Origin of the sequence: Accumulibacter sp. (assembly GCF_032229525.1) — a bacterium.
Taxonomy (GTDB): Bacteria; Pseudomonadota; Gammaproteobacteria; order Burkholderiales; family Rhodocyclaceae; genus Accumulibacter.
The window spans coordinates 29,266-86,181 of record NZ_JAVTWB010000012.1 but is presented as its reverse complement, the minus strand read 5'-3'; the positions used below and the strand labels follow the sequence as shown (position 1 = coordinate 86,181).

Sequence of the window (56,916 nt, the reverse complement as noted above, 5' to 3'; positions counted from 1 at the left end):
TCGGCACCTTCGAGGTCGTTCTGTTGACCAGCAGTTACGCCAGCATCAATCTCACCCATACCTACATCAACCTCACCGGACCGTTCGCGGTGGTGCTGGCCTACTACGCGTTGGTCCGCCTGTACGGGGTTGCCACGCGCAAGCTTCTCGAAACCAGCGCCCTGCGGGATTCAACCGAGCGCGAGGGCGAACTTGGCGCCCTGTTGCTGCTGATCCGCGTCGAAGGCGCCGATCAAAGGGCCACGCTGCGCACGATCAGGAAACTGCGCGAAGAAGTTGCTAGACTTTGTAGCGAACCGCGCAGCGTAGAGCTGATCGAAGGCCGGCAGAAAGGCATGTGGTCCCTTTTCGAGCACACCCTCGCCATCTCCTGGATCTTCGCGGCAGACGACCCGGATGCGCGTGGCCGCGTGCTGAGCGATATCGCACGCATCACGGCGTTGGCCGATTCCGGCACGCTAGCGGGCAAGAATGGCGGCCCGCCGCAGCTGGCGTGGTACGCGCACGAAGGCCTGATTGCCGGGGGCAAGGCGGCGGTAAGCGGGTGGCGGCTGTTATTCGCCGAGGCGCTTCTGCGCTGGCAGGAAAACGTTGCACAGTCTCGAGAGGGCTTCTGATGAATGGAACAAGACAGCTCATCGCCTGCTTTGCAGCCGGATTGATGTTCGCCTGCGGGCAGGCACTGGGCGGCGAGGACGGCACGGCGCGCAAGGCAAGCGAAGTCAGGAAAACGCCTTATCGTGATGCCCGGGCGGTGGGGGTGCTGGCGACGGGCGACAAGGTCGACATCCTGGAGAAACGCGGTGGCTGGTACCGGGTAAAGAGCGCTAGCCTGAACGGCTGGGTGCGCATGCTCAGCATTCGCCGTGGCCAGGCGCGCAAGGGAGGCGGCGGCACCCACGAGCTGGTCGCGCTGGTGACCGGCCGGGCGGGCACCGGGCGCGTGGTGTCCACCACGGGTATCCGCGGTCTCGATGAAGAAGAACTGAAACTGGCGCGTTTCGATGCGGCCGCGCTCAGAGTGCTGGATGCGTATGCGGCCAGCCCCGCCGAAGCACAGCGATTCGCCCGCCAGGGCAAGCTCACGGCGCGAGCGGTTGATTGAGTGATGATCAGGTTGGACGGAAGCCAATGACCATCAGCCTCGGCAGAGCATTTGCCGCGGCCACGCTGCTGTTCCTGGCGCTGGCCGCCCCGGTGCATGCCGGCGGACTGTGGGACGATCTGCGCAAGCAGGTCGAGGACGAGATCAGACGCTCGCCTGCCGAGGCGGTCAAGATCTTGCCCCAGCCGGTGCAGGAAGCCGCCACACAAGCCGCGCGGACGCTGGGACACTTTTCGCCGGAGGAAGAACAGGCGATCGGCCGGCAGGCGGCGGGAAATCTTCTCGGCGCGGCGCCGCTGGTCAACGACCCGAAGCTGCAGCAGTACGTCAATCTCGTCGGCCGCTGGTTGTCGCTGCAAAGCGCTCGTCCCGATCTGGCCTGGCATTTCGGCGTCATCGAGTCAGCGGACGTCAATGCCTTTGCCGCGCCGGGCGGCTATGTATTCGTCACCCGCGGTCTTTATCGGCAGCTGCAAAGCGAAAGCGAGCTGGCCGGCGTGCTGGCCCACGAAATCGCCCATATCGTCAGCAAGCACCATCTGAAGCTGCTGGCGCAGGGCCAGTTGCTCGATCAGGGCGGCAAACTGCTGTCCGAACAGGCCGGCGAGAGCGAGCAGATCGCCCGAATGATCGGTAGTGGCGCCGAGCTTTTCTCCCGTTCGCTGGACCAGAAGGCGGAGTACGAGGCGGATAGCCTGGCGATGGTTCTCGCCGCGCGGGCGGGCTATGACCCGTTCGGTCTGCCGATGGTGTTGCAGGATCTCGGGCATCTCTCCAGCGACGACCGCAGTGTCAGTCTGCTGTTCAAAACCCACCCCCATCCGGACCAGCGCCTCGAACATCTCGAGAAAACCGGGCAGCGGCTCGATGGCATCTACGGGCGAGTCAATCAGAACCGCTTCTACCGCCTGCAACCCTGAGGGCCGACGGCAGGGTGGCGCCAGTCGGCAGTCTCAGCCGTCAGTGCACGGTCGGGGGTGCGGACGACGGTTCGTCAGCGAACAGTTCTTCGATGGCCGGCGCGTCAAAACGGTATTCACGGTTGCAGATATCGTCCTTGATCACGACTTCGCCGTGTTCCTGGAGCGCGGCGTAAACCTCGCTGCGACCAAGCGAGCGCAGCATCGAACGCACCTTTTCCCAGTCTTCCGGGCAGTGGTAGGTGACTGCCCGGGCGGGAAAGAGGCGGACCGTCTCTTCGCCAAAAAGGCGCAGCAGCAGTTCTTCGGCGGGTAGCGACAGCAGTTCCTCGGCTTTCACGGTCGCGGCGAGCGCTTCGATGCGCCTCCAGCCGTCCGCGTCGCGCTGGTCGGCGGTCGGCAGGCACTGCAGGAAGAGTCCGGCGGCAGCGTCCGGCGAAGCCGCGAGGAAGACGCGCGCGGGCAGCTGATCGGACTGCGCGAGGTAGTGTTCGAAGATCTCGGCGATGCTTTCACCGACCAGTGGCACGATGCTCTGGTAAGGCTCGCGCATCGACGGCATGTCGAGCGCCAGTTGCAGTTGCCCGTCGCCGAGCAGGTCCGCAGCAGAGCCTTCGGCAACGGGTGCGCTGCACCGGGCCATGCCGCGGAGCTGCAATTGCTCGTTACAGTCAATGACCAGCAACGACACCGCGCCGCCGCCGCGCAACTGGATGGTCATGCGTCCGGGCTGCTTGAGGTTGCCGGCGAGCAACAGCGTCGTCGCGGTCATCTCTCCGAGCAGTTGCGCGACCGGCGCCGGGTAGTCGCGGCCCTCGGTCATTTGCCGCCAGGCCGGGCCCAGGCGAACGACGGCACCCGAGATGTCCAGATCGTCGAGCAGGAAGCGGTAGAGGCAGTCGTCGGTCATTGGTCCGTTCCCAAGAAGCGGCTGGCGTAGCGTTCAGGATCAAAGCCGATCAGCAAGGCGTCGCCGGTATCGATCACCGGCCGTTTGATCAGGCTGGGGTGCGCGGCCATCAGCGCCAGCGCCTTCGTTTCGTCGACGTCGGCGCGCTCTTCGTCCGCAAGCTTTCTCCAGGTCGTCCCGCGCGTGTTGAGCAGCAGCTGCCAGTCGGCGCGGCGGCACCAGTCGGCGAGTTGGTCGACGCTGATGCCCGCCTTGCGGTAGTCGACGAAGTCACAGGCAATGCCGTGCTCGGCCAGCCAGGCAAAGGCCTTCTTCATCGTGTCGCAGTTTTTGATGCCGTGGATTTTGTATGCGGGTTTGTTGGCCATGGGTGGTCGCGTGAATGTGAAAAACAGGGGGTGGCGATGTTCGAGTAATGGTCCTTGGTGTGTCGTACCGACCCAGAGCGGAAGTAGCCCGAGTGGGAAAGCGGCTTCTCAACGTCACTGTGAACGGCGGAAGAAAACTCACGACTGTTCTCGTGTAAGGCCGATGGAATGATCGTTCCACCAAAAGTCAGATCCCATTTTCGCTCATTCGACCGGCTGACTAGAGCGCTTTTGCTGGCCTTTGAAGTAACTCCCTGCACAACAGTATTCCGAGTCTTGGCGAGACCGATGTTCCACGTGATCTTGTGGCCCATCGACGACCCTTTGCTTGTGAATTCGAACCGCCCCCCCATGACAGTGCCTGCAGCGGATATTCTCAGGGGCTGCAGCAATAGCGGTAGAGACTGCGATTTGAACCCATCGCCATTCACGCTTCTCGCCGATCATGAATTGCTTTTTCTGCTCACACTGTGTCGACAGGGAATGTGGCATACGCAGCCTCGCTTTTGTCCGTGATATCTATGGTGTTCTGGATCGCGGCGCAGATAGAACATCTCTGTGCCTCATGGAGCAGTGCAAGCGGGGTCAGGTCATTAGTTTTCCCCGCATACATACCCATACCATCGGTCTTTATCACGAAGGCAAGAAGAAAGACCTGGCCCCATGCGTGCGCGAAAACATATCGTCTGGGAGTCTTCAACCAAGGACCGCTCAGGGCTGGCTCGTCCAACAGACGGTTCAGATCGTGGCTGCGCACGATCCAACCTTTTTCGTTCGGCGTGTTGTTCTGAAATCCGGCGGTTTGCCGGCGATAGCGGCGCACGGTCCTGCGCGGACAAATGCCTTCAGTCACCGTGGAGCGATCGCTCTCGGCGATGCAGGCTACCGAGACGCCGCCATCACTGACCCGGCGCGTTCAGATCGCTATCGGGCAAGTAGGCCACCCCACCCCAATTGGCCTGCAGCATGAGGCCACGGTCAGTGAGTTGATAAACCGACAGTTCCGGGTTGAAGGAAGCCGTGCCGTCAAGAACCATACCCTTTTCATTTGTCTTCAGTTTCATGGTGGCATCAGCGTTGGCCGCCACGTCGGCCCCCATGGTGACAAAGGTATCGAGCAATTTTTGGCTCTTGAAGACCAGCACCTGCTTGAATTTCTTGTAACCCACCCCTGGCCCCGTCCCCAATTTCTTCATCTTCATGAAGGTTTCCCTCTTGGTGGCGTTGTCGACGACTACACCACCGCCATGACTGGTGACCAACAGAATGATATTGGTCTGCGAGGCGTCGAACACGGCATAGCCTGCCGCCTTGGCAATTTCCGCTTTGACTTGCGGCTTGGCCTTGAAAAGACGCTTCAGTGTATCGTCGCGCATCGCGAGGATCTCGGCCTGCTTGGCGGCACGCTCCTTATCACTTATCTGCGATGCTGATGCCTCGGCAGGCTCCGTTCCAGCGCTTTCCTTGCTTTCGCCGGCCAATGCAACCGTGCAAACGGAAGTCAGCAGAAAACCTGTGAACACCAAAAACCTTGCATACATTGGAATCATCTCCTCGCGCAAATTGAAGCCCCGTGTAAGCGTAGGTCAACCGGGGCAAACCAGGACAGACCACAGTTTCTGCAGCTGTCCCAGGCTATTGAAAACAGGGCGGCTCGCTCAGGAGACGGCGAGCATTCTCTCCAGCGCCACTTTGGCGAGTTCGCGTTCGTGCTCGGGCACCTTGATCTGGTTGACCACCTTGCCGTCGGCCAGGTTTTCGAGGGTCCACGCCAGATGCTGCGGGTCGATGCGCTGCATGGTCGAGCACATGCACACGGTGGGCGCCATGAACTGGACTATCTTGCCTTCGGCTTTGACTTCCTCGGCCAGGCGATTGACCAGATTGAGTTCGGTGCCGACCAGCCAGCGGGTGTTCGAGCTGGCTTCCTTGATGGTTCTGACGATGTGTTCGGTGGAGCCGACGAAATCCGATTGCCGGCAGACCTCGAAACTGCATTCGGGGTGGGCGATCACCAAGCCGTCCGGATACTGGTTGCGAAAACGCAGGATGTGCGCCGGCTGGAACATTTGGTGCACCGAGCAGTGACCTTTCCAGAGCAGGAGTTTCGCGTGCCGGATTTCCTCGGCGCTGAGCCCGCCCATTTCGAGGTCGGGGTCCCAGACCATCATCTCGTCGTGCGCGATGCCCATCTGGTGCCCGGTCCAGCGCCCGAGGTGCTGGTCGGGAAAGAACAGGATCTTCTCCCGGCGTTGGAAAGCCCAGCTGGCGATCGTGCCGGCGTTCGACGAGGTGCAGACGATGCCGCCATGGGCGCCACAGAAGGCTTTGAGGTCGGCAGCGGAGTTAATGTAGGTGACCGGCGTCACCTGCTGGTCGACGTCAAGGACCTCGCCGAGTTCGCGCCAGCAGCGTTCGACCTTGGCCAGATTGGCCATGTCGGCCATCGAGCAGCCAGCGGCCAGATCCGGCAGGATGGCGATCTGCTCCGGGTTCGACATGATGTCGGCCACTTCGGCCATGAAATGCACGCCGCAGAAGACGATGTACTGCGCGTCGGCCTGTGCCGCGAGGCGCGACAGCTTCAGCGAGTCGCCGGTGAGGTCGGCGTATTGATAGACATCGGCGCGTTGATAGTGGTGGCACAGCAGCACGGCCTTCTTGCCAAGCCGGTCGCGGGCGGCGCGGATGCGCTGATGGCAGGCATCGTCCTGCATCTGGTTGAATTTGTCGAAGCTGATGGTGGCGGTTGGCATGTTCAGTGACTCAGGTCGTTATCACAGAGCCGAGACAGGGCAGTCGGCAAGAAGTTCAGCTATGCCACGGCAGACCGGCGTGGCGCCAGCCACCGATCTTGCCGCGCTGGCCGCTGGCATCCTTGTCGCCCTCGAAGCCCTCGAGCACGTTGTAGCAATCGGCCCGCGTCTCCTGGCTGGCCAGGGCGGCGGCGTTGTGCGAGCGCGCGCCGCTGCGGCAGATGAACATCAGCAGCGCTTCGCGATCGACCTGCTGTTTCAGCTGCGGCAGAAAATTGCTGTTGGGCTTGTTGTCCGGGTAGCTCAGCCACTCGATCTCGATCGCGCTTGGGATGCGCCCGACCCAATCCCATTCTGCCCGGGTACGCACGTCAACCAGCTTGGCGCCCGGGGCCAGTTGCCAGACCTCGTAGGCCTCCTGCGGGGTAAGCGCGCCAGCGTAGGGGATGCCCAGTTCGCGTCCGCGTTCCTGGGCCAGCTGAAGCAAATCGGTCAATCTTCCCATGGTGCCCGCCAAGTCGCCTGTCGAGTGAAGTTTCACGAGCATCGCAGTATAAATCACTTGCTCCCTTGCTGCGGCAGGACGTGATCCTTCAGTGCGCACCACGCTGGTGCGCTTGGTCGAGGCGCGCACCAATGTGATGCGAAACGGGGAGGGGAAAAAGCGCGAGAACGCTGATCGTGCTTATGGCACAATGAAAAGCTTGCAGGGCGTGGCTTGGCACGTTTTGTGCTCTCATTCCCTCGTACCTATTTTCTACTGCCGCCGCTTCATGCGGCACCTGTTCAGGAGACTCTGCAATGGCAAGCCCGCAAGACGTGATCAAGATGGTTAAGGAAAACGAGGCGAAGTTCGTCGACTTCCGCTTCACAGACACCCGTGGCAAGGAGCAGCATGTCACCGTGCCGGTCAGCGCTTTCGACGAGGACAAATTCGAGAATGGTCACGCCTTCGACGGCTCGTCGATCTCGGGCTGGAAGGGCATCCAGGCTTCGGACATGCAGCTGATGCCCGATCCGAGCACCGCTTACATTGATCCCTTTTTCGACGAGACGACGATTGTCTTGACTTGCGACGTCGTCGATCCGGCCGACGGCCGTGGCTACGACCGCGATCCGCGTTCGATCGCCAAGCGCGCCGAAGCCTATCTGAAATCGAGCGGTATCGGTGACACCGCTTACTTCGGTCCGGAGCCCGAGTTCTTCGTTTTCGACTCGGTTGCCTGGAGCGTCGACATGTCGGGCTGCTCGCTGAAGATCTTCTCGGACGAAGCGGCCTGGGCGAGTGGCGAGAAATCCGAGGGTGGCGGCGGCACTGGCCACCGTCCGGGGGTCAAAGGCGGTTATTTCCCCGTGCCGCCGGTCGATAGCCTGCACGACATCCGCTCGGCAATGGTGCTGACCCTCGAGTCGATCGGCGTGCCGGTCGAAGTGCATCACCACGAAGTCGCCACCGCCGGTCAGTGCGAGATCGGCACCGTTTTCAACACCCTGGTCAAGCGCGCTGACTGGACGCAGCAGTTGAAGTACGTGGTGCACAACGTCGCGCACCAGTATGGCAAGACCGCAACCTTCATGCCGAAGCCGATCGTCGGCGACAACGGCTCGGGGATGCACGTCCATCAGTCGATCTGGAAAGACGGCAAGAACCTGTTTGCCGGTAACGGCTACGCCGGTCTGTCGGAACTCGCCCTGTTCTACATCGGCGGCATCATCAAGCACGCCAAGGCGCTGAACGCGATTACCAACCCCGGTACCAATTCGTACAAGCGCCTGGTGCCGCACTACGAGGCGCCGACCAAGCTGGCCTACTCGGCCAAGAACCGTTCGGCGTCGATCCGCGTGCCGCACGTCGCGTCCGACAAGGCGCGGCGCATCGAGACGCGCTTCCCCGATCCGATCGCCAATCCCTATCTGTGCTTCGCGGCGCTGCTGATGGCCGGCCTCGATGGCATCCAGAACAAGATCCACCCGGGCGATCCGGCCGACAAGAACCTTTACGACCTGCCGCCGGAAGAAGATGCCAAGATCCCGACCGTCTGCGCCAGCCTGGAAGAGGCGCTCGCCGCGCTCGACGCGGATCGCGAATTCCTGACCCGTGGCGGTGTTTTTTCGGACGAGTGGATCGGTGCCTTCATCGAACTGAAGATGGATGAAGTTAACAAGGTTCGCATGACCACCCACCCGGTCGAGTTCGAGCTGTACTACAGCTGCTGATCCGGTTGTTCGGAGAAAAGGACGGGCTTGCCCGTCTTTTTCTTGTCTACCGATCGCCTTTCCTGCACGTTTGTATTAGTTGGAGTCATCCAATACACTCGCGTTTGCTCCGGGATTCAGCATGATGCGAGCCCATCTCCGTCTGGTGGTGGGTTGTGACCAAGGGAAACGACGACGATGAGACCGCAAACCCTGTGTTGTTCGATCGCACTGCTTTCGCTGGTGACAGGTTCCGTGCACGCCCAGGCGATCTACAAATGTACGGGTGCCGATGGGCGCGTGACCTACTCGAACGTGTCCACGAAAGACTGCAAGAAGCTTACCCTCGATCCGGTCAACGTGGCGCCTGCGCCGGCGTCAGCAGCCAGGACGCCGACCCCCGCCAGTTTCCCCAAGGTGGACGATCAGACGCAGAAATCGCGCGACGGGGATCGCCGCAGGATTCTCGAAAGCGAACTGGCCAGCGAGCAGAAGAATGTCGAGCAGGCACGAAAGACACTTACCGAGCAACAGGCGATCGTGCTGCCGAGCGAGCGCATGCAGGGCGGCGCCATCAGCGGCGGCAAGGTTGAGGAGCGTCTCAAGCCGTACCAGGACAAGATCGCCCTGCACGAGCGCAACATCGAGGCGATCACCAAAGAGATCGCCAATCTGCGCTGATCCCGGGCTTGCGCCGCTACCGCCCGTGAAAACCCATGCCTGAAGAAACAGAAACATCCGGAAATCCATTCGGGGGGCTCGACCTGCTCTCGTCGGCGGTCGTTCTGCTCGACGAACACCTGGTTATCCGCTACATGAATCCGGCCGCCGAGAACCTGCTGGCGATCAGCAGCAAGGTCTTCGTTGGCTGCCCGATGGCGGGCGTCATCGAGTGCCCGCCGGCGTTCCTGGCGGCGCTTGAGAGCGCGCTCAACGACGGTGGGGCTTGCACCGGGCAGAATGTCGACGTGCGGCTTAGCGCCGGCGAGTTGCTCAGACTGAATTGCACGGTCAATCCTGTCGATGCCCCGGAGGCACGCTTACTGGTCGAGCTGTGGCCGATCGATCAACAGCTCAGGGCGACTCGGGAAGAGCGACTGGTCGAGCAGCAGCACGCCAATCGCGAGCTGATCAGAAATCTGGTGCACGAAATCAAGAACCCGCTGGGCGGCATCCGCGGTGCGGCGCAGTTGCTTGAGCATGAACTCAACAATCCCGGCTTGCGCGAGTACACCCAGGTGATCATCAAGGAGGCGGATCGCCTGCAGGACCTGATGCGTCGCCTGCTCTCGCCACACCGGCCGATGCAGCCCGGTCCGGTGAACATTCACGAGATCCTGGAGCGGGTGCGCAGTCTGCTGACTGCCGAGTTTCCGACCCTGCTGACCGTTCGGCGTGATTACGATACCAGTCTGCCCGAGCTGGTCGGTGATCGGGAGCAATTGATTCAGGTGTTCCTGAACATTGCCAGGAACGCCGCCCAGGCGATCATGCGCCAGCCCGACGACAGTGTCACCGGCCTGGGCCAGATCACCTTGCGCACCCGTGTCGCCCGGCAGACCACCTTGTTCAAGCGCCGCTACCGCCTGGCGCTGGAAGTCCAGGTGGCGGACGATGGTCCGGGAGTTCCCGAGGACATTCGCGAACGGATGTTCTATCCGCTGGTTTCCGGTCGCGAAGGCGGCAGCGGGCTGGGCCTGACGCTGGCCCAGAGCTTTGTCGAGCAGCATCATGGCACGATCGATTGCGAGAGCCGGCCGGGCGATACCTGTTTCACGATTCGCCTGCCGCTCGGCTGATGGTGCTGGCAGGTTTCTTGCTAGGGTAGCTGATGACACTTGCCAAACTGCCCGAGGAATCAATGAAACCGGTCTGGATCGTTGACGACGATAAATCTATTCGCTGGGTGCTCGAGAAGACCCTTTCGCGCGAGAAAATCCCTTCGCAGAGCTTTGCGTCGGCCACCGAGGCGCTGGCGCACCTTGAGGCGGGCGGCGAGCCACCACAGGTCCTGGTTTCCGACATCCGCATGCCTGGTCAGTCGGGGCTTGAACTGCTGCAGCTGTTCAAGGAGCGCTTTCCGGCCCTGCCGGTGATCATCATGACCGCCTATTCGGATCTCGAGAGTGCGGTGTCGGCGTTTCAGGGCGGTGCTTTCGAGTACTTGCCGAAGCCCTTCGATGTCGATCAGGCGCTGGACTTGATCCGGCGGGCGATTGGCGAAAGCATGCACCAGAGTGGTGCGCCAAACGACATGGGACTGATGCCGGAGATTCTCGGGCAGGCGCCAGCGATGCAGGAGGTATTCCGGGCCATCGGCCGGCTCAGTCAATCGAGCGCGACCGTGCTGATCACCGGTGAGTCGGGTTCCGGCAAGGAACTGGTGGCGCGTGCGGTGCATCGCCACAGCCAGCGCGCAGACCAGCCCTTCATCGCCATCAACACCGCGGCAATTCCCCGCGACCTGCTCGAATCCGAACTGTTCGGCCACGAACGCGGCGCTTTTACTGGCGCAGCGGCGCAGCGGCAAGGCCGTTTCGAGCAGGCGGAGGGCGGCACGCTCTTTCTCGATGAAATCGGCGACATGCCGGCGGAGTTGCAGACGCGCTTGCTGCGCGTCCTTTCCGATGGCCATTACTACCGGGTTGGCGGCCACGCACCGCTGAAGACCAAGGTCCGGATCATTGCCGCCACGCACCAGGATCTCGAGGCGCGCGTCCGCCAGGGGCTCTTTCGCGAGGATCTCTTCCACCGTCTGAACGTGATCCGCGTTCGCCTGCCCTCCCTGTGCGAACGGCGCGAGGACATTCCGATCCTGGCACGCCACTTCATGCAGAAGAGTGCGCATGAGCTGGGGGTCGAAGGCAAGCGCTTCTCGGACGCCACCTTGAAGCACCTGTGCGCGCTGGATTTCTCGGGCAACGTTCGACAGCTGGAGAATCTGTGTCACTGGCTGACGGTGATGGCGCCGGGGCAGCTGGTGGAACTCGCCGACTTGCCGCCGGAACTCCGTGAATCGCTGCCCTCGGCGCAGACCAACGATTGGCAAAATGCGTTGGCCAACGAAGTCGACCGCCTGTTGGTCGGCGACGCGGGGCACGTCCATGAGAAGCTGACGCAAGCTTTCGAGCGGGTTCTGATCAACCGGGCCCTGGCGCACACCAGTGGGCGCAGAATCGAAGCGGCGCAGACCCTCGGCATTGGTCGCAATACCATCACGCGCAAGATCCAGGAGCTCGGGCTGGATAGCGGGGGTGCTGCGGTCAGCGAAGATCGGGAAGCCTGTTCGCCACGGTAGTGGTCGATTATCGGGGATAATGGCGGCGTTGACGTTGATGACGAAGCCATGGAACAGACTACTGCCCCCTGCCGGATCGACCCTCTCCGCCTGCGTTCCCTGCTCGGTCCGCTCGCTGACCGGTTCTCCATCGAGGCTTTGCCCGAATGCATCTCGACCAGTACCCAGCTGCTGGAGCGCGCCGGCCAGGGGGCCCCGGCAGGTTCGCTGCTGGTCGCCGATCGGCAAACGGCTGGCCGGGGTCGACGAGGTCGCAGTTGGCTGTCGACGCCAGACGCCAGCCTGACTTTCTCCCTGCTCTGGCGTTTCGAGGGGCCCATGGCGCGACTGGCCGGACTGTCGCTGGCCGTCGGTCTGGCGGTGGCGCGTGGCCTCGAGAACAGTGGCGTGCCTGGCGTTGGCCTGAAATGGCCGAATGACATCTTGCTTGAGGGCGGCAAGCTCGGCGGTATTCTGGTCGACCTGGAAACCGTGCCGGACGGCATGCTGGCAGTGATCGGCATCGGCTTGAACCTGCGGCTGCCTCCTGCCGGAGAAGAGGAATTCCTGCATCCGCCGGCAGCGCTCGCTCAGTTACTATCACCTTTGCCCGAGCGTCATGAACTGCTGGCGCAGATTCTGACCGATCTGGCGGCCGTTCTTGACCGTTTCTACGAAGGGGGTTTCGCCGTGCTGCGCGGCGACTGGCAGGCGCATCACGTCTGGCAGGATCGGCAGGTGCGACTGCTCGACGGTGGGGCGGTCGACCGCCAAGGGCTCTGTCTGGGAGCCGATATCGACGGCGCGCTGCTACTGCAGACGAGTGCCGGGATTGAACGCTGCCTTTCCGGCGACGTGTCGCTACGCAGCGCATGATCATCGTCATTGACGCCGGCAACAGCCGCATCAAGTGGGGCGTGCACGACGGCAGCCGTTGGCTGGACGCCGGCGCGCTGGCGACTGGCGAGGTGGCCAGGCTGGCTGAAACGGCTGCGAAGTGGCCGCTGGAAGCCCGTGTCGCGGTCTGCAATGTCGCCGGTGCAGTGGTCGCCGAAACCATTTCGTCCATCTGCGCGGAGCGTCGCGCCAGGGTTTCGTTTCTGCACGCCAGTGCCGCAGCCTGCGGCGTGCGTAGCGCCTACGATAGTCCCGGGCAACTCGGTGCCGATCGCTGGGCGGCCCTGATCGGCGCACGCGCCGTATGTGGCAACGCCTGCCTGGTGGTCTGTGCCGGAACGGCGACGACCGTCGACCAGCTCGACGCCGACGGCGTTTTTCGCGGCGGCTTGATCCTTCCCGGCTTCGACCTGATGCGTGCGGCACTGGCGCGCAACACGGCGCAGTTGCCATTCGCCGACGGCTCTTTCCGCGAGCTGCCGCGCAATACCATGGACGCCATCGTCAGCGGTTGCCTGCAGGCTCAGTTGGGGGCCGTCGAGCGTATGTTCCATGGCCTTGCCGCCGAACCCGGCGCTTTGTGCCTGCTCACCGGGGGGGCGGCCCCCCGTCTGACGGAGCACTTGAACATTCCGTTCCAGTTGATGGACAATCTGATTCTCGACGGGCTGTTGCGCTTTGCAGTCTCGGCCGGGACCTGAGAATTGCCGCCCAAGTGCCCGCAGATCGGAGAGTGCTCATGCCCACGCAACTGCTGACGATGCTGCCTGCATTTTTGGCGTACTTCGCCGTAGCCCTCGTTTTGCTCGCCCTGTTCCTGCTCATTTACCTGAATGTCACGCCATATCACGAGCTGGCGCTGATTCGGGCGGGCAATACGGCGGCAGCGGTCAGTCTTTCCGGCGCCCTCCTCGGTTTCGCCATGCCGGTGGCCAACGTCATTGCGCATAGCGATACGCTGATCGGTCTGGCGGTGTGGGGCGCAATTGCCGGCGTTGTCCAGCTGCTTGCCTATCTGGTGCTGCGCTTTGCCCTGCCGCAGCTCAATCAGGACATTCCGTCCGGCAAGATGGCGCCGGCGGTTTTTCTCGCGGTCGTTTCGCTCACCGTTGGCCTGATCAACGCGGCCTGCATGACTTACTGACCGTTCCATCCGCCGGTACTCGCCGTCGGTGGACGGCCCCGGATCACCAACGCTCGATTTCAGGAGATCGCCATGGCCCTCATGGACTTCATCAAGAAGCAGTTCATCGATGTCATCCACTGGACCGAAGACGGCGACGGTATCCTCGGCATGCGCTACCCGATGCAGGATATGGAGATCCAGTACGGCGCGCAGCTGACGGTGCGTGATTCGCAGATCGCGGTATTCGTCAATGAAGGTCAGGTGGCCGACGTTTTCGGTCCCGGCCTGCACAAGCTGACCACCCGTACGCTGCCGGTGCTGACCTACCTCAAGAACTGGGACAAGCTCTTCGAATCCCCTTTCAAGTCCGACGTCTATTTCTTCTCGACGCGGCTGCAACTTGACCACAAGTGGGGCACGTCGAACCCGATCACTATCCGCGACAAGGATTTCGGGATGGTGCGGATGCGTGCCTTTGGCATCTACTCCTACAAGCTGAGCGATGCCAAGAAGTTCTACAGCGAAATCTCCGGTACGCGCGAGCAATACACGGTCGAAGACCTCGACGGGCAACTGCGCAACCTGGTGATCAGTTCGATGACCGACCTGTTCGGCGAGTCTGGGGTGCCGTTCATCGACATGGCCGCCAACCAGGACGAGCTGGGCCGGACACTGAAGGGCAAACTGGAAGCGGTCTTCGATCGCTACGGCCTGGTACTCGACAGCCTGGTGGTGCAGAACGTCTCGCTGCCGGAAGAGCTGCAAAAGATTCTCGATACCCGCATCGGCATGAACATGATCGGTGACCTCGGGCGCTACACGCAGTACCAGGTGGCGAGCAGCATTCCGCTGGCGGCGCAGAACGAAGGCGGTATTGCCGGCATCGGCGCCGGCCTGGGTGCCGGACTCGGCATCGGCCAGACGATGAGCACGGCGATGGGGCAAGCCATGCAGGCGGGTGTCGCCCCCGCGCCAGCGGCTTCGCCGACTGCGCCGACGGCAGGGGCGGCACTGGCAGCGGTACCGGCGGCTGCCGACGAGGTGGTGGCGACATTGGAGAAGCTGCATGGCCTGGTCGCCAAGGGCATCCTGTCGCAGGTCGAGTTCGACGCCAAGAAGGCCGAATTGCTGAGCAAGCTGGTTTGAACCGGCGTGCCCAGCGCCCCCGCTGAGTCAGCGACGGCGCCCGCTGCTTCGTCGTGAAACGCACCAACTGCCCGTCCTGCGGTGCGCCGGTCGTCTTCCGCTCGGCGACGTCGATCTACGTCGTCTGCGAGTTCTGCCGCAGTACGCTGCTGCGCGCCGGCGAGGACTTGCAGAATCTCGGACGGATGGCCGACCTGCTGGAGGACTCGTCGCCGATCCAGATCGGTAGCGAGGGTACTTTTCGCACCCAGCACTTTGTGGTCATCGGCCGCATCCAGCTGAAATACGAATCAGGTCTCTGGAACGAGTGGTACATCCAGTTCGACGAGGGGCGTAGCGGCTGGCTTGCCGACGCAGCCGGCGAGTTCATCGTCAGCGCGCAGGTGGCGGTCAGCGACCCGCTACCGGCATTCGAGACGCTGGCCCCGGAGATGATGCTGACCCTCGACGGTCGCAGCTTCACGGTGACCGATCTGGAGACGGCAACCTGTATTTCCGGGCAGGGGGAGTTGCCATTCCGGATTGCCGCTGGTTACGACGTGAATACCGCCGACCTGCGCAGCAACGATCGCTTCATTACCCTGGACTACAGCGAGGCGCCGCCGCTGGTCTTTGTCGGCCAGCCGGTGACCTTCACCGATCTGCAACTGGAGCGGCTGAGGGAAGGGCGCGATAGCCCGGCCGGCGGCGAATCGTCGCTGAAGGTTCGCGCCTTCAGTTGCCCACACTGCGCAGCTACCCTGCAAATCCATTCTCCGGCCATCGAAAGCGTTGCTTGTGACAGTTGCGGCTCGATCATCGGCGTCGACAACGAAAACCTTCAACTGCTGGTCCGCGCGGCGCAGGCTTTGCGCGAAGTGCCCTGGTTGCCCCTCGGTAGCCAGGGCAAGCTGCACGGTGTCGACTGGGAAGCGATCGGTTTCATGCGCCGTAGTACGTGTTCGGAGGGCGTCGACTACCCATGGTCGGAGTACCTGTTGTTCAACGCGGAGCAGGGTTTCGCCTGGCTGATCGAATACCAGGGTCACTGGAGTTTTGCCCGCACCCTTTCCAACCCGCCTTCGGTCAGCCGCGGGCAGGCGGAGTTCAGGCGCGATGGCCGTGACTTCAAACGCTTCAACAGCGGCAAGGCCGAAGTGACCTACGTCGTCGGTGAGTTCTACTGGCGCGTGGCGGTGGGTGAGAGCTGTATGGTCGACGACTACGTCTGTCCGCCGCTGCTGCTGTCGCGCGAGCTGACGGCGAAAGAAGTTACCTGGTCGCAAGCCGAGTATCTGGAGCCGGCTGACCTGTGCGCTGCTTTCCGGATCAAGGTGATGCCACCCAGGCGAATCGGGGTCTATGCCAACCAGCCGAATCCCCTGATCGAAAGGCACCGGCGGGTGTGTCGCCTGTTCTGGAAACTGGCCCTGGCGGCGACCGTTTTCCAGCTGGCTTTCACCTTTCTGTTCGCCTCGCAACTCGTGCTCAGGCAGCACATGGTGTTGCCGGTGCGCAGCGAGGAGGCGACGCTGCGCAGCCAGGATTTCGTCCTGAAAAGCCGCGCGCGAGCCCTTTTGGTAAGGCACAGCACCGATGTCACCAATAACTGGTTGTCGCTTGCCACCACCCTGGTCGAAAAGAACACCGGTGACGCTTATCCGGGGTTCCAGGAGATCAGTCACTACAAGGGGGTCGACGGTGGCGAGAGTTGGTCCGAAGGCTCGCCGTCGGACGAGATGATCTTCAGGGGTGTGCCGGCAGGTACTTACTATCTGGTGATCGAGTACGAACTCGGGACAGACCGCCGGGTGGCCGTCGCCGACACGCTGGAGGTGGTGCGCAATCCGGCGGCGTGGTCCAACTTCGTGCTGCTGTTGATCTTTCTGGCCACCTTTCCGCTGTTCTCGCGCTGGCGGAGGAATGCCTTCGAGGCACAGCGCTGGAACGAGAGCGATCTCGGTGGCGACGACGACTGAGCGAGGGCGGAGACAGGACGACGATGATCAAACTCAATTGGATTGCCGGTGTGCTTGCGCTGGCTCTGTTTGCCAACGCCCAGTATCAGGGCTGGAGTCTCTTCGCCAGTGCGGCACGTGCCGAGGCCGCACGGGTTGCGGGTGGCAGTAGCCGCAGTTTTCATAAGTAGAGGGGATGGACGCTGCTGGCCCTGGCGTGCTTTTGCTCGGCCGGGACCGGGGTAAAGGGCGCGCTTCAGCGGTTGGAAGTTGGCTGACCGGACCAGATCTCGTTGAGATCGGCGAAGTTCCATTTCGCCGGGTCTTCACGGCTGACGATCTTTTCCCGGCAGCCAGTCCGCGCCAGGTCGACGATTTCCGGGAGTAGGCGGGTCTTGCTGCGCGTCGAGAAGAAGACCTTGACCTGTGGGCTGAGCAGTGATTTCTCGCTCTGCTCGGTGACCACGCCGAGTCGACCGCAGCTCAGCAACACCAGCGAGCCGATCGGGTAGATGCCGATGCTCTTGACGAAGGCCTGGAACACCACGGGGTCGAAATGCCCCTTGCTCCACTCGGCCATCTTGCGCAGCGATTCGGCCGGATCCCAGCCGGCCTTGTAGGGACGGTTCGAGGTAATCGCGTCGTAGACGTCGCAGACCGCACCCATTTTGGCGAAGAGACTGATCTCCCGATCCAGCAGGCCCTTTGGGTAACCCGACCCATCGGTTTTTTCGTGGTGATGGAGCACGACATCCAGTGCCATCTCATCGCTACCGCTGCCTTGCAGCAGCATCCGATGTCCTTCCGCAGGATGGGTCTTGATGGTCGCGAACTCCGCATCGGTCAGTTTGCCCGGCTTGTTCAGCACGTCGATCGGCATCGCGGCTTTGCCGAGGTCGTGCAACAGGCCGGCGATGCCGGCAGAACGGGTTTGTTGCTCGTCAAGGCCGAGCTGTCTGGCCAGCGCGATCATCAGCGCGCCAACCGCCACCGAATGCATGTAGGTGTAATCATCGGCAGTCTTCAGGCGCGCCAGGCTGATCAGGGCGCCCGCGTTACGGCTCACCGAGTCGGAGATTTCCGCCACCAGCCGTCGTGCCCCATCGGCGTCGACCGCCTTGCCCATGCGCGCTTCCTCGAACATCAAGGTGACCGCCTGCTTGGATTTGGCGATGATTTTCGCTGCGCGGTCGAACTCGACAGTAGTGGGGACGCGCTGGATCTGCTGCACAGCCTCTGCCGCGCTGGCCAGTTCCTCATCGACCTGGGCCTCGGATTCGGCGACCGAGACCACCGACTCGCCCGGGGCCAGGTCGAGACCCTTGGCGCAATCGATCCACACTTCCCTGATGCTGCTTGCCCGGATACTGGCGATGTCTTGCGGGTCAGTAATGACGAAGGACGAGCGCCAGAACGGATGCTCCATCCATGAGCCGCAGAATTCCTTGAGGTACATGCCAAGGGTGAGCTGTTCGACGCTGATTCGCTTGAGCATGGTGGAATCGCTACCTCTCTGGCAGGTTCTGAGCTTGCCAGTTTACACGGTTGGCAGGCGAAAAAAAGGGGCCGGCAGGCCCCTTCGAATGGTTCGTTCTACAGGCCTGCTTCCGCGCGTAGCGCTGCTGCCTTATCGGTCGCTTCCCAGGTGAATTCGGGCTCGTCGCGGCCAAAGTGACCGTAAGCGGCGGTTTTCCGGTAGATCGGCCGCAGCAGGTTGAGCGACTGGATGATGCCTTTGGGACGCAGGTCGAAGTGCTTGTCGATCAGTTCGACGATGACTTCGTCGTCGACCTTGCCGGTGCCAAAGGTGTTGACCATCAGCGATACCGGCCGGGCGACACCGATGGCGTAGGCTACCTGAACCTCACAGCGGTCGGCGAGGCCAGCAGCGACGATGTTCTTTGCCACATAACGGGCAGCGTAAGCGGCCGAGCGATCGACCTTCGACGGATCCTTGCCCGAGAAGGCTCCGCCGCCGTGCCTTGCCGCCCCGCCATAGGTGTCCACGATGATCTTGCGGCCGGTCAGACCGCAGTCGCCGTGTGGACCGCCGACGACGAAACGTCCCGTCGGGTTGACCAGGTAGCGCGTATTGCTGCTCAGGATCTCCTGTGGCACGACCGGCTTGATGATTTCCTCGATCACCGCTTCCGAGATCTGCGCGTGCGAGACGTCGGGGTCGTGTTGCGTCGACACGACGATGGTGTCGATCGATACCGGCTTGCCGTCCACATAGCGGACGGTGAGCTGGCTCTTGGCGTCCGGCCGCAGCCACGGCAGTCGGCCGTCCCGGCGCACCTCGCCCTGGCGCTGCATGATGCGGTGCGCGTAGTGGATCGGCAGTGGCATCAGTGACGGCGTTTCGTTACAGGCGTAGCCAAACATCAGCCCCTGGTCGCCGGCGCCCTGGTCCAGGTCGATGCCATGGCCTTCGTCAACGCCCTGCGCGATGTCCGGCGACTGACGGTTGATGGCGGTCAGAATGGCGCAGCTTTTGTAGTCGAAGCCAATTTCGGAGTTGTCGTAGCCTATTCGGCGAACGGTTTCCTGTGCAATTTCGCGGTAGTTGATATGCGCTTTGGTGGTGATTTCGCCGGAGATGACGACCAGGCCGGTGGATACCAGCGTTTCGCAGGCGACCCGGGCAGCTGGATCCTCAGCCAGAATGGCGTCGAGAATGGCGTCGGAAATTTGATCGGCGACTTTGTCGGGATGACCTTCGGAAACCGATTCCGAAGTGAAGAGGTATTCTTTGCTCACGCTTGGTCTGCTCCAATGAAAAAACCCCGAAACGGCGGCGTGGCCGGCTCCGGGGTTCGAGCAGACGACGCTTTAGCAGTATTTGGAGACCGCTGTTGCGGCCCTTTCCGCCCTGCAAGTTGTCCTGATTAACTCGGCGGATGGGATAATTATAGTTTTTCTATTGCGGAGTGGTCAAATCCTGCCGCAACCGGACTGCCTCGTGCTTACACTTTGTCGTTTGTTCCGCCATTTGCCGCTCTCCTGGCTGCATGTCCTCGGCGCCTTGCTGGGTTGGCTGGCCTGGTTGTTGTCACCCACCTATCGTCGGCACATGCGCGAGAACATGCAGCTCGCACTGGGTCCGACAGAGGCTCGACGCCTGCGTGCGGCGGCCATTGGCGAAGCCGGCAAGGGGATGCTCGAACTGCCGCGGATCTTGCTGCGGCCGCTGCCCGAGACTGCCAGTCGGGTAGTCGAAATTTCTGGCTGGGAGCTGGTAGAAGCAGCGTCCCGGAAAGGCAAGGGGATCCTCTATCTGACGCCGCACCTGGGGTGCTTCGAGGTCACCGCACAGTATTTGTCCACCCATGCCCCGATCACCGTGCTCTACCGGCCACCCCGGCAGACCTGGCTGCAGGCGATGATTGAGGCGGGCCGGGCGCGTGCTCAGCTGCATCTGGCCGCAGCCGACCTGTCCGGCGTGCGCAGTTTGCTCAAGGCGCTCAAACGGGGGGAGGCGGTCGGCATGTTGCCCGACCAGGCCCCGAGGACTGGCGAAGGTCGCTGGCTGGACTTCTTCGGCAGGCCGGCCTACACGATGACACTCGCTGCTCGACTGGTCGACAGTGGAGCCAGTGTGATCATGGTCTGGGCCGAACGCTTACCCGCCGGGGCCGGCTATCATCTTCACCTGCAACTGCCGACGCGGCCGATCCGCGGCTCGATCGAGGAACGCGCGCAGCAGATCAACCAGCAGATCGAAGAGCTCGTGCGCCAGTGCCCGCAGCAGTATCTCTGGGGTTACAACCGCTACAAGCGGCGAAAAAGCAGCGCCGCGCCATCGCTGCTGGAAGAAGGTGGCCAGACATGAGCGATGTTGTCTGTCACCGGGGATTGACCGCCAGTGGCAAGAGAAGGCTTTGATGCAGATCGCGTTTTGTTTGTACAAGTACTTTCCGTTCGGCGGTCTGCAGCGCGATTTTCTGCGCATCGCATTCGCTTGCCAGGCGCGTGGCCATGCCCTTCGCGTCTACACACTGGAATGGCGCGGGGATGTTCCAGAGGGCTTCGAAGTGGTGCTGGTGCCAGTCAGTGGGCTGACCAATCAGCGCCGTTATGCAAGGTTCAGCGATTGGGTGGCCGATGATCTGGCCAGGCGACCCGCTGATCGGGTCGTCGGTTTCAACAAGATGCCGGGCCTGGACGTGTATTTCGCTGCCGATCCGTGCTTCGAGGACAAGGCGCGCACACTGCGCAGCGCGCTGTACCGGATGTCGGGGCGCTACCGCCATTTTTCGGCGTACGAACGTGCGGTTTTCGGGCCGCAGGCGCCAACCGAGATCCTGATGATCGCGCCGCAGCAGCAAGCACTGTTCCAGAAATACTACCGAACCCCGGGCGAACGCTTTCACTTGTTGCCGCCGGGAATCGCGCTCGACCGGCGGGCGCCGGCCGACGCTCGGGAAATCCGCTCTGACTTTCGTCACGAGTTCGCGCTGCAGGCGGATGACCTGCTGCTGCTGCAGATCGGCTCTGGCTTCAAGACCAAAGGCCTGGACCGTAGCCTCAAGGCGCTGGCTGCCCTGCCACCGGCGCTGCGCAGCCGCAGCCGGCTGATCGCCATAGGTGATGACGATCCGAAGCTCTTCCACGGCCAGGCGCGAGCGCTCGGACTCGCCGACCAGGTCAGCATTCTGCGCGGCCGCAGCGACATCCTGCGCTTTCTGCTCGGCGCGGATCTTCTGGTCCATCCGGCCTACAACGAAAACACCGGCACCGTTCTGCTCGAAGCAGTGGTCGCCGGCCTGCCGGTTCTGACGACTGCTGTTTGCGGCTACGCCCATTACATCAGTGATGCCGATGCGGGCAAGGTCGTTCCCGAACCTTTCGCACAGGCGTGTCTCGACCAGTTTCTGCTGCAGATGCTGCGCGACGCACCCGCGCGCCAACGTTGGCATGCCAGCGCGCTGGCCTATGCCGAGCATGCCGACATCTACAGCAACGCCGAGCGTGCGGCGGATGTGATCCTGAAAGACCGGCAATGAGCGGCCCTTCGCTCGTGGTCGATGAGCCTTTCCGCTCGCTGTGGGCGGGAAAGGACCCCTTCGTCGCGGTCAACGCCCTCGAAGGCGAAGTTTTCCGCGAACTCGAGGGACGCCGCACCTTGCGCACCGAAGTCGGGGGGCGCGGCTACTTCGTCAAAATTCATTATGGCGTTGGCTGGACGGAGATCATCAAGAACCTGCTTTCGCTACGTCTGCCCGTGCTCGGCGCAGAGAACGAATGGCGCGCGATCGAGCGGCTGACCGAACTCGGTGTCGGCACCATGCGTAGCGTTGCCTTCGGGCTACGTGGCCGCAATCCGGGGCGACAGCAGTCCTTCATCATCACCGAAGAACTGGCACCGACCGTCAGTCTTGAGGACTATTGTCTGGGCTGGCAGAAATGTCCGCCTGCGCTATGCTTGAAGCGTGCGCTGATCACCCGCGTCGCCCGGATGGCGAGACAAATGCACGCGGGTGGCGTCAATCATCGGGATTTCTACATCTGTCACTTTCTCCTGCACCTCGACCCAGCGCCGACGGCAGAGCAGTTCAAGCTGTCGCTGATCGACCTTCATCGCGCCCAGCTCAGGGCGAGCCTACCCCGTCGCTGGCGCGACAAAGATCTGGCCGCGCTCTATTTCTCGGCGCTCGACATCGGTTTGACGAATCGTGACCTGCTGCGTTTTCTGGGCGCCTATTTTGCCCGCCCGTTGCGGCTTGTCCTGCGTGACGAGGCGCCGTTGTTCGCCCATCTGGCCCGCGAAACGCGGCGTTTGCAGGCGCGCTTCAACCGCAAGGTCGCGGCCGGAGAAATGACATGAGGAGTTGGCGCCTGAATCCGCAGTATGCGGCGAGCGAAGCGGCCGCCGTGTTCGGCGACATCGACCGCGTTTTCTCGCTTGACGGCGAGCTGATTACCCAGGATGTGCTCTGCCGCGTGCTACGCGTTGCGGTTGGTGGCAAGCGCTACTATGTCAAACGTTACGTCGGCAACGGCAAGAACATGACGCGGCGCTGGTTCGGCGTGCGTCGCTGGCTGGGCCGGCCACGGGTCCGTGTTGAATGGCGCAACCTGCTGGCGTTCCAGGCGTGGGGCATTCCGACGGCGACGCTGGTTGCTTACGGCCTCGAGCGTCGTTTTGGTGGCTTCATCCGCGGCGCGCTGGTGACCGAGGAGATCCCGGATACCACCGATCTTTCGCAGATCGCTGATGCCAGCGATCCGCGCTTGCGCGATCGCCGTTGGGTCGGGCAGGTTTCGCAACAGGTCGCGCGCATCGCGCGTACCCTGCACGATGCCGGGTTTGCGCACAATGACTTGAAGTGGCGAAACCTGCTGGTCAATGCGGGACCCCGACCCACGGTCTATCTGATCGACTGCCCCAGCGGCACCTATCATCGCGGTGCGCTTCTCGACTATCGGATCATCAAGGATCTGGCCTGTCTCGACAAAGTTGCCCGGAAGCAGTTGTCACGCAGCCAGCGGCTACGTTTCTATCTCGATTACGTGGAGCGCGCGCGCGTTACTGACCAGGACCGCAAGCGCATCGGCAAGATCGTCGGGTTTTTCGATGGCCGCGAATAGGCGCGTCTTGCCGGAACGATCCCGTGTTCGCCGCGGTCGTTCCGCGCTGGTGATCGGGCCTCTCTGAGCTGTGGCTGAACCCACAATGGCATCGCCAAACCTGACCACGGCGAGCGCGCTGCGCGCTGCCGGCCGCCATCCTCAGTTACCTTTCCGGGTGGCGCTCGCCGATGGGCGCCAGCTGACCATGCGTCGCCTGCTGCGCGTCATGCCGGGCAAACGGATGGTCGGCGACGCCGCTCTGGATGGTCGTCGAGTGCTGGCCAAGTTGTTTGTCGGGCAGCGCTGCGAGAGGCACTGGCAGGAAGAGTGTGCGGGTCTCGATGCGCTCGCTTTGGCCGGGCTACCGACACCCGAACGCATCGCGGCCGGGGCCATGGCAGGCGGCGGCTATGCACTGATGACGGTCTATCTCGACCCGGCGGAGACCCTTGCCGAATCCTGGGCGCGCGTGTCCGGGCGGCCGCCGGGAGAGGCCGAGGCACTGGCCGTGCTGACGCCGGCGCTGACCATGCTCGGGCGCCTGCACGCTGCGGGTCTGGCGCACGATGACCTGCACCTCGGCAATTTTCTGCACCATGACGGCAGCCTGTTCGTCATTGATGGCGATGCGGTACGCGTGGTCAGCCGCGGACAACCGCTGCTGTCGGCGCAGGCGAGCAGCAACCTGGCCGTTCTGCTCGCCCAGTTGCCGCCCGACTGGGATCCACTGCTGACCGTGCTGCTGCCCGCTTACGCTGTCGGGACGGGCCAGCCCTTGCCGGAAGTGGCGGCCCTGAAAGAGCAGATCACCAGCGTCAGGGCCTGGCGGCTTGGCGACTTCCTGGCCAAGACCGTTCGTGAGTGCACGCTGTTCGCGGTCGAGCAGAGTACCACCCGCTTCAGTGCTGTCCTGCGCCGCGAACGAGACTTCCTGGCGCCCGTACTGGATGCGCCTGATGCGGCCATCGGCCGCGGTGATGTGCTGAAGGACGGCGGCACCACGACGGTAGCGCGTGTCGTGATCGATGGCCGCGGGCTACTGATCAAACGCTACAACCTCAAGCACCTGCGTCATGCTCTGGGCCGCCTGTGGCGTCCAAGTCGCGGCTGGCATTCCTGGCGCGAGGCGCACCGCTTGCTCTTTCTCGGCATTCCGACGCCGACGCCGTTGGCGCTGATCGAAGAGCGTGTCGGGCCACTGCGTCGCCGCGCCTGGTTGATCAGCGAGTTTTGCGCCGCGTCGAATCTGCTGACGCATCTGTCTGCCGACCGCGAGCCGCCTGCAGACGAGGCGCGGGCGATCCTGACGCTGTTCGGATCCCTGCACGGACAGCGGATCAGCCACGGCGACCTCAAGGCGACCAATCTGCTGTGGGATGGCAGCCGCGTCGTGCTCATCGATCTGGATGCCGTCGTGCAACATCGAACCGCAGCCGCCCACGCGCGTGCCTGGGCGCGCGATCGCGCGCGCTTGTTGCGCAACTGGCCGCCAGGCTGCGCCTTGCATTGCTGGCTGGACGAGCATCTCCCGGCGGCCTGAGCGAGCACCTTGGTCGTCAGCTGGCGGTGGTTCAGGCCGGCGCAGCGGCGGCAGCGTCTTCCTCGTGCTCGCTGAACTGCATCGCGTGCAGGCGTGCGTAGTGGCCGTTGCTGGCCAGTAACTCGGCATGCTTGCCACGTTCGACGATGCGTCCCTGGTCCATGACCAGAATCTGGTCGGCCCTTTCGACGGTCGACAGGCGGTGTGCGATGACCAGCGTCGTCCGTCCTGCCATCACCTGGTCGAGTGCGCGCTGGATGTGTCGTTCCGATTCTGTGTCAAGCGCCGAAGTTGCTTCGTCGAGAATCAGGATCGGCGCATCCTTCAGCAACGCGCGGGCAATCGCCAGGCGCTGTCGCTGCCCGCCGGAGAGCATCACGCCATTCTCGCCAACCAGGGTGTCGAAACCCTCCGGCAGGCGGGCGATGAACTCGCTGGCAAACGCGGCTTCGGCCGCTTTCTCAATTGCCTCGCGCGGCGCGGCGGATAAGTCACCGTAGGCAATGTTGCTGGCGACGCTGTCATTGAAGAGAACGACCTGTTGCGTCACCAGTGCAATGTGCCGACGCAGGTTGCGCAGAGTGAAACATTCCACGCCGATGCCGTCGATCAAGATCTGACCCGAGTCGTGCTTGTAGAAGCGGGGAATCAGATTCGCCAGGGTCGATTTGCCGCTCCCGGATCGGCCAACGAGCGCCACCATCTGCCCCGGCTCAACCGAAAAGCTGACGTCGTCAAGGACGCGCTGCGTGCTACCCGGATAGACGAAGGAGAGGTTCCTGACCTGCAACTGCCCGCTCACACGATCCTTTTCGACGCCGCCATCATCCAGTTCTGGTGCTTCATCGATCTGGGCGAAAATACTCTCGGCGCCGGCCAGTCCTTTCTGGATGGTGGCGCTGACCTCGGAAAGCTGGCGTATCGGTTTGGGCAACATGCCGGCGGCAGTGATGTAAGCGACCAGGTCGCCGGCGGAGGCGTCGCCGCGCAGCAGCAGAACCAGCACCAGCAGCGCTGCCATGCTGCTGAAAATGACGAACTGCAGCGCCGGCGTGAAGGTTGCGGTGGATTTGACCATGCGTAGCTGCTTGGCCGTGTTCTCTTCGCTCGCCGCGCGAAAGCGCGCCGATTCGTAGTCCTCGCCGCCGAAGCTGCGGACGACGCGGTAACCCTGTATGGTTTCTGACGCCACATGCGTCAGGTCGCCCATGGCGCTCTGTATCTTCCTGCTTTGCTTGCGAAACTTGCGGCTGGCGCTGGTGACCATCAGGCCGATGATCGGCAGGATGGCGACCATCACCAGCGTCAGTTTCCAGTTCATCCACAGCAGATAGGCGAACAGGAAGGCGATCGTCAGTCCCTCGCGGATGACTACCTTGATCGCGTCAGTCGCCGCGCCGGTGACCATCGTTGCGTCATAGGTGATGCGCGAAATCAGGTGTCCGGAGTTTTGCTGGTCGAAGTAGCCATTCGGCAGGTGCAACAGGCTATCGAAAAGGGCGCGCCTGAGATCGTTGATCAGGCCCAGCGAGACCCTTGCCAGGTAATAATTGCCGAGATAGGAGCCGATCCCCTGCCAGGTGATGGCAAGCACCAGTAGTAGTGGCACGGCGTAGACCAGCTCGATGCCGGCGAACAGGGGGAGCGCGGCCGCTTTGACACCATCGGCCGCATTCAGTCCGTCGACGAAGTACTTGAGAATGCCGGCCATCATCGGTTGTGATGACGCGAAGATCAGGTAGCCCAACAGGCTGATCGCGAACAAACCGACGAAAGGCCGCAGATAGCCCAGCAGCCGGAAATAGATGTGCAACGAGGAAACGGGAGGAGGAGTGCTTGCAGGTGGCATTTGCTGGTCGACGGCAACGGGGGGTTCCGATGACCGAGTTTAGCATGCCGTCTTGATCGCCCTCGGAGCGGATCAAGACGGGAGAGCGGGGGCGAACGCGGCGGAGAGGGTCGCCGTTACTCTCATGATTGCGATCGACACGCAGCGATGACCCTAAAACGCCCGGGACCGCGTTCAGTCCACCGGCTGTGTGCTGTCGTCGGGCGGCGCAACGGGCTCGATCGCGGCTGGCGCGTTTTCCCGGTAGAACAGCTCGAGGGCCGGCCCCTTGCCGCGGTCTGGAACGGCAAGCGAGACGATTCCATCGGGCGCCGGAAGAAATGACTCGGGAACATCTCGCAGAACCTTGGCCATGTAGCCGATCCACGTCGGCAGTGCCGCCGAGCCCCCGGTTTCGCCCCGGCCCAGATTTTTTGGCTGGTCGAAACCGATCCACGAACAGCCGACGACGGTCTGCTGGTAGCCGCAGAACCAGGCATCCACGTAGTCATTGGTGGTTCCCGTCTTGCCTGCGAGATCGCGGCGTTTGAGCGTCGCCGACGCGCGGGCACCGGTACCATAGATGGTCACGTCACGCAGCATGCTGTCCATCAGGAAAGCGTTGCGCGGGTCGATCGCCTGCAGCCGCTGATCCCCGGCAGTGGTTGGCGCCGCCTGCGCCAGTACCTGCTTCTTGTCGTCCTGGATCTGGCTGACGATGTAAGGGCGAATGAGGTAGCCGCCGTTGGCGAAGACGGCGTAGCCGGCGACCATCTCCCACGGCGTGACCGATCCCGCACCCAGAGCCATCGTCAGGTAGGGTGGGTGCTTTGCGGCCTCAAAACCGAAACGCGTGACATAGTCCTGTACGAAGCGTACGCCGCTAGCTTGCAGGAGGCGAATCGACACCATGTTCTTCGATCTGGCCAACGCGCGACGAAGGCGCATCGGTCCCTCGTACTTGCCGTCATAGTTCTTTGGTTCCCAGGCTTGGCTACCGGTAACCGTCGCCGGGAAGCTGATCGGCTCGTCATTCACCACTGACGACGGGGAGAAGCCCTTCTCGAACGCCGCCGAATAGATGAACGGCTTGAAGCTCGAACCGGGCTGCCGCCACGCCTGGGTAGCGTGGTTGAACTTGTTGCGGTTGAAATCAAAACCGCCAACCAGTGCGCGTATGGCGCCGTCGCGCGGGTCAGCCGCGAGAAAAGCGGCTTCCACTTCTGGCAGTTGGACGATCCGCCAGTCTTGTTTGTTGTCGTCTTCCTGGATACGGATGATGGCGCCACGCCGCAGGCGTTTGTTGGGCGGGGCCTTGTCGTCGATCATGCGGGCAGCGAATTTCAGCCCGTCGCCGCTTAGGGTGACGATTTCACCGCCGCGACGGTAGGCAACAACTTTCTTCGTGTCGGCTTGCAACACGACGGCCGGGTGCAAATCCTCCGCATCCTGGAAGTCCTGCAGCACTTCATCGAGGGCCTCTTCCTGGTCGGAGCGGATCTGGCCGATGTCGGTGTAGGCCTCGGCACCTCGATAACCGTGCCGGCGATCGTAGTCGAGCACGCCACGCCGCAGACTGGCGTAGGCCGCGTCCTGATCCTTCTTCAGAATCGTCGTATAGACTCGGAGTCCCCGTGTATACACATCTTCGGGAAATCGTTCGGCTGCTATCTGACGTGCCATCTCGGTGACGTACTCGGCGTGAATCCGTACTTCGCTGGTGTCACGCTTGATCACCAGCGCTTGGTCCAGGGCAGCTTGTTGCTGCTCATCGGTAATGAATCCGAGTTCGTTCATTCTCCGAAGAACGTACTGCTGGCGAATGCGGGCGCGCTTGGGTCTGGCCACCGGGTTGTCAGCGGAGGGTGCTTTCGGCAGCCCGGCAAGCATGGCTGCTTCGGCTATCGTCAGGTTTGCGAGTGGCTTGCCAAAATAGGTCTGGGCTGCCGCGGCGAAACCGTAGGCGCGTTGCCCGAGGAATATCTGGTTGATGTACAACTCGAAGATCTCGTCCTTGCTGAGATTGTGTTCGATCTTGAAAGCAAGGAGAGCCTCGTACAGTTTTCGGGTGTAGGTCTTCTCTGAGGAGAGAAAGAAGTTCTTGGCTACTTGCTGGGTAATCGTCGATGCGCCCTGGCGTTTGCCGCCGCCGACCACGTTCGCGAAGAGTGCGCGTAGGACGCCTAGGCTATCCACCCCGCCATGCTGATAAAAGCGCTCGTCCTCCGCAGCCAGGATGGCCTGCTTCATGATGGCCGGAACGTCTTCGATGCTGACCACCGCACGGCGCTCTTCACCGAATTCGCCAATCAAGTAGCCGTCCGCCGTGTACACTCGCAGCGGAACCTTCGGCCGATAGTCGGTAAGGATCTCCAGCGATGGCAGGTTCGGGTAGGCCAGGCTCAGGACAACAGCCACCATGGCAAGGGCTATCGCGGCAAGGCCGACAATGAGAACGATCGGGTACAGGACCCAGCGGAGGGCGGTAGGCAACACAGCGTCCGGAAGAAAGGCAGATCTTCGTATTATATTAGGGCAGCCGCCAAAAGGTGCGAACATCGTACACCTCGCCCGCAATGGTCGAGAAATCGCTTTACACGCTTGGAGCTTGTTGCTAGCATCTAAAGTAGAATATCTATAAGTGCGCTAACTACAAATTATTGAAGGGTTTTTTGGCGGGGGTGGCGATTTGCAGTTTGATCTTTCGATCTTTAATCCCAAGGCGCGCTCCCTGATCGGTCTCGATATCAGCTCGTCGTCGGTCAAGATGGTCGAGCTGGCCAGTGATGGTAAAGGCGGGCATCGGGTGGAGCGTTACGCCATCGAGGTGTTGCCGAGGGATGTCGTCTCGGATGGAAATATTCTCAATCTTGAGGTTGCTGCCGAGTCGGTCAGGCGGGCGTGGAAGAAGCTCGCGACGCTGACCAGGCAGGTCGCCATCGCTCTGCCGTCGTCACATGTCATCACCAAGAAGATCATCGTTGCCGCTGGCCAGCGGGACGAGGAGTTGGAGGTTCTGGTCGAGTCCGAGGCCAGCCAGTACATTCCGTTTGCCCTTGATGAGGTCAACCTGGATTTTCAGGTAGTGGGTCCGGCGCCTTCATCGCCGGACGAGATTGAGGTCCTGATCGCTGCATCCCGTAAGGAAAAGGTCGAAGACCGTGTTGCCGTTGCTGAATCAGCCGGCCTCATCCCGGTGGTGCTGGACGTGGAGTCCTATGCCGTACTTTCGGCGTTCGAGCTGATCGAGAAGCAGCTTCCTGACGGGGGCAAGGGGCAGGTCATAGCGCTGATCGATGTGGGTGCTAACGTAATAAACCTGACGGTTCTGCGCGACGGCCAGCAGCTCTACGTTCGCGAACAAGCGTTCGGGGGAAATCAGCTGACGCAGGATATCGCCCGTCATTTTGGGATGAGTTTCGAGGAAGCGGAAGCCGAGAAACGTCGCAACAACCTGCCCGAACCCTATGAAACAGAGCTCTTGCAGCCGTTTCTCGAGGCGATGGCACTGGAGCTTTCGCGAGCCCTGCAGTTCTTCTTTACCTCTACCCAGTTCAATCAGATCAACCAGATCGTCTTGGCCGGAGGTTGCGCAGTCATCGCCGGGGCCGATGAAGTTGTTGCTTCTCGGACACAGATCAACACGATCATTGCCAATCCATTTGCCGAGATGTTGCTTTCGGATCGGGTTCGCACCAAGAGTCTGTTGACGGATGCGTCGTCATTGATGGTTGCCTGCGGTCTTGCGCTGCGGAGGTTCGACGAATGATACGCATCAACCTGCTTCCGCATCGGGAAGAAAAGCGGCGAGTACGGCGGCAACAGTTCTACGCATTGCTGGGGCTGGTTACGCTTCTTTCCGGGCTGATCGTTTTTCTCGTTTACTCGGTAGTAGCAAGCTATGAGGCTGCGCAGGATGGCAAGAACGACTTCCTCAAGAAGGAGATTGCCGTACTTGACAAGCAGATTGACCAGATCAAGAGGCTCAAGGAGCAAAGCGACGCCCTGATGGCGCGTAAGCAAATCATCGAATCATTGCAGCGCGACCGGGCGGAAGCGGTGCGTTTGTTGAGCGAGTTGGCAAAGCAGATGCCCGAGGGTGTGTACATCCGCTCGCTGAAACAGACGGGGCGGAGCATCAATCTCGTCGGTTATGCACAGTCCAGCGCGCGGGTTTCCACGCTGATGCGCAATATCGAAGCATCACCATGGCTGGAAAGACCCCAGTTGATAGAAATCAAGGCCTTGATCGTTGATAAACGCCGTCTTAACGAGTTCAGCATGAACGCCTCGCTGAAACGGGCTCCCGCCGGGGAAGGAGAGGTGAAATGAAAGCGCCCGCCCTTCCGTCGATCGATTTCAGAGAAGTCCTCCGGGATTTCCAGAATCTGAATCCGCAGGATCCGGGGGCGTGGCCCGTCGTGCCGCGCGTGACCGTACTGTTGAGCGTGTTCTTGATCGTCTTGCTGGCTGGTTGGTGGTTTGTCTGGGCTGACCAGCTGGATTCTCTGCACGCCAAGCAGGAGGCTGAGCTGGCGTTGAAGGACCAGTTTGTAGCCAAGAAGAAGCAAGCCGTCAACCTCGACCTGTACGTTCAGCAGCTGAATGAAATCGATCGTTCCTTCGGCGCGCTCTTGAAACAGCTGCCTAACAAGTCCGAAGTCGAGTCCTTGCTGGTCGAAGTCAATCAGGCAGGGATGGGTCGGGGCCTGCAGTTCGATCTCTTCAAACCCGGAGCCGAACAGGTCAAGGACTTCTATGCCGAACTGCCAATCAATGTCCGTCTGACGGGTACTTACCATGACTTCGGTGCTTTCGCCGGGGATATTGGCAAGCTCTCCAGAATTGTCACCTTGAACAACATCGCCATTGTCGCCAATCCGCAGAGCAAAGACGGGAGTCTGGTGCTCGACGCGGTTACCAAGACCTTCCGTTATCTTGATGCGGAGGAATTGGCAGCAAAGAAAAAGGCTGCCGAAGAGGCGAAGAAGGGTGGGAGGAGATGAGCAAACTCCTTAAACTCCTTGTCCTGCTGGCCAGTATCGGTTTGGTCGCCTGTGCGGAGAGCGACCATGAGGGTCTCCGGGAGTGGATGAGTACGGTGGCCCTGGATGCCAAGGGCAAGATACCTCCCGTGCCGGTGGTGGAGCCCTACGAACCCGTTCCCTATGATGTGGGCGACTTGCTTGACCCTTTTAAGCCAGCCAAACTGGGGTCGGAATCGAAGAAAGGCGGCGGCGCCTTCAGACCAGACCTGGAACGACCGAAGGAACCGTTGGAGCTTTATCCCCTGGAGTCGCTGAAATACGTTGGCGTGATGAGCAGGAAGAAAGTGTCGTATGCCATCATTCAGGCAGATAGTGCGTTGTATCAGGTCAAGATCGGCAATTACATGGGACAGAACTTCGGCGTGGTGGTCGACGTTTCCGAATCAGAGGTGACATTGCGAGAGCTCATTCAAGATTCCGCCGGTGACTGGGTGGAGAGGACGAGCAACCTGCTGTTGCAGGAACAGGGAGCGAAGTAAATGAAGCAGATCAAACAGTACTTGCTCGGCTTCGTCAGCGCCGTGCTGTTCGCGCTCGGGACGGCGAATGCTCAGGAAGCCAAGCCGAATATCATCGAGTCCATCAACGTCGTCCAGCAAGGCTCGGTGCTCAACGTCAAGCTTACGTTCAAGGAAGCGTTGAAGGCCTTGCCTCAAGCCTTCAGCGTTGCCAAGCCGGCACGTATCGCATTTGACTTCCCGAATACGACCAATGGTCTGGGCAAGTCCAGCCAGACTTACAACGAGGGAGATCTGAAGAGCGCCAATATCGTCCAGGCCGAGGACAGGACCCGATTGGTCTTGAATCTCAACAAGGCAATGACCTACGAGGCGACGATCGACGGTACCAGCCTATTGCTTGCCTTGCTCCCCAGCACGACATCTCGGGGCGAGGCTACGCTCGATCATTTCGCCAAGGCACGTTCTTCCGATACCACGAACAGCGTTCGCGACATCACGTTCCGACGGGGCAAGGACGGCGAGGGGCGTATCACGGTCGACCTGAGTGACGCCAATGCCGGAATCGACATCCGGCAACAAGGGGCCAACCTGGTGGTCGATTTTACCAACGTCAGTGTCCCGAACTCGCTTCGCAAACGGCTCGATGTAACCGATTTCGCTACCCCCGTGTTGACTGTTAACACCCTGCAGAATGGTCCCAATGCGCGCATGACGATCACTCCGACCGGCCTGTGGGAGCACAATGCCTATCAGTCCGACACCCAGTTCGTGATTGAAGTCAAGCCGGTCATCGAGAACCCGAACAAGCTGGTGCAAGGAACGCGCGGAGGCTATCAGGGAGAGAAGCTGTCGCTCAACTTCCAGAATGTCGATGTGCGCCGGCTTCTGCAAGTCATCGGTGAGTTCACTGGCATGAACATGGTCGTCAGTGATTCCGTCGGCGGCTCCATTACATTGATCCTCAGGGATGTTCCGTGGGACCAGGCGCTGGACATCATCATGCAGCAGAAGGGCCTGGACATGCGCAAGAATGGAAATGTGATCCTGATTGCCCCACGCGAGGAAATCGCCACCAAGGAAAAGCTCGACTTCGAGTCGCGCATACAGATCGGCGACCTTGAGCCACTGTTGGCCGAGAGTTTCCAGATGAACTACATCAAGGCTGACGCGATCAAGAAACTGCTTTCAGATCCCAAGCAGCCATTGCTTTCCAAGCGTGGCAGCGCGGTGGTCGAGGAGCGCTCCAACATCCTCTTCGTCAAGGACACTCCGAGCCGCCTCGAGGAGGTGCGAGCGATGATCGCCAAGGTCGACGTTGCTGCTCGACAGGTGATGATCGAAGCCCGTATCGTCGAAGCGGGAGACAGTTTTGCGAAGAACCTCGGCGTACGCCTGGGTTGGCGCCAAACCTTTCCCAACGGCGCGGTCAGGGTAGGCGGCGACAGCGGGACGATCAGCGGCAATCTTGACATGACGGGAAGCCAGGTGAACTTGCCGGCAACACCGCGGACAGGAATCCCCGGGAGTTTGAACTTCCTCCTGTTCAACAATGCATTGACACAGTTTCTCACCGCTGAAATCTCGGCCCTCGAAGCCGACGGTCGCGGTAAGGTCATCTCCAGTCCGCGGGTGATGACGGCCAATCAGGTCGAAGCGATCATCGAGCAGGGTGTCGAAATTCCGTATCAACAGGCGACGAGCTCAGGTGCCACCAGCGTGTCGTTCCGCAAGGCCAATCTGGCGCTGAAAGTGACGCCCCAGATTACCCCGGATGGCAAGATCTCCATGGAGCTTGACGTCAACAAGGACACACCGAACACCCGTCTATCGACTGGCGCTGGGGTGGCAATCGATACCAAGCATGTCAAGACCCAAGTGTTGGTCGAAAACGGCGGCACGGTCGTCATTGGTGGCATCTATACGCAAGAAACTCGCAACAACACCACGCGCATACCGTTTTTCGGCGACCTCCCCTATATTGGCTTCCTGTTCAAGAATCGGGAAATCATCGATGACAAGACCGAACTGCTGGTTTTCATCACGCCACGGATCGTCGCCGAGAAGCTGTCGGTACGCTGACCGCGGCTGGGCAAAAAAAGGCCGGCGATGAGCCGGCCTTTTTGCTGCCCCGATTTTGCTCCCTGACCATGCGATAGAATGAGCCCGTGAACATTGAGGACGAGAGACGGAACGTCTATCTGGTAGGCCTGATGGGGGCTGGGAAAACGACCATCGCCAAGGTGCTGGCCAAGCGCCTGTCTTACGCTTTCGTTGACTCGGACCACGAAATCGAGTCTCGCACGGGCGTTCGTTTGCCGACGATCTTCGAGATCGAAGGGGAAGAGGGCTTTCGCAAGCGCGAGGTTCAGGTCATCGCCGACCTTGCGTGCTTGCGCGGTCTTGTCGTTGCGACTGGTGGTGGCGCTGTGCTCCGTCCGGAAAACCGGGAGAACCTGAAGGCAAGTGGTCTGGTCGTCTATCTCAACGTGCCGCTGCCAACGCTCTGCGAACGCACGCGGCATGACAAGAATCGGCCCCTCTTGCAGGTGGCTGACCCAATGCAGAAGCTTCGCGAACTCCATGCCGAGCGCGACCCGCTCTATCGGAGCATAGCGGATCTGGTCGTCAGTGGCAGTCGAATCAATGCCCACTCGGTCTTTCAACCACTAATCAAGGAAATGAGGGAAGCATGGAAACGCTGACGGTTGCGCTCGGCGCACGTTCTTATCCGATTCTCGTTGGCCGTGGCGTTCTCGATCGCGGCGAGTTGCTGCTGCCGTTTCTCCGCCAGCTGAAAGTGGCGATCGTCACCAACGCCACGGTCGGACCCCTCTACCTCGACCGCTTCGCCGAGCCCCTACGTCGTGCTGGCGTCAGTGTCAGCGAGATAGTCCTGCCGGACGGGGAGCAGTTCAAGAACTGGCCGACGCTCAACTCGATTTTCGACGCCCTGCTGGCGGGTCGCTGTGAACGCTCGACGACCCTGGTGGCCCTTGGCGGCGGCGTCGTCGGCGACATTACGGGCTTTGCCGCCGCCTGCTTTCAACGCGGCATGCCCTTGATTCAGGTCCCCACGACGCTCCTCGCGCAAGTCGATTCGTCGGTGGGGGGCAAGACGGCGATAAATCACCCGCTCGGCAAGAACATGATCGGCGCCTTCCATCAGCCCCAGGTCGTCCTCGCCGATACGGAGACTCTGAGCACCCTCCCCGACCGGGAACTGCGCGCTGGTGTAGCGGAGATCATCAAGTACGGTCTGATCAGGGACTTGCCCTTCTTCGAGTGGCTTGAAGCGAACATCGAACGCTTGCTGTCTCGCGACCCGGCGGCCCTTTCTGAGGCTATCTGCCGCTCCTGTCGAAACAAGGCCGAAGTGGTTGCCGCCGACGAGCACGAGCGTGGCGAGCGCGCCTTGCTCAACCTGGGACATACTTTCGGTCACGCGATAGAAACCGGGATCGGTTACGGAGAATGGTTGCACGGCGAAGCTGTCGCGGCCGGCACGATGATGGCGGCCGAGCTCTCGTCGCAGTTGGGATGGCTCGATTCTCGCGCGCTCGGACGTGTCGAACGGCTCTTTCATCGCGCAGGTTTGCCGGTGTCGGGGCCGAACCTGGCTATTGAGCGCTACCTTGAGCTGATGCAGAACGACAAGAAGGTACAGGACGGAAATCTTCGCTTCGTACTGCTGAAGCGCATCGGCCAGTCCGTGGTCACCGATGTTGCTTCGCCCGCCCAGGTTCGCAAAGCCATTGAGCTGCGCTCCGCACATGTTTGAACTGGCGCCATACGCCGTATCTTCGGCCAACACCCGCGGTCGTCAGCTAGCGGACCCTCCGCCCTTGCATCGCAGCGAGTTCCAGCGGGACAGGGACCGGATTGTGCACTCGACCGCCTTCCGGCGCCTGGAATACAAGACTCAGGTTTTCGTCAACCACGAAGGCGATCTGTTCCGTACCCGCTTGACCCACAGCCTCGAGGTCGCGCAAATCGCTCGCGGCATTGCGCGCGCACTGCGACTCAACGAGGATCTCGCCGAAGCGATTTCGCTCGCCCACGACCTCGGGCATACGCCTTTTGGTCACGCCGGGCAGGAGGCGCTCAACGAGTGCATGCGCGATCATGGCGGCTTCGAGCATAACCTGCAAAGCCTGCGGACCGTAGATCTGCTGGAGGAGCGCTACGCCGCTTTCGATGGCCTCAATCTCTGCTTCGAGACCCGCGAAGGCATCGTCAAGCATTGCTCCTTGGAAAACGCCCGTCAGCTTGGCGCCCTTGGCGAACGCTTCCTCGATCGCACACGGCCATCGCTGGAAGCCCAGATATGCAACTTGGCCGACGAAATCGCCTACAACAACCACGACGTAGACGACGGATTGCGTGCCGGGCTGATAAAGCTTGAGCAACTGGAAGAGCTTGACTTGTTTGCGCGGCACGTTGGCGATGTCCGGCGCGCTTATCCCCGGCTCGGCGGGCGCCGTCTGATTCACGAGACGATCCGGCGCATGATCAACACTCAGGTTTGCGACCTGATCGACAGCACCGCCGGCAACATTGCCCGCTTGCTGCCCAGGGATATTGCCGAGGTACGGCTCGGCCCCGCGCTGGTCACGTTCTCCGAAGAATCGTTTGAAGCTCAGCGGCAGATGAAACGTTTTTTGCGAACCCAGCTTTATCAGCACTATCAGGTGCTGCGGATGGCCAGCAAGGCACAACGCATCGTCAGTGATTTGTTCGCGGCCTTCACCAGCAATTCTCGCCTGCTACCACCGCAGTACCAGGCCGCAGGCGATGGCGACCAGGTGCGCCGGGTTGCCGACTATATCGCCGGCATGACCGACCGTTATGCGATCAAGGAGCACCGGCGCTTGTTCACTGTCAGCGAGAGCTGATCTGCGCTTGCCGCCAGTTGTCGCCTGGGTGGGCAGGCCTCGCGGTTCGGCGACGATGATTCGAGCGCTAACCCGAATTTCGGCCAGGAGGTCGAAGCAAGTGTTGGGTGATTGTTTTTGATGGTCGCTGACGGGATACCTGCGCAGCAGAATAGCCCCCTACTATTTCCCATTTCCTGACGAGCTTGGCCGTCACCCTTGCCTCTTGAACGGAGCCCCACGTGGCCGATCCCCTCGGCGTCAAAGCCGTCGCCAAACTCCCCATCCTCGACTACGATGAGGCTCGCGATCAGTTGCAGACCGGTGACATCGTTTTTTGCTCCGGCACCTACTTTTTTTCGAAGACCATCCAGTGGTTCACCAGGTCCGTCTGGAGCCACATCGGCGTTATCTATCGCGACGATAATTTGCAGCGTATCTTCGTTCTCGAGAGCGAGACTGCCATCGGGGTTCGCCTCGTTCCCTTGTCCAAGTATGTCCGTGATTACCACGGCAGGAACAAACCGTACAAGGGACGCATCCTGATCGCCCGCATCATGCCGGAGCCGCACGACGAGAAGCTCAAGGCAGTGATCAGCTTTGGCATGGATGAACTCACCAGACCTTACGACAACTGGGAGATTTTTCGCATCGCGATGCGCATTCTTTTCAGGCGAGGCCGCAAGAACCGCGACCGCAAGTACATCTGCTCGGAACTGGTCTACGAGGCCTTTCGCAAGGCCGATGTCTCGTTCAAGTTCCGCCGCAACTCGATCAGCCCGGACGACATCTGGAACGATGAGCGCGTGACCATGAAGTTCCGCATCATGTGACCTCAGTCGCGCTCAGGGCCGATGTCAGTCCCGAGAAGAGCAAGGGACCCCAAGCGCGGGCTTCACGGTCCGGACGACGGCGGGAAAGCCCCATGGACGGGTTGATGAGCGAGGGTAGGCGAAAGCCTGTTTCCTCACCTTGCTTTTTGCGAGCGGTTGACGGTTTCTTGCCGGGAACTCCCCCGGTCACGCCCAAGGCATCGCCGTCAACGGCGCCAACGCATACCCTGCGTTGATCAGGCCATCGCGCAGATGCCTGGCCAGCGCCACGGCGCTCGGCGAGTCGCCGTGGATGCAGATGCTGCCGGCCTGAACCGGAATTTGGTGGCCGCCGGCGCTGACCAGCGCGCCGGCATCGAGCATCGCGCGGATGTGCGCCAGGGCCTGCTCCGGGTCGTGAATGACGGCGCCGGGCTGACTGCGCGGGACGAGTTGGCCGTCATCCTGATAGCGCCGGTCGGCGAAGATCTCGTCGACCACCCGCAGCCCGGCCTCTCGTCCGGCCAGCGCCAATTGTGAGCGGGCCGGTGCCAGCAGGATAAGCGTCGGATCCAGGGCCTTCACAGCGCGGGCGATGGCGTCGGCCAACGGCCGCTCGGCGCAGGCCTGATTGTTCAGCGCGCCATGCGGTTTGACGTGGCTTACCGTCATCCCCTCGCTGGCGGCCAGACCTTGCAGCGCGCCCACCTGATAGATCACCAGCGCTTCCACTTCCGCGGCGCTGAGCGACTGCGGCCGGCGGCCAAAACCTTGCAGGTCGGCGTAGCCGGGATGGGCGCCGACGCTGACGCCGCGGGCCTTCGCGGCACGCAGCGTCGCCCCCATGACCATGGGATCCCCGGCGTGAAAGCCGCAGGCGATGTTGGCGCTGCCAACGATGTCGAGCATCGCCGCGTCGTCGCCCATTGACCACGGGCCAAAACTCTCGCCCAGATCGGCGTTGAGGTTGATGGTTTTCACCGAGTTCACTTTCTCACTCCTCGATTTCAAAGGCGCCGATCGGCGCGCTGATCAAGCCGCTGTTGTAAAGCGCCTCGACATCGACGCTGCCGTCGCCCGGCAGACGGCGAATGCTGGCGATAAGCTGTGCAAGCCTTTGCGCGTGCGTTCGTGCGGCTTGCTCCGCGGCAGCGACATCCACCAACTGAAAGCGCAGGGTTTCGCCCGCCCGCCGCTTCGCCAGGCGCCCGAGGTCGGCCGAAATCACCGTGGCAATCTTGGGATAGCCGCCGGCAGTCTGGGCGTCAGCCAGCAGTACGATTGGCTGGCCCGAGCCCGGCACCTGCATCGAGCCCGGCACGGTGGCATCGGAGATGATGTCCTTGTGCGCGTCCGAGCGGTGCCGCAGCAGCGGGCCCTGCAGCCGGATACCCATGCGGTCGGCCTGATCGGTGACGGCAAACGGCGCGGCGCACAACTGCGCCAGCGCATCGTCGACAAAGTTCCCGGCCTGCGGCCCGGCGACCACACGAATGGCTTCATCGTTGTCGATGGGCGGCTCCGGCAGCAGAAAATCAGACGCCTCGGTGAACCGCGCCGACAGTCGATCACCCACTGCCAGCGGCTTGCCGATGCCAGCGCGCGCGTAGGTCGAGGCGCTACCCAGCGTTTGCGCCACCTGCAGGCCGCCAACGCCGACCACCACCAGTCGCCCGGCACGCAGCGCCCGTATGCGCAGGGTTTCTCCGGCATTAACACAAACACTGCGCCAGCAGACGACGCGCTGTACGCCCTGTTCGCCGGAAACGTCGACGTTGGCCTGGCCGGCAAACGCCATGCGCACGCGGCCCTGTGTCACTTTCAGCACCAGCCCACCGTCAAAATGCTCGATCACGGGCGCCGTGGCTTGATTGCCGACCAGTGCGTTGGCGATCTTCATCCACGCCGGATCAAGCACCCCGGACCACGGTACGCCGACGCGGCGCAGGCCACGGCGGCCGCCGTCCTGAATCGACGCATAGGCGCCGGCGCTGCGGACCTCGATCTCGGATACTGTCTCGCTCACGACGCCACCTCGGCATCGGAAAAGGCCGCCAGATCAAGCGCGCGTGCCTTGGCCGCGTGCAGCAAGCGCGTGTGCTCAGCCGTATTCACCGTGCTGAAGGAAACCCGGTCTCCGGCCTGCAGAAGAGAGGGCTGCGGCCACGCCGGATCGAATAGCGGCACCGCACACTGCCCCAGGAGATGCCAGCCGCCGGGGCTTTCCGATGGGTAAATGGCGGTCAGTGCCCCCGCGATGGCCACGCTGCCGGGCGGCACCCGCAAACGCGGCTCACTCCGCCGCGGCAATTGCAGTGCTGGCGGCAGGTCGCCCATGAAGGGAAAGCCGGGCAGGAAGCCGAGCATGTAGACGCGGTATTCGGTCTGCTGATGCTGAACGATCAGCGCCTCTGCGCTCATTCCCAGCGCCGCCGCGGTACCCTCCAGATCCGGGCCACAATCGCCTTCGTAGCAGACCGGCAAGCGCCACCGGCGCGATGATGGGCTGCTAACGCGCGCGTCCGCCGGCGGCAACTGCGCGAGTTCTGCCAGCAATTGACGGCGCGACGTCTGCAGGGGGTCGTAAATCACGGTCAGCGAGCAGAAGGTGGGCACGGTCTCGATCAGTCCGGGCAAGCTGCCGGTCTGCTGCAGGGCGGCGATCTGCCGGTCCAACGCGGTCACCGTGGCCACCACTTCGGGCGCAATTCGCTCGCCGAGCACCAAAGTAAATGCCTGGTCGCCGGCGTCGACAACGCGCATTCGCTCGCTCACGTCAAAACTCACATCCGATTCGGCAGCCATAGCACGATGTCCTTAAAATAATAGGTGGCAAGGAGCGCAGTCATCATCACCGCGAAGAGCGGTGTCGCGGCGCGCGATATCGGTCACCTCGTGTTTCCTCAGCCCCTGCAGGACAAAGAGGTTGAGGCCGACCGGCGGGGTGATCTGCGCCATTTCGACTGTCAAGACCACGAAGACGCCAAACCAGATCAGATCAAAGCCCGCCGCCTCCACCGTCGGCAGCAACACGCCAATGGTCAGCACCACCAGCGAGATGCCATCCAGAAAGCAGCCCGCTCGCTCTCCAACGCGAGCAAGCGTGTCGCCCTCGTCAGGAAGCGCGCTCTGGCCGCGGTCAGGCGAAACTGCCGCCCGCTCCGGTCAAGAAGCATGAAGCCAAGCTCCTCCTCCAGCACTGCAATCCGGCTGGACAGCGCCGATTGCGTCACGAAAAGTTTTTCCGCCGCCCGCGTGACGCTCTTCAGCGACACCGCCCAGTAGAAGGCTTCAACAAAACGCAGATTCATTCCCATTCTTCGCGAAAACAGCGTTTTCTCGGCTATGAAAGTGGCGTTGTTGTCAAGAATTCTGACGCATTAGGAGCGAAAGTCTACTCTGCCAGAAGAGCGGCCCTGGATGGCGATTGGCTGTTTGCCTTTCAGTGGCATAAGCGAAGAAGACCGGCAGCGCCAAACGCCAGCATGCGTGGCGAGAGCGAAGCGGACGGTGACAGGGTGAGGCAGAGGAGCGAGATGCGCAGGCTATCGGTGTGACCCTGATGGAGAAGAGATCATCTTTTCGGAAGGGTTGCGGCAAGCTCTTTTGAATCGGCGTTGCGTCGACCGGGTGGTCCGCAAGCGCTGGAGTGGTCGACTCCGCGTGACCCGGCCATCAGTAGGCCGGACGGCCCGTGTCGCCGACTGCTTTATGCAGAGGTGGCGTCCGCCAGACCAATTTCCGCGGGCGGCATCGTATCCGGGAAAGAACGTATTGCCGATGCCCGCCGGCAAGCCGGTGGCCGGGAACAGGCTTGATTAGCGGTGTCGTTGCTGCGGATCAAAGCGGACGATTGTTCGCCCGTCGGTTGTTTTCTTCCGGGCGGCTTTCCAGGCGTGGCCATAGACCACCTCAACGGTCGCCGGCAGGCGGCCATCACGGGCAAGCCGGCCATAGACGGTGCGCACTTCCGCCCACAGGGAGCGCCCCGCCAATCCACGGCGACGTGCGTACATTGCGCAGGCGGAGCCACTCTGGCGCAGATCGGTGAGCAGGTCGTCGACGCTGGCGTAGGTCATGGTCAGTACCTCCGCATCCATCACCGGGTCGGAAAAGCCGCACTCGAGCAGCATGTCGCCGTAGTCATGCATGTCGGTGAAGCGCTGGGTATGCGCATGGCTATCGCCGAAACTCGCGCGCAGTTCTTTCAAAGTGTCCGGCCCGAAGGTCGAGAACATCAGCAAACCGCCAACATCGAGCAGCCGGTGTGCCTCACGAAATGCCGCCAGAGGGTTGTCCAGCCAGTGCAGCATCAGGTTTGACCAGAGCAGCCCGATTGACTGCGGCTTGAGGGGCAGCGCGCTTGCATCGGCGGCCAGAAGCGGTGTTTTGTGGCCGCGCAGGAAGGGCAATAGCCAGCGCAATCGCGAGCGCTTCGCACGGTCCACCTGCAGCATGGCTTCGCAGAGATCGGCGCCGATCAGCAGCGCGTCGGGGTAGCGCTCGTGCAGGGCGGTGAGGCTGGCGCCGGTGCCGCAACCGAGATCGAGAACACGTTGTGGCTCGATCCGCACGTAGTCGAGTCGTTCGAGCATGCGGCTGCCGATTTCGCGCTGCAGCACCGCCACCGCATCGTAGGTCGACGCGGCGCGCGCAAAATTGCGTCGCACCTGGCGCTGATCAACGAATTGCGCCGGTGCCGTCATCAACGACTAGATCGGCCGCAGCCCGAGCTTCTCGAACAGCGCCTCATCGCGATCGGCCTCCGGGTTGCCGGTGGTCAGCAGCTTGTCGCCGTAGAAGATCGAATTGGCACCGGCCAGGAAACAGAGCGCCTGCAGTTCTTCCGACATTTCCTGACGACCCGCGGACAGGCGTACGAAACTCGTGGGCATGGTGATTCGCGCAGCGGCCAGGGTGCGGACGAACTCGAAGTTGTCGACCCGCTCAACGTTGGCCATCGGCGTCCCGGGGATCGGCACCAGATTGTTGATCGGCACCGACTCGGGCGGCGGATTGAGGTTGGCTAGCTGGACGATCAGTGCCGCACGGTTGCGGCGTGACTCACCCATGCCGATGATGCCGCCGGAGCAAACCTTGATCCCCGCCTGGCGCACCTGCCCCAGCGTGTCGATGCGGTCCGCATGCTTGTGGGTGGTGATCACCTGCCCATAGAAGGAAGCATCGGTATCGAGATTGTGGTTGTAATAGTCGAGACCGGCTTCCTTGAGTTCGCTGGCCTGGCCGTCCTTGAGCATGCCCAGGGTGACGCAGGTTTGCAGGCCCATGGCTTTGACCGTGCGAATCATCTCGGTCACCTTGGCCAGGTCCTTGTCCTTGGGGCCACGCCAGGCAGCCCCCATGCAGAAGCGCGAAGCGCCCTTGTCCTTGGCAGCTTGCGCGGCGGCAAGCACTTCGTCGAGCGGCATCAGCGCTTCACGCTCGGTGCCGGTAGTGTAGCGCGCCGCTTGCGAGCAATAGCCGCAATCCTCCGAACAACCGCCAGTCTTGATCGAGAGCAGCGTCGAGCGTTGAATCTCGTTGGCGTTGAAGTTCTCGCGGTGTACCTGCTGCGCACGAAACAGCAGATCCATCAACGGGAGCTGGTAAAGTGCTTCGACTTCGGCGACAGTCCACCTGGCGACAGGGGCCGGTACGGACTGATCCGGGGTGAGCGTTGCGGCTTGAGGAATTGCGTTCATGGGTTAGACCTATGGGTAGAGGTGGTTAGAGGCACATGGCCACCGATTGCTTGCGAGCCATTCGAGGATGCCAATCTTAACTCAAACAGCCAGTCTGGTCGTCGGGTCGTGCGAGCGGCTGTTGACACAGGACTGCCTGCTGTGCGGCGCCGCAAGCGGCAGGTGTCTCCTCTGCGCGGCTTGCGAGGCAGACTTGCCGCGCCTTCCGGGACAACGCTGCCCGCGCTGCGCTTTGCCGACGCCACATGGGGAAGTCTGCGGCCGTTGCCTGGCCAAGCCGCCCTATTACGATCGGGCGCTCGTCGCGTTCCGCTATGCCTTCCCGCTTGACAAGCTGGTTCAGTCATTCAAGTACGGCCATCGTCTGGCCCTTGGCCGTTACTTTGGCCGGCAGCTTGCTGCGCTGACCGGGGAAAGCCTGGCAGATCTGATCGTTCCCCTGCCGCTACACCCGCAACGCCTGCGCCAACGCGGCTTCAATCAGGCGCTCGAGCTGGCGCGTCCGGTCGGCAAGGCCTGGCAAATGCCCATCGACGTGCGAAGCTGCCAGCGCATTCGCGACACGCCCGCACAAGCCGATCTTCCCTGGCGCGAGCGGGCGAAGAACGTTCGTGGCGCCTTCCATTGCGCAGCCGACTTCACCGGCAAGCGGCTGCTCCTGGTCGACGACGTGATGACCACCGGCGCCTCGCTTGGCGAATTGGCGCAAACGCTGAAGCGGCACGGCGCAGCCCATGTCACGCTGCTGGTTTTGGCGCGCGCCTTGCCACCAGCGTGACGTCGGGTGGATGACACGTGCCGGGTTCCAGGGGCAGCGACTCAGACATGCTCGAATTCAGCAATGTCCGCCTCAGGGCTGTTTGCCGAGGCCGCAAAGGCGATGATCCCGCTGCCACGCAAGATGAACTCCTCACCTCTGACAAACAGCTCTTGCTCGCCGTTGACGGTGACAAAAGTGCCATTGGTACTGAGATCGCGGAGCACGAAGTCTTCGCCCCGTCGTTCGATCTTCGCGTGATTGCGGGACGCGCGACGGTTGCGAATGGTGATCTCACAGCTGGCATCGCGGCCAATAAGCACGCGCGGCTGGTGTTTATCCAGCAGTTTCAAGCGCCCGCGGTAACGCACGCATAGCCGTGACGTCCGCTCCTTGGCCGGTGCCGGTGGCTGAACGGTCACTTCTTCCGGCGCAGCCCGGGGGATGTCCGCAGGCGTCGCCTTCGGCTCGAGCCAGCTCACTGCGAAAACCTCTTGTGCTCCGGCGACGCTGGTCCCGGGTATCTGTGCAAGGCCGTGCGTGGTCGACTGCAGATGAGCCGACAACAGCCCTCTGGTCTCGCTGCTGGTCAGGATTTGCCCGTCTGTGGCCAGTTCTGCAAGCTCTTCGGCGACGGTGAGTCCATCACCAAGCGCCTCTCCCTCCTTCTCCATAACGGGCCCGTGGTGAACGCCGATCCGGATTCCCAACTGGACGCCGGCAACGGGTGGCAGATCCGCTACCCGTTGCTGCATGGCAATGGCCGCCTGACAAGCCGCGTCGGGGTTGTCGAATACGGCGGTGAGTTGCTCGAGGTTGGCCCGCGCGAGGATGCGGCCGCGGAAACCATCGATGCCGCGCGCCATGCGCTTGCGGCAACGGTCGACGGCATGCGAGGCCTCCATCCCGCCACGTTTCTCGATCAGTCTCGCCTTGCCCACGATGACGGCAAACAGGACTGACAGCACTTTTTCCTTGCTGCTCATCAGTTCAGCTCCCAATGTGGCCTTCTGCGGCCAATACATCCTGTCGACCAAAGCACCGCCTCGTGACCGCCAGCGGGCCTGCCAGAGCAGCTCATGAACGCAACGCCGCCAGTGGCACGGTTCCCGGTGCGGCCCAGGCCTCGCTTAGCGGTGGCGAGTCGAAAACGGAATCGCCGCCATCCATTGCCGCCAGGTCGCTGCCTGGACGGAGGCCCTGAAAGTCGAACAAGCGACGGTCCGCCAGATGCGACGGTACTATCTTCTGCAGCGCGGAGAACACCGATTCCGTACGTCCCGGAAAACGGTGGTCCCAGTCGGCCATCATCTCGCGGATCTTCTGACGCTGGAGATTGTCCTGCGACCCGCACAGATTACAGGGAATGATCGGGTAGGCCATGCCACGCGCGAAACGCGCGATATCCTTTTCACCGCAATAGGCCAGCGGCCGGATGACCACATGCGCGCCGTCATCAGTGACCAGTTTGGGTGGCATCGCTTTCAACTGACCGCCGAACAGGAGATTGAGAAACAGGGTATGGACAATATCGTCGCGATGGTGGCCAAGTGCGATCTTGTTCGCACCGACTTCCCTGGCGGTGCGATAGATTACGCCGCGGCGCAGGCGAGAACACAGGGAGCAGGTCGTTTTGCCCTCCGGGATCTTGCTCTTGACCACAGTATAGGTGTCTTGCTCGACGATGCGGTATTCGACGCCAATTTTCGCCAGGTGGCGCGGCAGCACGTCTGTCGGGAACCCTGGCTGCTTCTGGTCGAGGTTCATCGCAATCAGGCGAAAATCCACCGGCGCCCTCTCGCGCAGCGCCATCAGTACCGAGAGCAGCGTGTACGAGTCCTTGCCGCCGGAGACACAGACCAGAACGGTGTCACCGTCTTCAATCATGTTGTAATCGGCTATCGCTTTGCCGACGTTGCTTTCCAGGCGTTTTTTCAGGCGCAACAAGGTGTTCGAGTGTTCCAAGGGGGCCCTTTCAGCGAGCGTGACGGACTACAGATGCGCGGTACGGCCGCCATCGACATTGATTACCTGACCGGTGATGTAGCTTGCATCTTCAAGCAGGTAGCGCACCGCGCGAGCGATGTCTTGCGGACAGCCGGCACGCTGCAGCAAGGTATGCGCCACGATGTCTTCGCGTGTTGCGTCGTCGAAAATGCCACCGTCCGGCCACAGGATGGGACCCGGCGCCACTGCGTTGACCCTGACCAGCGGTGCCAGCTCGACTGCCAGCGCCCGCGTCAGTCCAAGCAGCCCCGCTTTTGCCGCGCAATACAGCGGATAACCGGCGAGCGGACGTTCAGCATGGATGTCGGTGATATTGACCACCGCTCCCCGTGCAGCCGCCAGGTGGGGCGCAGCGGCCTGGGTCAGAAACAACGGCGCTCGCAGGTTGCTGCCAATGAGGTCATCCCAGACGGCCAGGTCGATTCCGCCCACTGGCGTGGGAAAGAAACTTGAGGCGTTGTTCACCAGTGCGTCGAGGCGACCGAAACGAGCGACTGTATCGGCGACCAGACGTGGCAAGCTCTCAACGTCAAGAAGATCGGCCTGCAGGCACGCTGCCGACGATCGCCGGGTAGCATTCAGCTCGGCAACCAGCGCCTCTGCGGCCGCCGAGGCTTGACGATAGTGCAGCATGACGTTGGCGCCGGCCGCGTGCATCTCGCGGGCGATCGCCGCCCCCAGTCGCCGGGCCGCACCGGTTACCAGTATCGTCTTTCCGCTCATCTCCAGTTCTGGGCCAGCACCAACAAGAAAGCGATTTTAGCGGATTCTTGCCGGCACCCTTGGAAAAACAACCCTGTCGCCAATCATCGCGTTAGACTTGGCAGGATCAAGACACGGCAAGGACCCATGAGCGAAGTCGACAACCCCATGGATGCTGACGATCTGCTGATGTTGGCCGAGCGCATCATCGACCTTCCGGAAAGCGATGCGGAATGGGTCGGCAGCCTGTTGCAGGAATTGATGCGTGCGCGCCACAGCGAGGCGGAATTGCTCGCCCGACAAGTGAACGACCGTGAGCAGGCGGCTCAACCTGCAGGTGGGGTTGACGAGCAGATGGCGCAGGTCGCCCTGGATACCGCCGAGTGGCTGAGAACGCTGTGGGAGGTCGGCTACATGGGCGCTGGCAGCTTCCGTGCGAACCCGCGCTCGAGCTTTCCGTCGATCGACCTCGAAGACGTCATGAAGTCTTCTCTCTTCGCCCGCATTCGCGCGGGCAAGCGCGCTCTTCCGTTCCCGCCACCAACCCGGCGCGGTCTACCCTGGCACGAACTGCTCGAAGGTTTGGAGCAAGCCCACACGGTGGAGGCCGAGCTTATCCGTGACGAAACGGGTTTGCCGCTCGCTGCGATCATTGAAGGCTGCAGCGATTGGCAGATCATCGAGGGCGCTAGCGAAAATCGGGAGGTTCTCGTCCAGCATCAGGGTAAAGGACCGACGTTCCGGCTGCAGCCGCTGGACGGTTTTACAGCCCACCTGCGTCGCGAGCCGCCGCGGTCCACGCGCAGGATCCATCTGCAAGGGCGCGCTGGCTTTCGCTCCTATACGCTCGAATGGCCACAACAAGATGGGCGTACGCTGCTGGTCGCCCTGCGTGCCGCGACCTGGGAGCGTGCTTACTCGGAGGCGGAGCACTGGTTGGCGACCGCGCATCCTGAACTGTACGGACAAATCCGCTTTGAAGGATACGAAGACTGAGGCATCGAGCACGTGGCCGACGACTTGTCGGGCCGTGAAGTCCAGTCGCTGCCACGTCGCATGACACTGCCCTCGCCGACTGCCGATGCACTCGCCTTCAGTAAGGCGCTGACCGAGCACATTGCCGCCGAGGTTGGTGCGGCCGGCGGCTGGATCGGCTTTGACCGCTTCATGGACCTCGCACTCTACGCGCCGGGGCAGGGATACTACGCCGGTGGCGCGCACAAGTTCGGTGTGGCCGGAGACTTCGTCACGGCACCGGAGCTTGGTCCACTCTTCGCTCAGACGCTGGCCGCGCAGGCCGAGCAGCTTCTCACGCTCGGGGCTCCCCGGATCGTTGAGGTCGGGGCAGGAACCGGGCAACTGGCAGTCGATCTGCTGCTCGAACTGGAGTCGCGCGGCACGCTGCCCGAAAGCTACGCCATCCTCGAACTGTCGGGCGAATTGCAGGCGCGCCAACGCCAGGCATTTGCCCGTCAAGCCCCGCAGCTGCTGGAACGTGTGCACTGGCTCGATCGCCTGCCAACGCACTTCGATGGGCTGGTGCTGGCCAACGAGGTGCTCGATGCCATGCCGGTCCATCTCGTGGTCTGGAATGAGCGGGAAATTTGCGAGCGAGGGGTGGCCTTCGACAACGGGCAGTTCACGTGGGTTGATCGCCCGGCCAGCGGCAGGCTGCTCGCACGCGCTCGAGCACTGGCCAGCGAATGCCCAATGGCACCGGGCTATGCGAGCGAGGTCCCGTTGGCCGCCACCGCCTGGGTGGCCGCGTGGGCTGCCATCCTGGGGCGTGGTGCCTTGCTGCTGATCGACTACGGCTTCCCGCGGCGCGAGTATTACCATCCGCAGCGCGATGTCGGGACGCTGATGTGTCACTATCGCCACCACTCGCACGGGGAGCCGTTCTACCTGCCTGGTTTGCAGGACATCACCGCCCATGTCGACTTCACTGCCATCGTCGAAAGCGGCGGCGACGCGGGGCTGGACCTGCTCGGTTACACCACGCAGTCGAATTTTCTTTTCAACTGCGGGCTGACGGAGATCCTGGCGCGCACCCCGGTTGGCGACGCCAGGCGCTACCTGCCTCTGGCCAGCGTCGGCAACAAGCTGGTCTCGCCAGCGGAAATGGGTGAGCTGTTCAAGGTGATGGCGCTGGGCAAGGGCATCGCCGAGCCACTGCTGGGCTTCGTCAGCGGCGACCGCAGCGCCAGCCTTTGAGCCGGGCGTCGTAGCCGGTTCTCTGGTCGGTCGCAGTCGGTAGAGAAAGCTCGTGCTGCGCTCCCCGTGGCCTGCATGCCGCCCCTGCGCGCTGTAGCGACATGACTCAGCGAGCCGCAGCGGCCTTGAACGCATTCAGAGTCGGGCCATTCTCCAGGCGATAGGGCTCACGGTAGGTTCGCCGGGCCTGGAGATGGCTGTCGACGCTTTCGGCTGTCACGATTGCACCGAAGCCCGAGTTGTCGTTGGCAAAAATGTGTCGCAGCATCGCATGCCCAAAAGCGCTCTCTTGACGTGCGCTTCAAGTCAATCAGCCAGGTGGCGTGCCTTGCGAGTCGCCAGAATTTTCGCACGGCAAGAGTGCCAGCCCGACTGCTGCCACGCGGGCCTCGCGCAGACGCCTGGCGATATCTCCACGGTCGTTGCAGCTACGCGCGATGCTTGCCGCATCGACAGCGCGTGCTTGCGCCAGGGCTTGGCGAACGAGTGGCCCTGCCGGGTAGGGAGCGTCTTGCCAGCCGAGGCGACCATTGAAGTCACAGGCACAGGCTTCGAGCAGTTGCTCGAAGCGGTGTGGGCGGCGCAGGGCGTCGGTTTCTTCGAGCAGCCTGACGATGTCCGTTGCCGGCAGTTGCGGAGCGCGATGAATGTCACCGTGATGGCGCGCCACCAGCACTGCCAGTTCGCGGCAATCTGCCGGCACCTTCAAGCGGTTACAGACTTCGCCGACCAGTTCGACGCTGCGCGCTTCGTGACCCGGGTGGCGCGGTAGATCGGCACTGGCGGTACACCCCTTGCCAAGATCGTGGAGCAGTACGGCGAAGCGTACCGGCAGCGCGCCGCCGCGCCGCGCTGACTGATCGATTACCATCATCACATGTACCCCGGTATCGATTTCCGGGTGGACCTCGGCACGCTGCGGCACGCCGTAAAGGCAGTCCAGTTCGGGTACAAGCCGGGTCAGGGCGCCGCACTCCCTGAGAACTTCGAACATCCGCGACGGCCTGTCTTCCATCAGACCCTTGGCCAGCTCCTGCCAGACGCGTTCGGCGACGAGGTGGTCGAGTTCGCCGTTGGCGACCATCCGTCGTGCCAGCGCCATGGTTTCCGGGGCGACCGTAAAAGCGGCAAGGCGAGCGGCAAAGCGGGCCAGGCGGAGAACGCGCACTGGATCCTCGACAAAGGCCGGGCCGACGTGGCGCAGCACGCCGGCTGCCAGGTCGTCAACACCGTGGTGGGGGTCGATCAGCAAGCCATCGGCGCTACGCGCAATGGCGTTGATCGTCAGATCGCGGCGCGCCAGATCCTCGAGCAGACTGACTTCCGGCGCGGCGTGGAAGGAAAACCCCTTGTACCCATGCCCCGTCTTGCGCTCGCTGCGTGCCAGTGCGTATTCGGCGTGTGTTTGCGGGTGAAGGAAGACCGGGAAATCCTTGCCAACGGGCTTGAAGCCCTGTGCCAGCATTTCGTCGGGCGAGGCGCCGACGACGACGTAGTCACGATCCTGAACCGGCAAACCGAGCAACTCGTCGCGGATCGCGCCGCCAACCGTGAAGATCTCCATCTGTGACGCGGCCGGCGCCTGGCGCGGCGCCATCGCTCGTTCAGCGGCCGGCACGCAGCCGATAGCGGTCCAGGCGCAGCTGCTCGATCTCGGCCGGTGACAGATAGGTCGGTGCTACCGATTCCAGTGCTGCTGGCTGCCAACCGGGATAGTCGTGCGCGCCGTCGGTGACGCTGTCAACGTCCATCGAACGCAGGTTGTCGGGCGACATCGGCGGGTTTGGCAGCAGCCACAGCAGGCCGGCCTGCAGGTAGGCCCAGCCACCGTTGCCAAGGTCAATAATCCGGCGGCGCTTGCCGACCAGTTGCGCGGTGTATTCCACCAGTTCGCGCAGCGTATAGACCTTTGGACCACAGAGATCGTAGGTCTGACCAAACGTGCTGCGATTGCTCAGGCTGTCGCAGAACGCCTTCGCCACGTCGCCGACATAAACGGGCTGGAAGCGCGCCGACCCGCCGCCGAGCGGGAAGATCGGGAAGATCTTGAGCAGCTTGGCAAACATGTTGAGGAAGGCATCGTCCGGCCCGAAAATCACCGATGGCCGAAAAACCGTGACGTCCAGCTCGGACATGGCGGCCTGCACCACGGCTTCGCCTTCGCCTTTCGAGCGCAGGTATTCCGAGGCACCGTCGACGGCGGCATTGAGTGCGCTCATGTGTACCAGGCGGCGGACACCGCTATCCTTCATGGCCGCGACGATCGTTCGTGGCAGATCGACGTGCGCCGCTGCGAAACCCTTGCCGTAAGGCAGGCGCGAATCATTGTCGTGGAGAATACCCACCAGGTTGATGACCGCATCGTGGCCCGGCATCAGCTCCGCGAGGGCCTGTCGATCATGGACATTGACTTCGACCATGCTCACCGTCGGCAGCATGATCAGCTTCTTGGTGTTGTCGCGGTGGCGGGTGGCTATCGTCACTCGCACGCCGCGTTGCGAGAGGCGGCTGGCAATCCAACCGCCGACAAAACCACTACCGCCGATCAACAACACGTTCTCGAGTTTCATAGCGTCCTACCGGTGAAATAAGTGTCTGGAAACCGTGATTTTACGGCAAATCCTCGCTCTTCGCCTCGCTGGCGGGGCGTGCCGCGACGATCCCGAGCCGGCTCTTGAGGGTTTGCGGCTGGCCATCGAACAGCGCCGCGTAATAGACGGAGTTGCTCATCACTTTCTTGACGTAATCCCGGGTTTCGCTGAAGGGGATGGTTTCGGCATAGATGGCGCCTTCCAGCGGCCCGTCGGCACGCCATCTGCGTGCCCGACCCGGACCTGCGTTGTACGCCGCGGAGGCCAACACCGGGTGATTGTCGAGGCTCTCGAGAACCAGCCGCATGTAGCTGGTGCCGAGCAGCAAGTTGGTTTCGGTGTCGTTGACCTGGCCCTGGTGGTAATTCTTGAGACCGATCTTAGCGGCCACCCACTTGGCCGTGGCCGGCATCAGCTGCATCAAACCGGAAGCGCCGACGCTCGAGCGGGCGTGGGTGATGAAGCGGCTCTCCTGACGCATCAGGCCATAAACCCAGGCATCGTCGAGCGCCTGATTGCGCGCCGCCGGTCGCACCTGGTCGCCAAACGGCGCGAGGTAGCGCAGCGAGTAGTCGTGTTCCGTGCGGGTCCGATCTGCTGCGGCAATCGCCCGGTCGTAAATGTCAGCGCGCAGGGCGATCTCGGATGCCGTCAGCAGTTCCCGGTCGCTCATCCCACGCAATGCCCAGTTCCATTCCCTGACGCCTTCCGAGCGCAGATTGAGGCGAAAGAAAACCAGCGCGCTCTGGACGCCAGGGTTGGCCTGAACCGCTGCCAGCTCTTCCTTGCTTGGCTGTGCCGCCCGCGGTGGTGGTGAAATCGGCTGGCCGAGGTCGTCGCTCGCCAGATTGCCGTAGAAGTCGGGCTGCCCGGCGATCTTCGCGAACAGCGCGTTGGCCTCGGCCAGCCTGCCGCCGGCGCGGTAGGCGCGACCCAGCCAATAGACCCAGGCCGACTGCGCTGCCAGCGCCGGCGGCATCTTCTCGATGGTTGAACGGACCGCTCCCCAGTCCTGGGCGCGCAGGGCGGCGCGCACCTTCCACTCTGCCACATCGTCGGAAAGCGGCGCGTCACCGGCCAGGCGGTACCAGTCGATCGCCTCCGGCATGTGTTTCCATGCTGCCTGTCGAGCGATCTGCGCCCACGCCCAGCCTTTTTCATTGGTCTGCAGCGAAGACGAAATACGGGTCAACTGCTCTGCCGCCATGCGCGGATCGTTGCGCGCGATGCGCTGAATTCCCAGGATCGCCAGTTCGCGCTGCATGCGATTACCGGAGAAATCGTTCGGCAACCTGATCAGCCAGGGCAGTGGCGCTCCGATGATCGTTTGTACCAGTTTCTTGTCCGGGGTCTGGCTTGGTGGCAGGTAATTGATGCTGTACGCCGCTGCCGGGGTCTTGTTGGCCTCGAACTGGTTGCGGATTCGCGCCCAGACGCCATCGGCCAGCACGCGCTTTTCGACGATCAATGCCTCGAGCACCGGGTAGCAGGGCTCGGGCGGTTCGAGCAGCGTCAGCCACAGCGGCAAGGCGTCGTCGAGCATGCTGCGGTCGCCCCGTGCGCGCCTGCTCTGCAGCGCGTAGCAGGAAATATCCTGAGGCGGTTGTGCGAGGCGAGGAAACTCGACATCGAAGCTCGCCCACTGCTGCCCCTTGCCGACCTGCCGGAGCCAGTCGATGCGCAGTTTTTCGGCGACGTAGGTGTCCGGATGCCGGTTCAGAAAAGCCTCGACGGTCGCTGGATCGGTCTCTTTCAGGTCGAGGAGGAGCCGCCAGTAGTCGACATAGGACGCCAGTTCATACCCCTCGAGCGTCGCCGCCAAGCGTTCCAGTCTGGCCTTGTCGCCGCTTCGCGCGGCGTCTCGTGCGGCCAGAAACTGCTCGTCAGCGGTCGCTGCGAAGGCGCCGAGTGGCGCCAGAATCCAGGGAATGAAGAGCAACAGGAGGGTGCGGCGAAACTTCATGATAAGCTGGATTTCCCGAACAATTCTTGTCTTGAGCATATCACATGGCCAGCGGGCCAATGCCGCCAATCACCGCCGAAGATCCAGCCGGCAGCGGCTCTGCCGATCGACGCGTTTTGCGCAAAGTGCTGCTGGAACGCCGGCTTGCCCTGCCGGCGGCCGAGTGGGAGTGGCGCTCCAACCGGGTCCGTACACACCTGCAGGACGGTTTCCCGCAGTTCGCGGCGATGCGCGTCGGCTTTTGCTGGCCGTTAAACAAGGAAGTGGATCTCCGGCCGCTGATCGAAAAGTGGGCTGGCGAGGGCAAAACAGGCTTCAGCGCCTTGCTACCGGTGGTAATTGACGAGGACCGGGCGCTGCGCTTTCGTGCCTGGGGGTCAGACACGGCGATGGTCAATGACCGCTATGGAATACCGACGCCAGCGAGCGGCAGCTTTGTCATTCCAGAGGCTTTGCTGGTGCCGGTGAACGGCTTCGATGCGGCGGGTTATCGCCTCGGCTATGGCGGCGGCTATTTCGACCGCACGCTGGCCTTGCTGTCGCCGCGACCACTGGTCGTGGGGGTGGGCTTTGAACTGGCCCGCCTGGACTCCATTTGCCCGCAGCCGCACGACCAGGCGCTCGACCTGATGGTTACCGAAGACGGTATCTTTCGTTCCGCTCGCTAGAACACGCCAGGCGGTCACGCACGAAGGCCGATAATTTATCGGATGGCATTGGGCGCGCCAGCCAGTAGCCTTGTATTTCATCGCATTCGAAGCGCTGCAGGTGCTCTGCCATTTCGGCGCTTTCAACGCCCTCGGCGATTGTTCGTAGCTTGAGACCGTGGGCCATCTGGACAATCGCGCGGACGATCAAGGCATCGTCCGGATCGGTGACCAGGTCGCGAACGAAAGGCTGGGCGATCTTGAGCTTGTCCACAGCGAAGCGCTTGAGGTAGGCCAGGCTCGAATAACCGGTGCCGAAATCGTCGACCGACAGCTTGACGCCAATTGCCTTCAGGCGCCGGGCGGTGTCGAGCGTCGCCTCGGCGTCCTGGATCAGGATCGACTCGGTCAATTCGAGTTCGAGCCATTCCGAATCCAGATCAGCGAGCACCAGCGAATTGATCACCGTCTCCACCAGATCGCTGCGGCGGAACTGCACGGTTGAAAGATTGACCGCCACGGAAAACTTCGGCAATCCCGCATCCTGCCAGGCGCGCGCCTGGCGGCAGGCCTCACCCATGACCCATTTGCCGAGCGGAACGATGAGGCCGGTTTCTTCGGCGATCGGGATGAACTTCGCCGGTGCGATCAGGCCCTCATCCGGACTTTGCCAGCGCACCAGAGCTTCAACGCCGGTGATGCTTCCCGACTCCAGGTCCATCTGCGGTTGATAGTGCAGGACGAACTCGCCACGTTTCAGCGCCAGTCGCAGGCGCGTTTCGAGTTGCATGTGCTCGACCGCCTGCCGGTTCATCTGCTCGGTAAAGAAGCGGTGCGCGTTCTTCCCGGCGTGCTTGGCGTGATACATCGCCGTGTCCGCTTTCTGCGTCAGGCTGTCGAAGTCGTCGCCGTCGTCCGGAAAGAGGGCAATACCGATCGAAAAGGAAGTCGATAAGGCATGCCGGTCGACCAGGAAGGGTGTGGCCATTCGTTCCTGGATCTTGTCAGCCAGTCGCGCCACCGCCTCGCTGTCGCGTGCGTCGCCAAGTACGATAACGAACTCGTCGCCGCCCTGGCGGCTGAGCGTGTCGGACTCGCGAACACAGGTCTTCAGCCGCTCGACCACTGCCTTGAGCAACTGGTCGCCGATCGGGTGGCCGAGCGAGTCGTTGATCGTCTTGAAACGGTCGAGGTCGAGGAACATCAGGGCCACGCGGCCGTGCGATCGTCTGGCCAGGGCGATCGCTCGCTCTAGGCGGTCGCGTAGCAGCAGCCGGTTGGGCAAGCCGGTCAGCGGGTCGTGGTGGGCCAGGAATTCGGCACGCTGCTGCGCTGCCTTGCGTTCGGTGATGTCGGTAAACGTGGCCACTGCCGCGTTCGGCTGCGTCGCGTCGCCGGTGCACAAGGGTGATGCATTGATCAGTATCCAGCGCAGGCTACCATCGGGCGAGCGCAAGCCCATCACCACTTCGCGCACCTCGCAGGCGTCGCGGATGGCGGCCACCCAGGGCCAGCCCTCGCTTGGGAAAGCCTCGCCATCTTCCCGTAGTCTTGTCGTGCCCGAGTCGCCGGCCGTGCCGCTCGGAAAATCCGCTTGCGAAGTCGCAAAGATCTCTTCGGCGGCAGGGTTGGCGAAAACCAGGGCGCCGCTCTCCGACCACAGCATCAGTCCCTCGGCCATTACCGACACGACGCCACGGAAGCGGCTTTCGCTTTCGTGCAAACGGTCGATCATCTGCTTGAGCTCGCTGATGTCCTCCTTGATGGCGACAAAGTTGCTGATCCGGCCGTGACTGTCCAGGATCGGCGCAACCAGGGCACGCTCATGGTACCGGGAGCCATCGCGGCGGCGATTCTCGAACTCGCCGTGCCAACTTTGGCCGGCGGTGATCGTTGCCCACAGGTCGTGGTAGGGGGCTGCTGCCGTACTTGGGGATCTGAGCAGGCGCGTGTTTCGGCCGATGACCTCGGCTTTGGCATAGCCGGAGGTTTCGACGAACTTGTCGTTGACGTACTCGATGCGCCCTTCAGTATCGGTAATGATGATCGTCGCCGGGTTCTGCTCGACCACCAGGGAGAGCTTGCGCGCCCACGCCTCGGCGGTGTGGCGCTCGGTAATCTCGTGGAAGATGCCCAGAGCCGTTTCTCCGCCCGTTTGTGCTGCCGCTTCCGGCACGACAACGCCGTCGAAGAAGCGCGGTCCTTGCGGCGTCGGAAAACCGAACTCGACCTGCTGCGCGCTGCCAGTTTCATGGACCGCCCTCAGGGCAGCCTCCCATTGCTCGATCAAGCGTGGGTCAAGCCCTGGGTAACTCTCGAAAACCTGGCGCACGGTCTTGCCGAGAACGCTGCCTGCCGGGAGCCCGAGCGACCGCTCGAAGGCATGGTTGGTGAACAAGTGGCGATGGTCGTCATCGTAGCGACTAATGATCACCGGCAGATTTTCGACTAGGGTTTCGTAGGATTGCTGTCGCTTGCGCAAGTCAGCCGTCCGCTGTCGAACCAGTTCTTCGGCCATCGCCCGGCGGGTCAACAGGGCGTGCAGATAGATCAGCAGCAGCA

The 56,916-nt window shown here is 62.2% G+C and carries 53 protein-coding genes and 2 pseudogenes (1 of these 55 only partly in view); 31 read left to right on the top strand and 24 right to left on the bottom strand.

Annotated features, from left to right (window positions below; all coding sequences use genetic code 11):
- The 3 genes in view from RUW20_RS01155 to RUW20_RS01145 are tightly spaced (at most 26 nt apart) and all read left to right on the top strand, a layout consistent with a single transcriptional unit that may run on beyond the window.
- Positions 1 to 617: the end of a CHASE2 domain-containing protein gene (locus RUW20_RS01155; RefSeq protein WP_313950351.1), read on the top strand. The gene continues 1,102 nt to the left of window position 1, outside the view; the window shows 617 of its 1,719 coding nt (coding positions 1,103-1,719); its start codon lies beyond the left edge, outside the window; its stop codon occupies positions 615 to 617.
- Positions 617 to 1,105 (top strand): SH3 domain-containing protein, encoded by a 489-nt coding sequence (locus tag RUW20_RS01150; RefSeq protein WP_313950350.1) that lies wholly within the window; start codon positions 617 to 619, stop codon positions 1,103 to 1,105. Before RUW20_RS01155 ends, RUW20_RS01150 begins: the two co-directional genes overlap by 1 nt.
- A 26-nt stretch (positions 1,106 to 1,131) precedes the next feature.
- Entirely contained in the window at positions 1,132 to 2,025 is an 894-nt protein-coding gene (locus RUW20_RS01145) for a M48 family metalloprotease (protein WP_313950349.1), read from the top strand.
- A gap of 40 nt (positions 2,026 to 2,065) precedes the next feature.
- On the opposite strand, the gene RUW20_RS01140 is transcribed toward RUW20_RS01145, so the two are convergent.
- From RUW20_RS01140 to RUW20_RS01115, 6 genes are all read right to left on the bottom strand, one after another.
- Positions 2,066 to 2,935, bottom strand: coding sequence for an Hsp33 family molecular chaperone HslO (locus RUW20_RS01140; protein ID WP_313950348.1), 870 nt, complete (start codon positions 2,933 to 2,935; stop codon positions 2,066 to 2,068).
- Positions 2,932 to 3,303: an arsenate reductase gene (locus tag RUW20_RS01135; RefSeq protein WP_313950347.1), complete on the bottom strand. Its 372-nt coding sequence runs from the start codon at positions 3,301 to 3,303 to the stop codon at positions 2,932 to 2,934. Before RUW20_RS01135 ends, RUW20_RS01140 begins: the two co-directional genes overlap by 4 nt.
- 463 nt (positions 3,304 to 3,766) lie before the next feature.
- Positions 3,767 to 4,156, bottom strand: a complete 390-nt coding sequence (locus RUW20_RS01130) for a hypothetical protein (RefSeq protein ID WP_313950346.1) — start codon at positions 4,154 to 4,156, stop codon at positions 3,767 to 3,769.
- Between the two features lie 46 nt (positions 4,157 to 4,202).
- Complete coding sequence (locus RUW20_RS01125; protein ID WP_313950345.1) at positions 4,203 to 4,844, bottom strand: hypothetical protein; 642 nt, start codon at positions 4,842 to 4,844, stop codon at positions 4,203 to 4,205.
- A gap of 117 nt (positions 4,845 to 4,961) precedes the next feature.
- Positions 4,962 to 6,059: a quinolinate synthase NadA gene (gene nadA / locus RUW20_RS01120; RefSeq protein ID WP_313950344.1), complete on the bottom strand. Its 1,098-nt coding sequence runs from the start codon at positions 6,057 to 6,059 to the stop codon at positions 4,962 to 4,964.
- Positions 6,060 to 6,114: 55 nt separating this feature from the next.
- Complete coding sequence (locus RUW20_RS01115) at positions 6,115 to 6,564, bottom strand: rhodanese-like domain-containing protein (protein ID WP_313950343.1); 450 nt, start codon at positions 6,562 to 6,564, stop codon at positions 6,115 to 6,117.
- 296 nt (positions 6,565 to 6,860) lie between these two features.
- Between RUW20_RS01115 and glnA the strand changes: the two genes are divergently transcribed.
- From glnA to RUW20_RS01065, 10 genes are all read left to right on the top strand, one after another.
- Positions 6,861 to 8,276, top strand: a complete 1,416-nt coding sequence (glnA, locus tag RUW20_RS01110; RefSeq protein WP_313950342.1) for a type I glutamate--ammonia ligase — start codon at positions 6,861 to 6,863, stop codon at positions 8,274 to 8,276.
- Positions 8,277 to 8,453: 177 nt separating this feature from the next.
- A complete protein-coding gene (locus RUW20_RS01105) occupies positions 8,454 to 8,936 on the top strand; it encodes a DUF4124 domain-containing protein (protein ID WP_313950341.1) in 483 nt (160 codons plus the stop codon).
- A gap of 35 nt (positions 8,937 to 8,971) precedes the next feature.
- Positions 8,972 to 10,054: a nitrogen regulation protein NR(II) gene (glnL, locus tag RUW20_RS01100; protein ID WP_313950340.1), complete on the top strand. Its 1,083-nt coding sequence runs from the start codon at positions 8,972 to 8,974 to the stop codon at positions 10,052 to 10,054.
- Between the two features lie 62 nt (positions 10,055 to 10,116).
- A complete protein-coding gene (gene ntrC / locus RUW20_RS01095; protein ID WP_313950377.1) occupies positions 10,117 to 11,553 on the top strand; it encodes a nitrogen regulation protein NR(I) in 1,437 nt (478 codons plus the stop codon).
- Between the two features lie 48 nt (positions 11,554 to 11,601).
- Positions 11,602 to 12,408 (top strand): biotin--[acetyl-CoA-carboxylase] ligase, encoded by an 807-nt coding sequence (locus tag RUW20_RS01090; protein WP_313950339.1) that lies wholly within the window; start codon positions 11,602 to 11,604, stop codon positions 12,406 to 12,408.
- Positions 12,405 to 13,130 carry a type III pantothenate kinase gene (locus RUW20_RS01085; protein WP_313950338.1) on the top strand — a complete coding sequence of 242 codons (726 nt, stop codon included), beginning with the start codon at positions 12,405 to 12,407 and terminating at the stop codon, positions 13,128 to 13,130. The genes RUW20_RS01090 and RUW20_RS01085 overlap by 4 nt, the downstream gene beginning before the upstream one ends.
- A 38-nt stretch (positions 13,131 to 13,168) precedes the next feature.
- On the top strand, positions 13,169 to 13,573 hold the full coding sequence (locus RUW20_RS01080) for a DUF350 domain-containing protein (protein WP_313950337.1): 405 nt from the start codon (positions 13,169 to 13,171) through the stop codon (positions 13,571 to 13,573).
- A gap of 72 nt (positions 13,574 to 13,645) precedes the next feature.
- Entirely contained in the window at positions 13,646 to 14,701 is a 1,056-nt protein-coding gene (locus tag RUW20_RS01075) for an SPFH domain-containing protein (RefSeq protein WP_313950336.1), read from the top strand.
- A gap of 53 nt (positions 14,702 to 14,754) precedes the next feature.
- On the top strand, positions 14,755 to 16,659 hold the full coding sequence (locus RUW20_RS01070) for a DUF4178 domain-containing protein (protein WP_313950335.1): 1,905 nt from the start codon (positions 14,755 to 14,757) through the stop codon (positions 16,657 to 16,659).
- A gap of 23 nt (positions 16,660 to 16,682) precedes the next feature.
- A complete protein-coding gene (locus tag RUW20_RS01065; RefSeq protein ID WP_313950334.1) occupies positions 16,683 to 16,829 on the top strand; it encodes a hypothetical protein in 147 nt (48 codons plus the stop codon).
- Between the two features lie 65 nt (positions 16,830 to 16,894).
- Here RUW20_RS01065 and RUW20_RS01060 read toward each other — a convergent pair whose 3' ends face one another.
- Positions 16,895 to 18,133, bottom strand: coding sequence for an HD-GYP domain-containing protein (locus tag RUW20_RS01060; protein ID WP_313950333.1), 1,239 nt, complete (start codon positions 18,131 to 18,133; stop codon positions 16,895 to 16,897).
- Between the two features lie 98 nt (positions 18,134 to 18,231).
- Positions 18,232 to 19,398 (bottom strand): methionine adenosyltransferase, encoded by a 1,167-nt coding sequence (gene metK, locus RUW20_RS01055; RefSeq protein WP_313950332.1) that lies wholly within the window; start codon positions 19,396 to 19,398, stop codon positions 18,232 to 18,234.
- Between the two features lie 202 nt (positions 19,399 to 19,600).
- Between metK and RUW20_RS01050 the strand changes: the two genes are divergently transcribed.
- From RUW20_RS01050 to RUW20_RS01030, 5 genes are all read left to right on the top strand, one after another.
- A complete protein-coding gene (locus RUW20_RS01050) occupies positions 19,601 to 20,470 on the top strand; it encodes a lysophospholipid acyltransferase family protein (RefSeq protein WP_313950331.1) in 870 nt (289 codons plus the stop codon).
- 52 nt (positions 20,471 to 20,522) lie between these two features.
- Positions 20,523 to 21,644, top strand: coding sequence for a glycosyltransferase family 4 protein (locus RUW20_RS01045; protein ID WP_313950329.1), 1,122 nt, complete (start codon positions 20,523 to 20,525; stop codon positions 21,642 to 21,644).
- Positions 21,641 to 22,465, top strand: coding sequence for a lipopolysaccharide core heptose(I) kinase RfaP (rfaP, locus tag RUW20_RS01040; RefSeq protein WP_313950328.1), 825 nt, complete (start codon positions 21,641 to 21,643; stop codon positions 22,463 to 22,465). The genes RUW20_RS01045 and rfaP overlap by 4 nt, the downstream gene beginning before the upstream one ends.
- Positions 22,462 to 23,229, top strand: a complete 768-nt coding sequence (locus RUW20_RS01035; RefSeq protein WP_313950327.1) for a lipopolysaccharide kinase InaA family protein — start codon at positions 22,462 to 22,464, stop codon at positions 23,227 to 23,229. The genes rfaP and RUW20_RS01035 overlap by 4 nt, the downstream gene beginning before the upstream one ends.
- Before the next feature lie 85 nt (positions 23,230 to 23,314).
- A complete protein-coding gene (locus RUW20_RS01030; protein WP_313950326.1) occupies positions 23,315 to 24,751 on the top strand; it encodes a lipopolysaccharide kinase InaA family protein in 1,437 nt (478 codons plus the stop codon).
- A 31-nt stretch (positions 24,752 to 24,782) separates the two neighbouring features.
- Here RUW20_RS01030 and msbA read toward each other — a convergent pair whose 3' ends face one another.
- Both msbA and RUW20_RS01020 read right to left on the bottom strand, forming a co-directional pair.
- A complete protein-coding gene (gene msbA, locus RUW20_RS01025; protein ID WP_313950325.1) occupies positions 24,783 to 26,600 on the bottom strand; it encodes a lipid A export permease/ATP-binding protein MsbA in 1,818 nt (605 codons plus the stop codon).
- A gap of 174 nt (positions 26,601 to 26,774) precedes the next feature.
- A complete protein-coding gene (locus RUW20_RS01020) occupies positions 26,775 to 29,072 on the bottom strand; it encodes a penicillin-binding protein 1A (protein WP_313950324.1) in 2,298 nt (765 codons plus the stop codon).
- Positions 29,073 to 29,268: 196 nt separating this feature from the next.
- Between RUW20_RS01020 and RUW20_RS01015 the strand changes: the two genes are divergently transcribed.
- The 9 genes from RUW20_RS01015 to RUW20_RS00975 all read left to right on the top strand — a co-directional run bounded on the left by RUW20_RS01015 (position 29,269) and on the right by RUW20_RS00975 (position 37,792).
- Positions 29,269 to 30,348, top strand: a complete 1,080-nt coding sequence (locus RUW20_RS01015) for a pilus assembly protein PilM (protein WP_313950323.1) — start codon at positions 29,269 to 29,271, stop codon at positions 30,346 to 30,348.
- Entirely contained in the window at positions 30,345 to 30,911 is a 567-nt protein-coding gene (locus tag RUW20_RS01010; protein ID WP_313950322.1) for a PilN domain-containing protein, read from the top strand. The genes RUW20_RS01015 and RUW20_RS01010 overlap by 4 nt, the downstream gene beginning before the upstream one ends.
- Positions 30,908 to 31,585, top strand: coding sequence for a type 4a pilus biogenesis protein PilO (locus tag RUW20_RS01005; RefSeq protein WP_313950321.1), 678 nt, complete (start codon positions 30,908 to 30,910; stop codon positions 31,583 to 31,585). Before RUW20_RS01010 ends, RUW20_RS01005 begins: the two co-directional genes overlap by 4 nt.
- A complete protein-coding gene (locus RUW20_RS01000; RefSeq protein WP_313950320.1) occupies positions 31,582 to 32,106 on the top strand; it encodes a pilus assembly protein PilP in 525 nt (174 codons plus the stop codon). The genes RUW20_RS01005 and RUW20_RS01000 overlap by 4 nt, the downstream gene beginning before the upstream one ends.
- A complete protein-coding gene (pilQ, locus tag RUW20_RS00995) occupies positions 32,107 to 34,167 on the top strand; it encodes a type IV pilus secretin PilQ (protein ID WP_313950319.1) in 2,061 nt (686 codons plus the stop codon).
- 131 nt (positions 34,168 to 34,298) lie between these two features.
- Positions 34,299 to 34,790, top strand: coding sequence for a shikimate kinase (locus RUW20_RS00990; RefSeq protein WP_313950376.1), 492 nt, complete (start codon positions 34,299 to 34,301; stop codon positions 34,788 to 34,790).
- The gene (gene aroB, locus RUW20_RS00985) at positions 34,778 to 35,866 is read left to right on the top strand and encodes a 3-dehydroquinate synthase (RefSeq protein WP_313950318.1); all 1,089 of its coding nucleotides are present in this window, start codon (positions 34,778 to 34,780) and stop codon (positions 35,864 to 35,866) included. The genes RUW20_RS00990 and aroB overlap by 13 nt, the downstream gene beginning before the upstream one ends.
- Positions 35,859 to 36,980 (top strand): deoxyguanosinetriphosphate triphosphohydrolase, encoded by a 1,122-nt coding sequence (locus tag RUW20_RS00980; protein WP_313950317.1) that lies wholly within the window; start codon positions 35,859 to 35,861, stop codon positions 36,978 to 36,980. The genes aroB and RUW20_RS00980 overlap by 8 nt, the downstream gene beginning before the upstream one ends.
- A gap of 221 nt (positions 36,981 to 37,201) precedes the next feature.
- Positions 37,202 to 37,792 (top strand): YiiX/YebB-like N1pC/P60 family cysteine hydrolase, encoded by a 591-nt coding sequence (locus RUW20_RS00975; RefSeq protein ID WP_313950316.1) that lies wholly within the window; start codon positions 37,202 to 37,204, stop codon positions 37,790 to 37,792.
- A gap of 186 nt (positions 37,793 to 37,978) precedes the next feature.
- Here RUW20_RS00975 and RUW20_RS00970 read toward each other — a convergent pair whose 3' ends face one another.
- The 7 genes and pseudogenes from RUW20_RS00970 to bioB form a co-directional block, all read right to left on the bottom strand.
- Positions 37,979 to 38,752 carry a 5-oxoprolinase subunit PxpA gene (locus RUW20_RS00970; RefSeq protein ID WP_313950375.1) on the bottom strand — a complete coding sequence of 258 codons (774 nt, stop codon included), beginning with the start codon at positions 38,750 to 38,752 and terminating at the stop codon, positions 37,979 to 37,981.
- Positions 38,753 to 38,765: 13 nt separating this feature from the next.
- Entirely contained in the window at positions 38,766 to 39,797 is a 1,032-nt protein-coding gene (locus tag RUW20_RS00965) for a biotin-dependent carboxyltransferase family protein (RefSeq protein ID WP_313950315.1), read from the bottom strand.
- Positions 39,794 to 40,576, bottom strand: a complete 783-nt coding sequence (gene pxpB / locus RUW20_RS00960; protein WP_313950314.1) for a 5-oxoprolinase subunit PxpB — start codon at positions 40,574 to 40,576, stop codon at positions 39,794 to 39,796. Before pxpB ends, RUW20_RS00965 begins: the two co-directional genes overlap by 4 nt.
- A pseudogene (locus tag RUW20_RS00955) lies at positions 40,555 to 40,849 on the bottom strand (TRAP transporter large permease subunit); the annotation flags it as partial. The gene pxpB and the pseudogene RUW20_RS00955, both read right to left, overlap by 22 nt.
- 2 nt (positions 40,850 to 40,851) lie before the next feature.
- Positions 40,852 to 41,082: pseudogene (locus RUW20_RS00950) on the bottom strand (LysR family transcriptional regulator); the annotation flags it as partial.
- Positions 41,083 to 41,589: 507 nt separating this feature from the next.
- Entirely contained in the window at positions 41,590 to 42,477 is an 888-nt protein-coding gene (gene bioC / locus RUW20_RS00945) for a malonyl-ACP O-methyltransferase BioC (RefSeq protein ID WP_313950313.1), read from the bottom strand.
- A gap of 6 nt (positions 42,478 to 42,483) precedes the next feature.
- Positions 42,484 to 43,473 carry a biotin synthase BioB gene (gene bioB, locus RUW20_RS00940; protein WP_313950312.1) on the bottom strand — a complete coding sequence of 330 codons (990 nt, stop codon included), beginning with the start codon at positions 43,471 to 43,473 and terminating at the stop codon, positions 42,484 to 42,486.
- 67 nt (positions 43,474 to 43,540) lie between these two features.
- Here bioB and RUW20_RS00935 point away from each other — a divergent pair, with 67 nt between their 5' ends.
- On the top strand, positions 43,541 to 44,251 hold the full coding sequence (locus tag RUW20_RS00935) for a ComF family protein (RefSeq protein ID WP_313950311.1): 711 nt from the start codon (positions 43,541 to 43,543) through the stop codon (positions 44,249 to 44,251).
- 41 nt (positions 44,252 to 44,292) lie between these two features.
- On the opposite strand, the gene RUW20_RS00930 is transcribed toward RUW20_RS00935, so the two are convergent.
- The 3 genes from RUW20_RS00930 to RUW20_RS00920 form a co-directional block, all read right to left on the bottom strand.
- Entirely contained in the window at positions 44,293 to 45,216 is a 924-nt protein-coding gene (locus RUW20_RS00930; protein ID WP_313950310.1) for an adenylate/guanylate cyclase domain-containing protein, read from the bottom strand.
- 91 nt (positions 45,217 to 45,307) lie between these two features.
- Positions 45,308 to 46,195: a tRNA 2-thiocytidine(32) synthetase TtcA gene (gene ttcA, locus RUW20_RS00925; protein WP_313950309.1), complete on the bottom strand. Its 888-nt coding sequence runs from the start codon at positions 46,193 to 46,195 to the stop codon at positions 45,308 to 45,310.
- A gap of 27 nt (positions 46,196 to 46,222) precedes the next feature.
- Positions 46,223 to 46,960: a pteridine reductase gene (locus RUW20_RS00920; RefSeq protein ID WP_313950308.1), complete on the bottom strand. Its 738-nt coding sequence runs from the start codon at positions 46,958 to 46,960 to the stop codon at positions 46,223 to 46,225.
- Between RUW20_RS00920 and RUW20_RS00915 the strand changes: the two genes are divergently transcribed.
- Both RUW20_RS00915 and RUW20_RS00910 read left to right on the top strand, forming a co-directional pair.
- Entirely contained in the window at positions 46,889 to 47,935 is a 1,047-nt protein-coding gene (locus tag RUW20_RS00915; protein ID WP_313950307.1) for a hypothetical protein, read from the top strand. The two genes, RUW20_RS00920 and RUW20_RS00915, sit on opposite strands and share 72 nt — an antisense overlap.
- Positions 47,936 to 47,995: 60 nt before the next feature.
- Positions 47,996 to 49,153 carry a class I SAM-dependent methyltransferase gene (locus RUW20_RS00910; RefSeq protein ID WP_313950374.1) on the top strand — a complete coding sequence of 386 codons (1,158 nt, stop codon included), beginning with the start codon at positions 47,996 to 47,998 and terminating at the stop codon, positions 49,151 to 49,153.
- 310 nt (positions 49,154 to 49,463) lie between these two features.
- Here the strand turns inward: RUW20_RS00910 and RUW20_RS00905 are convergent, their stop codons facing one another.
- The 3 genes from RUW20_RS00905 to RUW20_RS00895 are packed head-to-tail and all read right to left on the bottom strand — an operon-like array spanning position 49,464 to position 53,707.
- On the bottom strand, positions 49,464 to 50,717 hold the full coding sequence (locus RUW20_RS00905) for a multifunctional CCA addition/repair protein (RefSeq protein ID WP_313950306.1): 1,254 nt from the start codon (positions 50,715 to 50,717) through the stop codon (positions 49,464 to 49,466).
- A 40-nt stretch (positions 50,718 to 50,757) separates the two neighbouring features.
- Positions 50,758 to 51,723, bottom strand: a complete 966-nt coding sequence (locus RUW20_RS00900) for a complex I NDUFA9 subunit family protein (protein ID WP_313950304.1) — start codon at positions 51,721 to 51,723, stop codon at positions 50,758 to 50,760.
- A 40-nt stretch (positions 51,724 to 51,763) separates the two neighbouring features.
- Complete coding sequence (locus tag RUW20_RS00895) at positions 51,764 to 53,707, bottom strand: lytic transglycosylase domain-containing protein (RefSeq protein ID WP_313950303.1); 1,944 nt, start codon at positions 53,705 to 53,707, stop codon at positions 51,764 to 51,766.
- Positions 53,708 to 53,766: 59 nt separating this feature from the next.
- Between RUW20_RS00895 and RUW20_RS00890 the strand changes: the two genes are divergently transcribed.
- Complete coding sequence (locus RUW20_RS00890) at positions 53,767 to 54,375, top strand: 5-formyltetrahydrofolate cyclo-ligase (RefSeq protein WP_313950302.1); 609 nt, start codon at positions 53,767 to 53,769, stop codon at positions 54,373 to 54,375.
- On the opposite strand, the gene RUW20_RS00885 is transcribed toward RUW20_RS00890, so the two are convergent.
- Positions 54,341 to 56,916: EAL domain-containing protein (locus tag RUW20_RS00885; protein ID WP_313950301.1), on the bottom strand; the 2,576-nt coding region annotated here is incomplete at its 5' end. The two genes, RUW20_RS00890 and RUW20_RS00885, sit on opposite strands and share 35 nt — an antisense overlap.

Bases quoted from the DNA above. Each gene is read 5' to 3' on its own strand.
- RUW20_RS01150 (WP_313950350.1), top strand. From the start codon at position 617: ATGAATGGAACAAGACAGCTCATCGCCTGCTTTGCAGCCGGATTGATG.
- RUW20_RS01145 (WP_313950349.1), top strand. From the start codon at position 1,132: ATGACCATCAGCCTCGGCAGAGCATTTGCCGCGGCCACGCTGCTGTTC.
- RUW20_RS01140 (WP_313950348.1), bottom strand. From the start codon at position 2,935: ATGACCGACGACTGCCTCTACCGCTTCCTGCTCGACGATCTGGACATC.
- RUW20_RS01135 (WP_313950347.1), bottom strand. From the start codon at position 3,303: ATGGCCAACAAACCCGCATACAAAATCCACGGCATCAAAAACTGCGAC.
- RUW20_RS01125 (WP_313950345.1), bottom strand. From the start codon at position 4,844: ATGTATGCAAGGTTTTTGGTGTTCACAGGTTTTCTGCTGACTTCCGTT.
- nadA (WP_313950344.1), bottom strand. From the start codon at position 6,059: ATGCCAACCGCCACCATCAGCTTCGACAAATTCAACCAGATGCAGGAC.
- RUW20_RS01115 (WP_313950343.1), bottom strand. From the start codon at position 6,564: ATGGGAAGATTGACCGATTTGCTTCAGCTGGCCCAGGAACGCGGACGC.
- glnA (WP_313950342.1), top strand. From the start codon at position 6,861: ATGGCAAGCCCGCAAGACGTGATCAAGATGGTTAAGGAAAACGAGGCG.
- RUW20_RS01105 (WP_313950341.1), top strand. From the start codon at position 8,454: ATGAGACCGCAAACCCTGTGTTGTTCGATCGCACTGCTTTCGCTGGTG.
- glnL (WP_313950340.1), top strand. From the start codon at position 8,972: ATGCCTGAAGAAACAGAAACATCCGGAAATCCATTCGGGGGGCTCGAC.
- ntrC (WP_313950377.1), top strand. From the start codon at position 10,117: ATGAAACCGGTCTGGATCGTTGACGACGATAAATCTATTCGCTGGGTG.
- RUW20_RS01090 (WP_313950339.1), top strand. From the start codon at position 11,602: ATGGAACAGACTACTGCCCCCTGCCGGATCGACCCTCTCCGCCTGCGT.
- RUW20_RS01085 (WP_313950338.1), top strand. From the start codon at position 12,405: ATGATCATCGTCATTGACGCCGGCAACAGCCGCATCAAGTGGGGCGTG.
- RUW20_RS01080 (WP_313950337.1), top strand. From the start codon at position 13,169: ATGCCCACGCAACTGCTGACGATGCTGCCTGCATTTTTGGCGTACTTC.
- RUW20_RS01075 (WP_313950336.1), top strand. From the start codon at position 13,646: ATGGCCCTCATGGACTTCATCAAGAAGCAGTTCATCGATGTCATCCAC.
- RUW20_RS01065 (WP_313950334.1), top strand. From the start codon at position 16,683: ATGATCAAACTCAATTGGATTGCCGGTGTGCTTGCGCTGGCTCTGTTT.
- RUW20_RS01060 (WP_313950333.1), bottom strand. From the start codon at position 18,133: ATGCTCAAGCGAATCAGCGTCGAACAGCTCACCCTTGGCATGTACCTC.
- RUW20_RS01045 (WP_313950329.1), top strand. From the start codon at position 20,523: ATGCAGATCGCGTTTTGTTTGTACAAGTACTTTCCGTTCGGCGGTCTG.
- rfaP (WP_313950328.1), top strand. From the start codon at position 21,641: ATGAGCGGCCCTTCGCTCGTGGTCGATGAGCCTTTCCGCTCGCTGTGG.
- RUW20_RS01035 (WP_313950327.1), top strand. From the start codon at position 22,462: ATGAGGAGTTGGCGCCTGAATCCGCAGTATGCGGCGAGCGAAGCGGCC.
- RUW20_RS01030 (WP_313950326.1), top strand. From the start codon at position 23,315: ATGGCATCGCCAAACCTGACCACGGCGAGCGCGCTGCGCGCTGCCGGC.
- msbA (WP_313950325.1), bottom strand. From the start codon at position 26,600: ATGCCACCTGCAAGCACTCCTCCTCCCGTTTCCTCGTTGCACATCTAT.
- RUW20_RS01010 (WP_313950322.1), top strand. From the start codon at position 30,345: ATGATACGCATCAACCTGCTTCCGCATCGGGAAGAAAAGCGGCGAGTA.
- RUW20_RS01005 (WP_313950321.1), top strand. From the start codon at position 30,908: ATGAAAGCGCCCGCCCTTCCGTCGATCGATTTCAGAGAAGTCCTCCGG.
- RUW20_RS01000 (WP_313950320.1), top strand. From the start codon at position 31,582: ATGAGCAAACTCCTTAAACTCCTTGTCCTGCTGGCCAGTATCGGTTTG.
- pilQ (WP_313950319.1), top strand. From the start codon at position 32,107: ATGAAGCAGATCAAACAGTACTTGCTCGGCTTCGTCAGCGCCGTGCTG.
- RUW20_RS00990 (WP_313950376.1), top strand. From the start codon at position 34,299: ATGGGGGCTGGGAAAACGACCATCGCCAAGGTGCTGGCCAAGCGCCTG.
- aroB (WP_313950318.1), top strand. From the start codon at position 34,778: ATGGAAACGCTGACGGTTGCGCTCGGCGCACGTTCTTATCCGATTCTC.
- RUW20_RS00980 (WP_313950317.1), top strand. From the start codon at position 35,859: ATGTTTGAACTGGCGCCATACGCCGTATCTTCGGCCAACACCCGCGGT.
- pxpB (WP_313950314.1), bottom strand. From the start codon at position 40,576: ATGGCTGCCGAATCGGATGTGAGTTTTGACGTGAGCGAGCGAATGCGC.
- bioC (WP_313950313.1), bottom strand. From the start codon at position 42,477: ATGACGGCACCGGCGCAATTCGTTGATCAGCGCCAGGTGCGACGCAAT.
- bioB (WP_313950312.1), bottom strand. From the start codon at position 43,473: ATGAACGCAATTCCTCAAGCCGCAACGCTCACCCCGGATCAGTCCGTA.
- RUW20_RS00935 (WP_313950311.1), top strand. From the start codon at position 43,541: ATGCCAATCTTAACTCAAACAGCCAGTCTGGTCGTCGGGTCGTGCGAG.
- RUW20_RS00930 (WP_313950310.1), bottom strand. From the start codon at position 45,216: ATGAGCAGCAAGGAAAAAGTGCTGTCAGTCCTGTTTGCCGTCATCGTG.
- RUW20_RS00920 (WP_313950308.1), bottom strand. From the start codon at position 46,960: ATGAGCGGAAAGACGATACTGGTAACCGGTGCGGCCCGGCGACTGGGG.
- RUW20_RS00910 (WP_313950374.1), top strand. From the start codon at position 47,996: ATGACACTGCCCTCGCCGACTGCCGATGCACTCGCCTTCAGTAAGGCG.
- RUW20_RS00905 (WP_313950306.1), bottom strand. From the start codon at position 50,717: ATGGAGATCTTCACGGTTGGCGGCGCGATCCGCGACGAGTTGCTCGGT.
- RUW20_RS00900 (WP_313950304.1), bottom strand. From the start codon at position 51,723: ATGAAACTCGAGAACGTGTTGTTGATCGGCGGTAGTGGTTTTGTCGGC.
- RUW20_RS00895 (WP_313950303.1), bottom strand. From the start codon at position 53,707: ATGAAGTTTCGCCGCACCCTCCTGTTGCTCTTCATTCCCTGGATTCTG.
- RUW20_RS00890 (WP_313950302.1), top strand. From the start codon at position 53,767: ATGCCGCCAATCACCGCCGAAGATCCAGCCGGCAGCGGCTCTGCCGAT.